At 62.0% G+C, this 56533-nt stretch carries 56 protein-coding genes (2 of these 56 only partly in view); 30 read left to right on the forward strand and 26 right to left on the reverse strand.

Annotation, left to right across the window (positions count from 1 at the left end; all coding sequences use genetic code 11):
• On the forward strand, positions 1-956 hold the 3' portion of the coding sequence (locus AERO9A_RS19375) for a polyprenyl synthetase family protein (RefSeq protein ID WP_159974108.1). The gene continues 13 nt to the left of window position 1, outside the view; 956 of the gene's 969 nt are visible here — the last part of the coding sequence; the start codon falls outside the window, past its left edge; the stop codon is at positions 954-956.
• Between the two features lie 151 nt (positions 957-1107).
• On the opposite strand, the gene AERO9A_RS19380 is transcribed toward AERO9A_RS19375, so the two are convergent.
• Positions 1108-1866 (reverse strand): SDR family oxidoreductase, encoded by a 759-nt coding sequence (locus tag AERO9A_RS19380; protein WP_159973540.1) that lies wholly within the window; start codon positions 1864-1866, stop codon positions 1108-1110.
• 107 nt (positions 1867-1973) lie between these two features.
• Here AERO9A_RS19380 and AERO9A_RS19385 point away from each other — a divergent pair, with 107 nt between their 5' ends.
• The 11 genes from AERO9A_RS19385 (at position 1974) to trmA (ending at position 14388) form a co-directional block, all read left to right on the forward strand.
• Entirely contained in the window at positions 1974-2702 is a 729-nt protein-coding gene (locus AERO9A_RS19385; RefSeq protein ID WP_159973541.1) for a HugZ family protein, read from the forward strand.
• Between the two features lie 71 nt (positions 2703-2773).
• Complete coding sequence (locus tag AERO9A_RS19390; RefSeq protein ID WP_159973542.1) at positions 2774-3223, forward strand: FxsA family protein; 450 nt, start codon at positions 2774-2776, stop codon at positions 3221-3223.
• Positions 3224-3458: 235 nt separating this feature from the next.
• Entirely contained in the window at positions 3459-3752 is a 294-nt protein-coding gene (locus tag AERO9A_RS19395) for a co-chaperone GroES (RefSeq protein WP_021700385.1), read from the forward strand.
• A gap of 47 nt (positions 3753-3799) precedes the next feature.
• On the forward strand, positions 3800-5446 hold the full coding sequence (groL, locus tag AERO9A_RS19400) for a chaperonin GroEL (RefSeq protein WP_159973543.1): 1647 nt from the start codon (positions 3800-3802) through the stop codon (positions 5444-5446).
• 140 nt (positions 5447-5586) lie between these two features.
• Positions 5587-6276 carry a lipopolysaccharide kinase InaA family protein gene (locus AERO9A_RS19405; protein WP_159973544.1) on the forward strand — a complete coding sequence of 230 codons (690 nt, stop codon included), beginning with the start codon at positions 5587-5589 and terminating at the stop codon, positions 6274-6276.
• 793 nt (positions 6277-7069) lie between these two features.
• Complete coding sequence (locus AERO9A_RS19410; protein ID WP_256666009.1) at positions 7070-7801, forward strand: carbonic anhydrase; 732 nt, start codon at positions 7070-7072, stop codon at positions 7799-7801.
• Positions 7802-7887: 86 nt separating this feature from the next.
• Positions 7888-9399: a SulP family inorganic anion transporter gene (locus tag AERO9A_RS19415; RefSeq protein WP_159973545.1), complete on the forward strand. Its 1512-nt coding sequence runs from the start codon at positions 7888-7890 to the stop codon at positions 9397-9399.
• 86 nt (positions 9400-9485) lie between these two features.
• On the forward strand, positions 9486-9689 hold the full coding sequence (locus tag AERO9A_RS19420) for a hypothetical protein (protein WP_159973546.1): 204 nt from the start codon (positions 9486-9488) through the stop codon (positions 9687-9689).
• Between the two features lie 173 nt (positions 9690-9862).
• Positions 9863-11653, forward strand: a complete 1791-nt coding sequence (locus AERO9A_RS19425) for an ABC transporter ATP-binding protein/permease (RefSeq protein WP_159973547.1) — start codon at positions 9863-9865, stop codon at positions 11651-11653.
• Between the two features lie 403 nt (positions 11654-12056).
• The gene (locus AERO9A_RS19430) at positions 12057-12968 is read left to right on the forward strand and encodes a hypothetical protein (protein WP_159973548.1); all 912 of its coding nucleotides are present in this window, start codon (positions 12057-12059) and stop codon (positions 12966-12968) included.
• Positions 12969-13299: 331 nt separating this feature from the next.
• Positions 13300-14388 (forward strand): tRNA (uridine(54)-C5)-methyltransferase TrmA, encoded by a 1089-nt coding sequence (trmA, locus tag AERO9A_RS19435; protein WP_159973549.1) that lies wholly within the window; start codon positions 13300-13302, stop codon positions 14386-14388.
• A 76-nt stretch (positions 14389-14464) separates the two neighbouring features.
• On the opposite strand, the gene AERO9A_RS19440 is transcribed toward trmA, so the two are convergent.
• A complete protein-coding gene (locus AERO9A_RS19440; protein ID WP_159973550.1) occupies positions 14465-14854 on the reverse strand; it encodes a DUF4345 domain-containing protein in 390 nt (129 codons plus the stop codon).
• Between the two features lie 127 nt (positions 14855-14981).
• On the opposite strand from AERO9A_RS19440, the gene AERO9A_RS19445 reads away from it, so the two are divergent.
• A complete protein-coding gene (locus AERO9A_RS19445; protein ID WP_159973551.1) occupies positions 14982-15416 on the forward strand; it encodes a DUF411 domain-containing protein in 435 nt (144 codons plus the stop codon).
• Between the two features lie 27 nt (positions 15417-15443).
• On the opposite strand, the gene AERO9A_RS19450 is transcribed toward AERO9A_RS19445, so the two are convergent.
• From AERO9A_RS19450 to AERO9A_RS19465, 4 genes are all read right to left on the reverse strand, one after another.
• Positions 15444-16772 carry an MFS transporter gene (locus AERO9A_RS19450; RefSeq protein WP_159973552.1) on the reverse strand — a complete coding sequence of 443 codons (1329 nt, stop codon included), beginning with the start codon at positions 16770-16772 and terminating at the stop codon, positions 15444-15446.
• A 551-nt stretch (positions 16773-17323) separates the two neighbouring features.
• Positions 17324-17914, reverse strand: a complete 591-nt coding sequence (locus AERO9A_RS19455) for an HAD family hydrolase (protein ID WP_159973553.1) — start codon at positions 17912-17914, stop codon at positions 17324-17326.
• On the reverse strand, positions 17911-18780 hold the full coding sequence (gene tesB, locus AERO9A_RS19460) for an acyl-CoA thioesterase II (protein ID WP_159973554.1): 870 nt from the start codon (positions 18778-18780) through the stop codon (positions 17911-17913). Before tesB ends, AERO9A_RS19455 begins: the two co-directional genes overlap by 4 nt.
• Before the next feature lie 106 nt (positions 18781-18886).
• Positions 18887-19447: a GNAT family N-acetyltransferase gene (locus AERO9A_RS19465; RefSeq protein WP_159973555.1), complete on the reverse strand. Its 561-nt coding sequence runs from the start codon at positions 19445-19447 to the stop codon at positions 18887-18889.
• A gap of 57 nt (positions 19448-19504) precedes the next feature.
• Between AERO9A_RS19465 and AERO9A_RS19470 the strand changes: the two genes are divergently transcribed.
• The gene (locus AERO9A_RS19470; RefSeq protein ID WP_159973556.1) at positions 19505-20425 is read left to right on the forward strand and encodes a histone deacetylase; all 921 of its coding nucleotides are present in this window, start codon (positions 19505-19507) and stop codon (positions 20423-20425) included.
• Between the two features lie 119 nt (positions 20426-20544).
• Here the strand turns inward: AERO9A_RS19470 and AERO9A_RS19475 are convergent, their stop codons facing one another.
• Positions 20545-21678, reverse strand: coding sequence for an aminotransferase class V-fold PLP-dependent enzyme (locus AERO9A_RS19475; RefSeq protein ID WP_159973557.1), 1134 nt, complete (start codon positions 21676-21678; stop codon positions 20545-20547).
• Positions 21679-21792: 114 nt separating this feature from the next.
• On the opposite strand from AERO9A_RS19475, the gene AERO9A_RS19480 reads away from it, so the two are divergent.
• From AERO9A_RS19480 to AERO9A_RS19490, 3 genes are all read left to right on the forward strand, one after another.
• Complete coding sequence (locus AERO9A_RS19480) at positions 21793-23028, forward strand: TIGR03862 family flavoprotein (RefSeq protein ID WP_159973558.1); 1236 nt, start codon at positions 21793-21795, stop codon at positions 23026-23028.
• A 176-nt stretch (positions 23029-23204) separates the two neighbouring features.
• Positions 23205-24206 (forward strand): response regulator, encoded by a 1002-nt coding sequence (locus AERO9A_RS19485; RefSeq protein WP_159973559.1) that lies wholly within the window; start codon positions 23205-23207, stop codon positions 24204-24206.
• Between the two features lie 7 nt (positions 24207-24213).
• The gene (locus AERO9A_RS19490; protein ID WP_159973560.1) at positions 24214-24645 is read left to right on the forward strand and encodes a PAS domain-containing protein; all 432 of its coding nucleotides are present in this window, start codon (positions 24214-24216) and stop codon (positions 24643-24645) included.
• 25 nt (positions 24646-24670) lie between these two features.
• Here the strand turns inward: AERO9A_RS19490 and AERO9A_RS19495 are convergent, their stop codons facing one another.
• The 15 genes from AERO9A_RS19495 to rutA all read right to left on the reverse strand — a co-directional run bounded on the left by AERO9A_RS19495 (position 24671) and on the right by rutA (position 38925).
• Complete coding sequence (locus AERO9A_RS19495) at positions 24671-26020, reverse strand: DEAD/DEAH box helicase (protein WP_159973561.1); 1350 nt, start codon at positions 26018-26020, stop codon at positions 24671-24673.
• A 635-nt stretch (positions 26021-26655) separates the two neighbouring features.
• Entirely contained in the window at positions 26656-27264 is a 609-nt protein-coding gene (locus tag AERO9A_RS19500) for a PolC-type DNA polymerase III (protein WP_159973562.1), read from the reverse strand.
• A 221-nt stretch (positions 27265-27485) separates the two neighbouring features.
• Positions 27486-28163 carry a cysteine hydrolase family protein gene (locus AERO9A_RS19505; RefSeq protein WP_159973563.1) on the reverse strand — a complete coding sequence of 226 codons (678 nt, stop codon included), beginning with the start codon at positions 28161-28163 and terminating at the stop codon, positions 27486-27488.
• 19 nt (positions 28164-28182) lie between these two features.
• A complete protein-coding gene (locus AERO9A_RS19510) occupies positions 28183-29109 on the reverse strand; it encodes an ABC transporter permease (RefSeq protein ID WP_159973564.1) in 927 nt (308 codons plus the stop codon).
• Positions 29109-30233, reverse strand: coding sequence for an ABC transporter permease (locus tag AERO9A_RS19515; protein WP_159974110.1), 1125 nt, complete (start codon positions 30231-30233; stop codon positions 29109-29111). The genes AERO9A_RS19510 and AERO9A_RS19515 overlap by 1 nt, the downstream gene beginning before the upstream one ends.
• Before the next feature lies 1 nt (position 30234).
• A complete protein-coding gene (locus tag AERO9A_RS19520; protein ID WP_159973565.1) occupies positions 30235-31743 on the reverse strand; it encodes an ABC transporter ATP-binding protein in 1509 nt (502 codons plus the stop codon).
• A gap of 144 nt (positions 31744-31887) precedes the next feature.
• Positions 31888-32976 (reverse strand): BMP family ABC transporter substrate-binding protein, encoded by a 1089-nt coding sequence (locus AERO9A_RS19525; protein ID WP_159973566.1) that lies wholly within the window; start codon positions 32974-32976, stop codon positions 31888-31890.
• A gap of 15 nt (positions 32977-32991) precedes the next feature.
• A complete protein-coding gene (locus tag AERO9A_RS19530) occupies positions 32992-33378 on the reverse strand; it encodes a VOC family protein (RefSeq protein WP_159973567.1) in 387 nt (128 codons plus the stop codon).
• Complete coding sequence (locus AERO9A_RS19535) at positions 33375-34385, reverse strand: isopenicillin N synthase family oxygenase (protein ID WP_159973568.1); 1011 nt, start codon at positions 34383-34385, stop codon at positions 33375-33377. The genes AERO9A_RS19530 and AERO9A_RS19535 overlap by 4 nt, the downstream gene beginning before the upstream one ends.
• Positions 34386-34684: 299 nt before the next feature.
• On the reverse strand, positions 34685-35212 hold the full coding sequence (gene rutF, locus AERO9A_RS19540; protein ID WP_159973569.1) for an NADH-dependent FMN reductase RutF: 528 nt from the start codon (positions 35210-35212) through the stop codon (positions 34685-34687).
• A gap of 37 nt (positions 35213-35249) precedes the next feature.
• Positions 35250-35834: a malonic semialdehyde reductase gene (locus AERO9A_RS19545; RefSeq protein ID WP_159973570.1), complete on the reverse strand. Its 585-nt coding sequence runs from the start codon at positions 35832-35834 to the stop codon at positions 35250-35252.
• Positions 35834-36634: a pyrimidine utilization protein D gene (gene rutD, locus AERO9A_RS19550; protein ID WP_159973571.1), complete on the reverse strand. Its 801-nt coding sequence runs from the start codon at positions 36632-36634 to the stop codon at positions 35834-35836. The genes AERO9A_RS19545 and rutD overlap by 1 nt, the downstream gene beginning before the upstream one ends.
• Positions 36635-36688: 54 nt before the next feature.
• Positions 36689-37072, reverse strand: a complete 384-nt coding sequence (gene rutC / locus AERO9A_RS19555; RefSeq protein WP_159973572.1) for a pyrimidine utilization protein C — start codon at positions 37070-37072, stop codon at positions 36689-36691.
• Positions 37073-37111: 39 nt separating this feature from the next.
• A complete protein-coding gene (rutB, locus tag AERO9A_RS19560; RefSeq protein WP_159973573.1) occupies positions 37112-37837 on the reverse strand; it encodes a pyrimidine utilization protein B in 726 nt (241 codons plus the stop codon).
• Positions 37837-38925, reverse strand: coding sequence for a pyrimidine utilization protein A (gene rutA / locus AERO9A_RS19565; protein ID WP_159973574.1), 1089 nt, complete (start codon positions 38923-38925; stop codon positions 37837-37839). Before rutA ends, rutB begins: the two co-directional genes overlap by 1 nt.
• 286 nt (positions 38926-39211) lie before the next feature.
• On the opposite strand from rutA, the gene rutR reads away from it, so the two are divergent.
• Positions 39212-39916, forward strand: a complete 705-nt coding sequence (gene rutR / locus AERO9A_RS19570; RefSeq protein WP_372239688.1) for an HTH-type transcriptional regulator RutR — start codon at positions 39212-39214, stop codon at positions 39914-39916.
• A 183-nt stretch (positions 39917-40099) separates the two neighbouring features.
• Here rutR and AERO9A_RS19575 read toward each other — a convergent pair whose 3' ends face one another.
• Complete coding sequence (locus AERO9A_RS19575) at positions 40100-40579, reverse strand: NYN domain-containing protein (protein WP_159973576.1); 480 nt, start codon at positions 40577-40579, stop codon at positions 40100-40102.
• Positions 40580-40793: 214 nt separating this feature from the next.
• On the opposite strand from AERO9A_RS19575, the gene AERO9A_RS19580 reads away from it, so the two are divergent.
• The gene (locus tag AERO9A_RS19580) at positions 40794-41447 is read left to right on the forward strand and encodes a YciC family protein (RefSeq protein ID WP_159973577.1); all 654 of its coding nucleotides are present in this window, start codon (positions 40794-40796) and stop codon (positions 41445-41447) included.
• 253 nt (positions 41448-41700) lie between these two features.
• On the opposite strand, the gene AERO9A_RS19585 is transcribed toward AERO9A_RS19580, so the two are convergent.
• Positions 41701-42198 carry a helix-turn-helix domain-containing protein gene (locus AERO9A_RS19585; protein WP_159973578.1) on the reverse strand — a complete coding sequence of 166 codons (498 nt, stop codon included), beginning with the start codon at positions 42196-42198 and terminating at the stop codon, positions 41701-41703.
• A gap of 236 nt (positions 42199-42434) precedes the next feature.
• On the opposite strand from AERO9A_RS19585, the gene AERO9A_RS19590 reads away from it, so the two are divergent.
• Genes AERO9A_RS19590 through AERO9A_RS19600 form a run of 3 tightly spaced genes read left to right on the forward strand, consistent with a single transcriptional unit; the run spans position 42435 to position 44778 of the window.
• Positions 42435-43418, forward strand: a complete 984-nt coding sequence (locus tag AERO9A_RS19590) for an MBL fold metallo-hydrolase (protein WP_159973579.1) — start codon at positions 42435-42437, stop codon at positions 43416-43418.
• A 7-nt stretch (positions 43419-43425) separates the two neighbouring features.
• Positions 43426-44319 (forward strand): alpha/beta hydrolase, encoded by an 894-nt coding sequence (locus AERO9A_RS19595; RefSeq protein WP_159973580.1) that lies wholly within the window; start codon positions 43426-43428, stop codon positions 44317-44319.
• A gap of 48 nt (positions 44320-44367) precedes the next feature.
• On the forward strand, positions 44368-44778 hold the full coding sequence (locus AERO9A_RS19600; RefSeq protein ID WP_159973581.1) for a hypothetical protein: 411 nt from the start codon (positions 44368-44370) through the stop codon (positions 44776-44778).
• Positions 44779-45091: 313 nt separating this feature from the next.
• On the opposite strand, the gene AERO9A_RS19605 is transcribed toward AERO9A_RS19600, so the two are convergent.
• Positions 45092-45982: a hypothetical protein gene (locus AERO9A_RS19605; protein WP_159973582.1), complete on the reverse strand. Its 891-nt coding sequence runs from the start codon at positions 45980-45982 to the stop codon at positions 45092-45094.
• Between the two features lie 560 nt (positions 45983-46542).
• A complete protein-coding gene (locus AERO9A_RS19610; protein ID WP_159973583.1) occupies positions 46543-46830 on the reverse strand; it encodes a hypothetical protein in 288 nt (95 codons plus the stop codon).
• 787 nt (positions 46831-47617) lie between these two features.
• Between AERO9A_RS19610 and AERO9A_RS19615 the strand changes: the two genes are divergently transcribed.
• From AERO9A_RS19615 to AERO9A_RS19650, 8 genes are all read left to right on the forward strand, one after another.
• On the forward strand, positions 47618-49165 hold the full coding sequence (locus AERO9A_RS19615) for an ABC transporter ATP-binding protein (RefSeq protein ID WP_159973584.1): 1548 nt from the start codon (positions 47618-47620) through the stop codon (positions 49163-49165).
• A 10-nt stretch (positions 49166-49175) separates the two neighbouring features.
• A complete protein-coding gene (locus tag AERO9A_RS19620; RefSeq protein ID WP_159973585.1) occupies positions 49176-50273 on the forward strand; it encodes an ABC transporter permease in 1098 nt (365 codons plus the stop codon).
• A gap of 93 nt (positions 50274-50366) precedes the next feature.
• Complete coding sequence (locus AERO9A_RS19625) at positions 50367-51293, forward strand: ABC transporter permease (RefSeq protein ID WP_159973586.1); 927 nt, start codon at positions 50367-50369, stop codon at positions 51291-51293.
• Positions 51294-51437: 144 nt separating this feature from the next.
• Complete coding sequence (locus AERO9A_RS19630) at positions 51438-51887, forward strand: transposase (RefSeq protein ID WP_159973587.1); 450 nt, start codon at positions 51438-51440, stop codon at positions 51885-51887.
• Between the two features lie 215 nt (positions 51888-52102).
• The gene (locus AERO9A_RS19635) at positions 52103-53458 is read left to right on the forward strand and encodes an 8-oxoguanine deaminase (RefSeq protein ID WP_159973588.1); all 1356 of its coding nucleotides are present in this window, start codon (positions 52103-52105) and stop codon (positions 53456-53458) included.
• 310 nt (positions 53459-53768) lie between these two features.
• On the forward strand, positions 53769-54851 hold the full coding sequence (locus AERO9A_RS19640; protein ID WP_159973589.1) for a BMP family ABC transporter substrate-binding protein: 1083 nt from the start codon (positions 53769-53771) through the stop codon (positions 54849-54851).
• Between the two features lie 177 nt (positions 54852-55028).
• The gene (locus AERO9A_RS19645; RefSeq protein ID WP_159973590.1) at positions 55029-55994 is read left to right on the forward strand and encodes a 2-oxoglutarate and iron-dependent oxygenase domain-containing protein; all 966 of its coding nucleotides are present in this window, start codon (positions 55029-55031) and stop codon (positions 55992-55994) included.
• A gap of 175 nt (positions 55995-56169) precedes the next feature.
• Positions 56170-56533, forward strand: partial view of an adenosine deaminase gene (locus AERO9A_RS19650; protein WP_159973591.1) — the beginning only. The gene runs 584 nt beyond the window's last position; only the first 364 of its 948 coding nucleotides appear in the window; the start codon lies at positions 56170-56172; its stop codon lies off the right edge, out of view.

Here is a 56533-nt window from a genome sequence, read left to right on the forward strand (position 1 = left end):
CTTTCTACCGCGTGGTAGCGGACGATTTCACCGCCGTCGATGGCATCATTCGCCAGCAGGTGGTTTCCCGCGTGCCGCTGGTGGAAAAGATCGGCGACTATATCATCTCCGCCGGCGGTAAGCGCCTGCGTCCGCTACTGGTGTTGCTGAGCGGGCGTGCACTGGGTTATCAGGCCGACGACCTGCGCCTGCTGGCCGCCACCATCGAATTCCTGCACACCGCCACCCTCTTGCACGACGACGTAGTCGATATGTCCGACATGCGCCGTGGCCGCAGCACCGCCAATGCGCAATGGGGTAACGCCCCGAGCGTACTGGTGGGTGACTTCCTTTATTCACGCTCGTTCGAAATGATGGTTGAGCTCGGCTCGATGCCGGTCATGCAGATCCTCTCCCGCGCAACCCGCGTGATTGCCGAAGGCGAAGTGTTGCAACTGTCCAAGGTGCGCGACGCCAGCACCACGGAAGAGACCTACATGGAAGTCATTCGCGGCAAAACCGCGATGCTGTTCGAGGCCTCCACCCATGCCGCCGCCGCCCTGGCCGGCGCCAACGAAGCACAACGCGAAGCCTTGCGCACCTTTGGCGACCATCTGGGCATCGCCTTCCAACTGGTCGACGACCTGCTCGACTACAAGGGCGACGCCGCCGAGCTGGGCAAGAATGTCGGTGACGACCTGGCCGAAGGCAAGCCGACTCTACCGCTGATCTACACCATGCGCGAAGGCAGCGAGGAGCAGGCCGCCCTGGTGCGTCGTGCGATTCAGAAAGGTGGCATCGAAGACCTGGAAAGCATCCGCGCCGCCGTGGACGCCGCAGGCGCCTTGGATTACACCGCACAACTCGCCCGCGACTACGCCGAACGCGCTATCGCCTGCCTGAACGTGCTGCCTGCTGGTGAATATCGCGACGCACTGGTCGAGTTGAGCCACTTCGCCGTCGCGCGTACGCACTAATCGAGACAGGTAGCCCGCAGCAATCCGGGGCGGCTTACGGGATATAGCCATTCCCGGATTACATCCGAGCTACGGACTCGCGATACACAGCGCTGGCACAAACAAAAACGCCCCGAACCAGTCGGGGCGTTTTTCATTTCGGCGCTGTGGATTACAGACGCAGGCCGCCGTCCAGCTCCAGGATGCGACCGGTGTAGTAGTCGTTCTCCAGGATATAGGCCACCGAGTGAGCGATCTCGGCCGGTTTTCCCATGCGCTTGAGCGGAATACCGGATGTCATCTTCTCCAACGCTTCCGGTTTCATGCTGCCGGTCATCTCGGTCTCGATAAACCCCGGCGCCACACCCGCAACGCGAATTCCGTAGCGCGCCAGCTCCTTGGCCCAAACCACGGTATCGGCGGCGACGCCAGCCTTGGCTGCCGAATAATTGGCCTGGCCGATATTTCCAGCGCGGGAAATGGAGGAGATATTGACGATCGCGCCTTCGTTCTTCAGCTCGATCATCTTCGCCGCCACCTCACGGGTGCAGAGAAACACGCCGGTCAGGTTGACATCGATCACCGATTGCCACTGCGTCAGACTCATCTTGGTCATCTCGCCATCCTTCACCCGAATGGTCAGACCATCGCGCAGGATACCGGCGTTGTTGACCAGGCCGTTGATGGCGCCGAAGTCCTCGGCCACCTGAGCGACCATGTGCGTGACCTGCTCTTCATTGGCCACGTTGCACAGGTAGGCCCGAGCATCGCCCCCCGCCGCCTTGCAGGCCGCCACGGCCTCGTCAAGTTTTTCCTGGTTCAGATCGACCAGTGCCAGCTTGGCGCCCTTGGCCGCCAGGTATTCGCCCATGGCACGGCCCAGCCCCTGGCAACCGCCGGTGATGATGATGACCTTGTCTTTGAGTTGCATCGTTTACATCCCCTAGAGTGCAGCATCTGTAAGCCCCGCCGGCGCCCCAAACCGCTATGCTAGGGCATCTGTCCGTTTATGACGGATCTTCTGCAGGGAGTCATAAAGTGAGCGTTAAAGCTGGCAAGCATGCACGAGAATTACTACTCAAGGAATACCGAGGCGTGCTCAGCACCCACTCCAAAGCAATGCCGGGCTTCCCGTTCGGATCGATAGTGCCCTACTGCCTGGATACTCAGGGCTACCCACTCATCCTTATCAGTCGCATCGCCCAACACACCCACAACCTCAAGCAGGACACCAAGTGCTCGTTACTGATTGGCGAGCGCGGCGCAGAGGATGTGCAGGCAGCAGGTCGCCTCACTCTGCTCGCCGAAGCACGACAGTTACATGACGAAGAGCAAATCGAAGCGGCCGCACAGCGTTATTACCGCTTTTTCCCCCAGTCGCGCGACTACCATCGGGCGCATGATTTCGATTTCTGGCGCCTGGAGCCGGTACGCTGGCGATTGATCGGCGGTTTTGGCGCCATTCACTGGCTCGATGAGGTCACCCAGGCCAATCCCTTCGCCGCTGACGGCAGCGAGGCCAGCATGGTCGAACACATGAATGCCGATCATGCCAACGCCATCGCCCACTACGTGCAACTGGCCGGGCTGCCCGACCATGAACCTGCCGAGATGGCCGGTGTCGACAGTGAAGGCTTCCACCTGCGCATTGGTCAGGGCCTGCATTGGCTGGCCTTTCCAACAGCCTGCAATAACCCTGGACAGGTGCGTGAAGCCCTGGTGGCGCTGGCCCGCGCCGACAAATGGCCTGAGCCCGGCAAGGCTTAAGCTTGAATTCAGGCCAATACCCCATATTTATTCCCTACTGGAAGCTTGCTTCCGCCTAGGATCCCAAAACCATGCGTGCGTTTCTGTTTCTCTTTTTGCTGTTCCCGATCATCGAACTGGCCGTACTGATCAAGGTCGGCAGCGCCATCGGCGTGCTGCCCACGGTGTTGCTGGTGATCGGTACCGGCATCCTCGGCAGCGTCCTGCTACGCGTAGCCGGGGTCGCCACGGCCTGGCGCGCTCGGGAAAAACTGGCGCGTGGCGAAATGCCCGAGCAAGAGATGCTCGAAGGCCTGCTGATCGCCGTCGGCGGTGGCTTGCTGTTGCTACCTGGCTTTATTAGCGACATCTTCGGCGTGCTCTGCCTGATCCCCTTCACCCGTCGCCTGCTGGTCGGCAAGATCCGCCGTCGTGCCCAGGAGCAAGCACAGCGCCAGCGAGCCTTCTTCGACGACGCCGCTGCGCGCACCGGTAAGACCCATCCCAACGTGCTCGAAGGCGAGTACGAGCGTCGCGACTGATCCCTCTCACGGGCGCTCATTCGCGGCGCCCGCGTTGCAAAAAATTTTCATCCCGCCCCCTTGAAATGCCCTTGCCCGCCCACATGTAGCAGTCACCGCAAGGTGCCCGCCCTCGAAGGCGGTCCAACTTTCGCGGTACGCCCAGCGTGCCGCTCCCGGCCTAGCCGGACTTTACAAACCCGCCGACCCGATAGCGTCGGCAAGTTGGCCATTCAATTGTTAGGAGAGATCGACAATGAAGCTTCGTCCTCTGCATGACCGCGTCGTGATCCGTCGCAGCGAAGAAGAGACCAAAACCGCTGGTGGCATCGTGCTGCCGGGCTCGGCCGCCGAGAAGCCGAACCAGGGTGAAGTCGTTGCCGTCGGTACCGGTAAGGTTCTGGACAACGGCGAAGTCCGTCCGCTGGCCGTCAAGGTCGGTGACAAAGTGGTATTCGGCCCGTACTCCGGCAGCAACACCGTCAAAGTCGACGGCGAAGACCTGCTGGTCATGGGCGAGCACGAAATCCTCGCTGTCATCGAAGCCTGATTCCGACGAATCTCCGTTTAACCTTCAAGAATTGAGGAGCAATCAACATGGCTGCTAAAGAAGTCAAGTTTGGCGATTCCGCCCGCAAGAAAATGCTCGTTGGCGTCAACGTACTGGCCGACGCCGTCAAAGCCACCCTCGGCCCGAAAGGCCGTAACGTGGTTCTGGCCAAATCCTTCGGCGCCCCGACCATCACCAAAGACGGTGTTTCGGTTGCCAAGGAAATCGAACTGAAAGACGCCTTCGAAAACATGGGCGCGCAACTGGTGAAAGACGTTGCCTCCAAGGCTAACGACGCTGCCGGTGACGGCACCACCACCGCTACCGTTCTGGCTCAAGCCATCGTCAACGAAGGCCTGAAGTCCGTCGCTGCCGGCATGAACCCGATGGATCTCAAGCGCGGCATCGACAAGGCCACCACCGCCATCGTTGCCCAACTGAAAGAGCTGGCCAAGCCGTGCACCGACTCCAAGGCTATCGCCCAGGTCGGCACCATCTCCGCCAACTCCGACAACTCCATCGGTGACATCATCGCCGAAGCGATGAACAAGGTCGGCAAAGAAGGCGTCATCACCGTTGAAGAAGGCTCGGGCCTGGAAAACGAACTGTCCGTCGTAGAAGGCATGCAGTTCGACCGTGGCTACCTGTCCCCCTACTTCATCAACAAGCCGGACACCATGGTCGCCGAGCTGGACAGCCCGCTGCTGCTGCTGGTCGACAAGAAGATCAGCAACATCCGCGAACTGCTGCCGGTTCTCGAAGCCGTTGCCAAAGCTGGCCGTCCGCTGCTGATCGTGGCTGAAGACGTCGAAGGCGAAGCCCTGGCTACCCTGGTCGTCAACAACATGCGTGGTATCGTCAAAGTCGCAGCCGTCAAGGCTCCGGGCTTCGGCGACCGCCGCAAGGCCATGCTGCAGGACATCGCCATTCTGACCGGCGGTACCGTCATCTCCGAAGAAGTTGGCCTGTCCCTGGAAGGCGCCACCCTGGAGCACCTGGGTAACGCCAAGCGCGTCGTGCTGAACAAGGACAACACCACCATCATCGATGGCGCTGGTGCCCAGGTCGACATCGAAGCCCGCGTTGCGCAGATCCGCAAGCAGGTCGAAGAAACCTCTTCCGACTACGACAAAGAGAAACTGCAAGAGCGTCTGGCCAAACTGGCTGGCGGTGTTGCCGTGATCAAGGTTGGCGCTGCCACCGAAGTCGAGATGAAAGAGAAGAAAGCTCGCGTTGAAGACGCCCTGCACGCTACCCGCGCAGCCGTCGAAGAAGGCGTGGTGCCTGGCGGTGGCGTAGCCCTGGTGCGCGCTCTGCAGGCCATCGACGGCCTGAAAGGCGACAACGAAGACCAGAACGTCGGTATCGCTCTGCTGCGTCGCGCTGTCGAAGCGCCGCTGCGTCAGATCGTTTCCAACGCCGGCGGCGAGCCGAGCGTAGTGGTCGACAAGGTCAAGCAAGGTTCGGGCAACTTCGGTTTCAACGCTGCTACCGATACCTACGGCGACATGATCGAGATGGGTATTCTCGACCCGGCTAAGGTTACCCGTTCGGCCCTGCAAGCGGCTGCCTCCATCGGCGGCCTGATGATCACCACCGAGGCCATGGTTGCCGACGCGGCTGACGACAAGGCTCCGGCCATGCCTGATATGGGCGGCATGGGCGGTATGGGTGGCATGGGCGGCATGATGTAAGCCGACCGGCTCCCTCGCTATAAAAGAACCCCGCGCTTGTCGCGGGGTTTTTTATAGGTTCTGGAATGAGCTTTGCTTGTATTTTTCGACCGGTTCGCCCCTGCGCACCATGGACGATCAAGCAAAAGAAGAAGAACAACATGCCCATCAGCATTTCACACGACATCCCCGAAGATACCTTCCAAGAGTGGTGGCAACGCCAAGGCGAGTGGGTCGAAGAGCCCAATGTCCGTCGTGGTGGTGAGAGCGGCGTACAACGCCTGCTAGAGCGCGGCAGCGTGCTCTATGCCAAACGCCAGATTGGCCATGTCTACCGCAGCCTGCTGCACCCCTTCGGGCGCCTGACCATACTTCGAGAACGCGCCGCTCTGCTCGCGCTGGACAAACTGGGTGTTCCCGTACCGCGCCTGGTCTATTGCGGTATCGACAATCATCCAGAGCAAGGCTGGCGTGGCGTTCTGGTCACCGAAGCGCTGGAAGGCTTCGAGCATGTCGAGCAATGGTATGCCAAAGGCGGGCGCGAGGCCTGTGGCGAAGCCAAGCATGCCCTGCTGATGCAACAAATCGGTGCAACCCTGGCACGAATGAACCTTGGCCGCTGGCAACATGGCTGCCTCTACGCCAAGCACGTGTTCGTGCGTATGGGCGGCGAGCACCCCCAGGTTGCCCTGCTTGACCTCGAAAAGAGCCGCCAGCGCCTTAGCCGATCGCGCGCTGCACGCCACGATCTGCGGCAGTTGCGTAGGCATAGCCCCTGGAGCGATGAAGACTGGCAACAGCTTCTGATGGGCTACGCTCGGGTCTATCCAGGCGGCTTGAAAGGCCTCTGATACGCCACCTGGCAAACTTGTCATCAGGCGGTAACCTTACGTCGGGAAACTTTTGAGTCGATCAATGATCGACTAGGGTTACCAAAGAGCGTTCGGCAGCGCCATCAAAGGGTTAGCAAAATGAAGCTAGAAATCGCTAGAGGTCTATTTCTCGTTGTTGCCCTTGGCATCACGGCCGCTGCAGCCGCGGCCTGGCAGCAGCCCGGTCCACGCGTACTGGAAGGCCGAGACTGCAGTACAACACCGTGCTCCATCCCTCTCGTACGCAAGCAGGTGCAAACGGATATCCAACCAGATGCCAACCTGCTTCTAGTCATGTTCGGCCTGCAAACGGCCATGAAAGGCGAACAGTAGCGCACCAAGATGGGCTGAGCAGCGCCCGCACAGCCCACCGCAATGCCCCTCCCCGCACAGGTTGCTGTGCTTCTGAACGCTCGTATAAAGGGCGCATCTATAAGAGCTGGCGAGGCAGCCAGCCCAACACTGACAGCGGCCTTGCAAATACAGGCGAGAAACGGTCGAAGTCGTGCTCGACCTCACGAGTTGCACATGAGCATTTTGATGGGGCGCCTAGCTCGGACTCGCGTGAGCCTGTTTTTAAAGCAGTGATGGCAACGCAGATCATTTTTAGAGGGCCCTCCCCCCGAACGACTGCATAGTGGCGTTTTAGAGCGCTCCATTCAGTTTTGGTTAAGTAAGAATCCTTATCGTTGCCCTGTAAGTGACCAACAAGTCACTGGCGTTTGGTCCGCAGTCGAGAACGTCACTCATGAATAGGACAGGAGATTCAACGATGAGCTCAACCGCTTCCCAAACCGGTAGCACCCTGCGCCCCGTACCCAAGGATCAGGCCCAGGCCGCTCTGCACCAACTCGTGCAAGGCTTTCGGCGTTTCCGCCAGGAGGTCTACCCGCAGCAGCAGGCGTTGTTCAAGCGCCTGGCCTCGGCGCAATCGCCCAGCGCCATGTTCATCACCTGCGCCGACTCGCGCATCGTCCCCGAGCTGATCACCCAGAGCGACCCCGGCACCCTGTTCGTCACCCGTAACGTGGGCAATGTGGTGCCGCCCTATGGGCAGATGAACGGCGGCGTTTCCACCGCAATCGAGTACGCGGTACTGGCGCTCGGCGTGCAGCACATTATCGTCTGCGGCCACTCCGACTGCGGCGCGATGAAAGCCGTGCTCAACCCGGCCAGCCTCGACGGCATGCCCACGGTGCGCGCCTGGCTGCGCCATGCCGAAGTGGCGCGCAGCGTCGTGGCGGACAACTGCAGTTGCGGCAGCGCCCATGAAACCCTTGGTGTGCTGACCGAAGAAAACGTGGTCGCCCAGCTCGATCACCTGCGCACCCACCCCTCGGTCGCCGCACGCCTGGCCAGCGGCCAGTTGCACATTCACGGCTGGGTCTACGACATCGACAGCGGTGGTATTCGTGCCTACGACGCCGCGTCGGGCAGCTTCCTGGCGCTCGATGGCGACGAGCAGCCCTGCGCCACCCCGCAACCTCGCTACGCCAGCGCCTGACCCACCCATTTCCCCATGCCTGCGTCGGTGACAGCGCGGGCATGGGCTGTTTTTGCCCGCGAAATGGGCAAGGAGAAGATGACATCATGAATGTATTTCGCACACTGCCACGGGACGCGCTGGCGTCCGTGGTGGTCTTTCTCGTCGCCCTGCCGCTGTGCATGGGCATCGCCATCGCCTCCGGCATGCCACCGGCCAAGGGCCTGATCACCGGCATCATCGGCGGCCTGGTGGTCGGTTTCATTGCAGGCGCACCACTGCAGGTCAGCGGCCCGGCAGCCGGTCTGGCGGTGCTGGTATTCGAGCTGGTTCGCACCCACGGCATGGCTGCGCTCGGCCCGGTGCTGCTGCTGGCCGGTTTGATTCAGCTCGTCGCAGGCAGCCTACGTCTGGGCGGCTGGTTCCGCGTCACGGCGCCGGCGGTGGTTTACGGCATGCTCGCCGGTATCGGTATCCTCATCGTGCTATCGCAAGTGCATGTGATGATCGATGCCGCGCCGCAGGCCTCCGGTCTGGATAACCTGCTGGCCTTCCCCGGTGCGGTGCTCGATGCCTTCAGCCTGTCCGGGGGCAACGCGATGATTGCCGGCGTGGTTGGTCTCGGCACCATCGCCAGCATCTGGTTGTGGGAGCGTTTTCGCCCGGCGCCCTTGCGCTTTCTGCCCGGCGCCCTGGTCGGCGTGACCCTCGCCACACTGATCAGCCTGTGGATGACGCTACCGGTAAAACGTGTGGAACTGCCAGCCAACCTCGGCGATGCCATCGACTGGATCACCCCGCAAGGGCTGGCCAGCCTGGCCGACCCGCAACTGCTTATCGCCGCCCTGGCCCTGGCCTTTATCGCCAGCGCCGAGACGCTGCTGTCCGCCGCGGCCGTCGACCGCATGCACGACGGCGAGCGTGCCCGCTTCAATCGCGAACTGTCGGCTCAGGGCATCGGTAACATACTCTGCGGCGCAGTGGGTGCACTGCCAATGACCGGCGTGATTGTGCGCAGCTCGGCCAATGTGCAGGCCGGCGCACGCAGCCGTACCTCGACCATCCTCCATGGTGCCTGGCTGCTGGCCCTGGTTGCCCTGCTGCCTGGCGTGCTGCAAAGCATCCCGGTGGCCAGCCTCGGCGCGGTACTGGTCTACACCGGCTGCAAGCTGGTCGACCCCAAGGCCATGCGCAACCTCGGCCAGTATGGGCGCGCACCGGTGTTCATCTATATCGCCACGGCGCTGTGCATCGTCTTCACCGACCTGCTGACAGGCGTGCTGGTGGGCTTCGGCCTGACACTGCTGAAACTGGTGTGGAACGCCTCGCGCCTGCGCGTGAAGTTGGTGCCCACCGGCCCCGACAGCGCCGAGCTGCGCATGAGCGGCGCCGCCACCTTCCTGCGCGTGCCGCAACTGGCCAAGCTGCTGGCCAGCGTTGAACCTGGCACCCGCGTGCACCTGAGCCTGGCACGGGTCAGCTACATCGACCACGCCTGCATGGAACTGCTGGAAGACTGGGGGCGCTCGGCCCGCGCCCAGGGCGGCGGGCTGGAGATTGTCGAAGGCGCTGCGCTGAAACGGCGCGTGGAAGGTCGGCAACGAACGGCACTAGCCTGACCGCTGCACATTGCGCATGGTGGCACATACAGATCAGGCGAAATCAGCCACTCTATTGAGTAGCGATCCCTGATCTGGAGCCCACCATGCGCCTCACCCACCTGTTTACTCTCGCCCTGCTACTCAACCTTGGCGCCTGTGGCGCGGGTGAAACCGCCGCCACCGCCAGCCTGCAAGCGCAGCAGGCCCAAAAGGCCCAGCAGCAGATGCAGCAGCTCAAACAGCAAATCGACCAGGCCAACGCGACCAACAATCAGCGCCTGCAAGAGGCGCTGAAGCAGACTCAATAGCAGCGGCTGTTAGCAACCTGAACGGCAGCCGTCCGTAGGCCATAAAGGCCGCAAAGCCTGGAACCAACGAAACAGCGAAAAGTCTGCAACACAGGCGTATAACTCACGCCAGCACTCTAGGTGGCAGACACCCCGGAGTTCCCTCTGTCAAAACATCGCGGAACCCACACTTTATGGATTGGCACCAAGCCCTTAGCGACAGCCTGATCTGGCTGGCCATCGCCTCACTTTGCACACTCATCGGTTTTACCCTCACCGCCTTCGCCCTGGTGCGGTTCACCCGCTGGGGTCGGCAATTCTGGCAAATCGCTGGGCCCTACCTGAGCCCGCGCAACAGTTGGCGCCCGCTGCTGACCTTCACCTTGCTCCTGCTGCTGTCGCTATTTGCGGTACGCATGAACGTGCTGTTTTCCTTCTGGTACAACGGCTTCTACAGCGCCCTGCAGGAGCTGGATCAGCAAGCGTTCTGGTTCATGCTTGGCATCTTCGCCATCCTCGCCAGCATCCACGTGGCGCGGGCGCTGTTCGACTTCTACGTCAACCAGGCGCTGAGCATCCACTGGCGTACCTGGCTCAACCAGCGCCTGACCGATGACTGGCTCAAGGGCGATGCCTACTACCGAGGCCAGTTCCTCGACCAGCCCATCGACAACCCCGATCAGCGTATCGAACTGGACGTCGCCGCCTTCGTCAGTGGCTCGCTCAAGCTCTCGCTCGGCGCCGTCAGCTCGCTGGTTTCGCTGGTAGCCTTCAGCGCCATTCTCTGGGGGCTGTCCGCGCCGCTGACGGTCGCGGGCGTGGAAATCCCACGGGCCATGGTGTTCGCCGTGTACATCTACGTGATCATCGCCACGTTGATCGCCTTCCGCCTCGGCCGCCCGCTGATCCGCCTGAACTTCCTCAACGAACAGCGCTCGGCCAACTTCCGTTACGCCCTGGTGCGCCTGCGTGAATACGCCGAGAACGTCGCCTTCTACCAGGGCCGCGACGTCGAGCGGCGCACATTGCTTGGCCGCTTCAGCGCACTGGTGGAAAACCTCTGGGCGCTGGTCTATCGAAGCCTGAAGTTCGACGGCTTCAACCTCGGCGTCAGCCAGGTAGCCGTGGTCTTCCCCTTCATCCTCCAGGCGCCGCGCTTCTTCAGCGGCGCCATCAAGCTCGGCGACGTGATGCAAACCGCGCAGGCCTTCGGCCAGGTGCAGGACGCCCTGTCGTTCTTCCGCAGCAGCTACGACACCTTCGCCCAATACCGCGCCACCCTCGACCGCCTGAGCGGCCTACTCGACGCCAACCAGCAGGCCCGCGATCTGCCGCACGTCACCACCAGCGCCAAGACTAGCGGCCTGCACGTCGAAAACCTGCACCTGCAACGCCCCGATGGCCAACGGCTGGTCGACGGCCTCAACCTCGACCTGCACGCGGGACAGGCCCTGCTGGTACGCGGCCCCTCCGGCTGCGGCAAGACCACCCTACTGCGCGCCCTCGCCGGCCTCTGGCCCTACGCCGCCGGCCAGGTAGCGCGACCCACCGGGCACCAGGCGCTGTTCCTCGCGCAACGCCCGTACCTGCCGCTGGGCGACCTGCGCAGCGCCCTCGCCTACCCCGCTGAACCAGACGACGACAGCGCACGTATGCAACAGGTGCTGGAGCAAGTGTGCCTACCGCACCTGGCTAATCGCCTGGATGAACCCGGCGACTGGAGCCGCGTATTGTCCCTGGGTGAACAACAACGCCTGGCCTTCGCCCGCCTGCTCTACAACCGCCCGGCGGTGGCCTTCCTCGACGAATCCAGCTCGGCGATGGACGAAGGCTTGGAACAGTCGCTCTACACCCTGCTACGCCGCGAACTGCCCGACACCCTGCTGATCAGCGTCGGCCACCGCCACACCCTAGCCGCCTTCCATAGCCACCAGCTCGACCTGGACGGCAAAGGCGCCTGGCAACTGAGCAGCCGCAACGGCTGATTCAACGCAAAGCGCCATAGCCTTTCGGGCTATGGCGCAGAGCCATCATTTCGCAGTAAGGTCGGTGCATCGCCTTCGCAAGGATGCACCATGGCCAACAAGCCCTCCCCCTCCCGCCAGCACAAACATCTTGCTGTTTTGATCGATGCGGATAGTGCGTTGGTCGTTATTGCTGAAAACTTTATTTAATCCGATAAAACGGTGGACAAGCTTCGCGTTGTCCACCCTACGCATACGCAGACTACTTGCTGTAGCTAGTAATGGCGCGCAACAGTCAGTTCGATTTGCAAGAACTTGGCACTACTGCGCCAAGAGGAAAGTTTTAATAATTCACAACAGCAAGACACTGTCAAAGCAGTGCAACATGTAAAAATCAAAGACCAACCGCAACCAGAGCAAATCAATGGACGCAGAACAATACAAGAACCATATAAATAGCATTCTTGAGAAATTGAAAGTCTCCGAAGCAACACCAATTCAATATGCAGCTCACTACACTGGAGCATTAACACCAAAACTCTTACTGGCCAAGCACGAAGATAACAAGATGCGGCAGTTTGACGGCGACTATATGAACGACCCAGAGGAGGGACGATACCTAGTAGATGTGATGATTGCAGCTGCACAAGCATGTGACCATCAATTCAAGGGGGACTTTGTAGAGCGTCTGACAAAACTTCGTGAGTCAAGATTATTGTATTCAGCCTATCGTAAGGCGACATTTCTGTCCTGTTGGACAATCAAAGAGATCAAAGCAGGATCAGAGGACTCAAGCGATTCACTCAATCACTGGCGTTTTTATGGTCATGATGGCCAAGGTTCATGCCTTATGGTTCCGCTGACCAGCTTAATTAATACATTTCCAAACCAGCTATTTAAAGTAGTTTATGGCACTGAAGCAAGAGGCGGTGGAGCTAACGCTGCTGAACGTCCTATCCAGCAAGTAAAAACAAATCTCACCAGTCGACTGAATGCGCTACGAAGAACTCGCTCCAACGCCATGCAAGACCTTGAGGAAGTAATACAAGCAACACACCCACTACTCTTCCTATTCAAGTCCTCAGAGTACGCAGCAGAAAAGGAGGTAAGATCAATAGTACATAAGGATAGCTACGCCAAGAGTTCGGGAGTCAACTTTGACGAAAGAACACCACAACGAGCATACATAGATGGCGAACAAGGACTTATTTCAAACAACTCCATCTTGTATTTCGGCCCCAAAGCTGACCACAAGTATGCTATCGAGGTTATGGGGCTTGCTGCAAATCTCAACCTTGATATCCGAGTTTTCGTTAGCTCAATGCCATATCGTTGATCATGGCACTTTACTTAGCAAGTAGGGTGGACAACGCGAAGCTTGTCCACCACCTCCTCGTCGCGCTGACCTTTCAGTCCTACACCAATTGCCCCGTTCAGAAGGCCGAACGGAATCGTTGCGTAGGGATGGTCTGAAAAAGACTTCCCGAATCTGTTGAAATACGCTGATCCCGCCAGCCGAGTTTTTCCATGAAGCAGATGACCTTCGCCGACGCCGAGTACGCAGGTAAGCGCAAGCAGACCCGCAACACCAATAATCGACGACCCCGGCACGTCGGCAACGGAGTCGCTACAATGGCGCCCCGTTTTCCAACCCGCATGAGTGACCGATGAGCCGCCCCGCATTCGACCCCGCCACCTACGACGCCCAACTCGCCGAGAAGAAGGCCCGCCTGGTCGAACTGCTGGCGCCCTTCGCCGCGCCAGAGCCCGAGGTGTTCGACTCGCCGCGCGAGCACTACCGCATGCGCGCCGAGTTCCGCCTGTGGCGTGAAGACGGTCAGCGTCACTACGCGATGTTCGCCCCTGGCGACAAACACACGCCCATCCTGCTCGACGACTTCCCCATTGCCAGCCTGCGCATCAACGACCTGATGCCGCGCCTGCGCGCCGCCTGGCAGGCCAGCGAGGCGCTGTCGTTCAAGCTGTTCCAGGTCGAGTTCCTCACCACCCTGGCTGGCGATGCGCTGATCACCCTGGCCTACCATCGCCCGCTGGACGCAGCCTGGCAGGCCGAGGCAGAAAAACTGGCGGCCACGCTTAACGTCAGCCTGGTCGGCCGCTCCCGTGGCCAGCGCCTGGTGATCGGCCGCGACTATGTGGAAGAAGAACTGACCGTGGCCGGGCGCAGCTTCCGCTACCAGCAGCCCGAAGGCGCCTTCACCCAACCCAACGGCAAGGTCTGCGAGAAGATGCTCGGCTGGGCCTATGACGTGCTCGGCCAGCGCAGCGACGACCTGCTGGAGCTATACTGCGGCAACGGCAACTTCACCCTGCCGCTGGCCACCCGCGTTCGTAAGGCGCTGGCCACCGAGATCAGCAAGACCTCGGTAAACGCCGCCCTGGCCAACCTGGCTGACAATGCGGTGGATAACGTCGAACTGGTGCGCCTGTCCGCCGAAGAGCTGACTCAGGCGCTCAACGAGGTGCGCCCTTTCCGCCGCCTGGCAGGCGTCGACCTGAAGAGCTACGACTTCGGCAGCGTCTTCGTCGACCCGCCGCGCGCCGGCATGGATCCAGACACCTGCGAGCTGACCCGGCGCTTCGAACGCATCCTGTACATTTCCTGCAACCCGCAGACCCTGGCCGCCAACATCGCCCAGCTCAATGACACCCACAAGGTGACGCGCTGCGCGCTGTTCGACCAATTCCCCTACACCCACCACATGGAAGCGGGTGTGCTGCTGGAAAGGCGCTAAGCCTGAGTGCAACCGAGCCCCGGCAGTAGGGTGGACAACGCTTGTTTGTCCACCTGCGTGCAGGCCCAGGCGCCAATCAGCGCTCGCGCTGAATCCCCCGCAAGGCCCACCAGGCCACCACCGCCGACACGCCCTCGAATAACAGGGCACCCAGGTTGAAGGTCTGCTGCGCGCCGCCATCGAGGCACAGCCCGGCGATACGCGCCAGGGCCAGCGCGGCGTAGAGCACAACCAGCAGCATCAAGGCCGGGCGCAGCAGATCCAGGCGTGTCAGCGCCATCGTCAGGTAGGCGGCCAGGCCCAGTTGCAGGCCGCCGTAATAGGCACGCACTTCTGTCACTGCGGCATTGCCCATCAGCAACGCACCGCTGAAGCTGGCCATTTCCTCGGGGCGAATGAAATACGCCAGCCCCAAGCCGGTGAGCGCGACGAGCTGGATGATCAGTACGATTCGGGCGAACAACATCGGCAGACTCCTGATCGTTGAAGGCAGCCAGCAGCATAGGCGCCACCCGTCGCGACGCCTAGTCGCAATGGCTTGGGTGGTCGGCAATGGCGGGCTATTCTTGGCCCTCACCTTCAGGAGCCTCCTCATGCGCCGTACGCTTCTTGCCTTATGCCTGTTCACCGGTCTGGCTCAGGCCGCCGAGCCATTGACCATCGACGTACACCGTGACGCCAACTGCGGCTGCTGCACCGCCTGGATCGAGCACCTACAAGCCAATGGTTTCGTGGTCAACGACCATGTGGAAAACGACATGAGCGCGGTCAAGCAGCGCCTCGGCGTGCCGCCGCGTCTCGCCTCGTGTCACACCGGCGTGATCGACGGCAAGTTCGTCGAAGGCCATGTACCTGCCGCCGATATCCTCAAGCTGCGCCAACGCCCGGATCTGCTCGGCGCCGCCGTGCCCGGCATGCCCATGGGCTCGCCCGGCATGGAATACGGCGACCGCGTAGACGCCTATCAGGTCATCGGCCTTGATAGCGAGCGCCAGGACGTCGTGCTCAGCGACTATCCGGCCAACTGAGCACGCGCCTGAGCCTGCGCGGCAGGCTCAGGCCTGTGCAGGCGTCAGGTTGGTGATCCGACGCACCGGCAACAGCACCAGCAAGAGCAACGCCGCCGCGACGAACACTAGGGCGAACCAGCCGTACAGTTCCAACGGCTGCCAGCCACCGTCGAGCATCAGCCCAGCCACGGTCGGCGACAGAATCGCCCCGCCACGGCCGATACCGATGGCCCAACCCACGCCAGTGGCCCGAATCGACGCGCCATAAAGCAGCGGCGACAACGCATACAGCCCGGCCACGCAGCCGTTGGAAAACAGCCCGATCAGCAGCCCCATGCCCAGCGCCGCCAGGTAGGACGAGCCGATAGTGGTGAACACCAGCAGCATCACCGCCGTGATCAGCATGAAAGCGGCCAGCACCCGTGGCAGGGCGAAACGTGCCGAGAGCAGCCCCAGCAGCGTGGCGCCGAAGATGCCGCCGACACTCAGCAGCACCCCGCCGGTAACGCCCTGCTGCACCGAAAGCCCGGACGAGGTCAGCAACTTGGGCGTCCAGCTCATGATGAAGTAGAAGCCGAACATCACCAGGAAGAACAGCAGCCAGATCAGCAGCGTGCTGCGCAGCAAAGTCGGCTCGAACAGCCGCAGTACGGGATTGCTGCTACCCGCAACCTGCACGGGACGCACAGGCAAGGCGCTCAGCCTCGGCTGCTGCAGGCGCACCGCCAGATCATTGACCCGCTGCAAGGCATTGCGCGGCTGCTTGCTGAGCAGAAAATCCAGCGATTCCGGCAGCCACAGCAGCACCAGGCCGATGGCGGCGAAGGTGATCAGCCCACCGGTGAGGAACACCGAGCGCCAGCCCCAGTGCGATAGCAGCCAGACCGCCAGCAGCCCCCCCAGCGTCGCCCCCAGCGCATAGCCGGTGGACTGCAGGCTGACGGCCAGGCCGCGCCAGCGCGCGTTGGCATATTCACTGGCAATCACGTTGCTGCTGGCGAGGATGCCACCGATGCCCAGGCCGGTCAGGCCGCGCAGCAGCGCCAATTGCATAGGCGACTGACTCAGCGACGACAACACCATCCCCGTACCGGACAGCACCAGGCACAACAGGATCAGCGGGCGGCGGCCAATGCGGTCGGCCCAGGGCGCCAGCAGCAGAGAACCCAGCGCCATGCCGAGCAAGCCAGCGCTGAGCAACATGCCCAGTTCGGCACCGCTCAGCGACCATTCAGACGTCACGGACGACGCGGTAAAGGCCATCACCAGCACATCGAAGCCATCAATCATGTTGAGCACCACGCACACGGCGATGGCCACCCACTGGAAGCCGCGCATCGGTTCCTGATCGACTATCTGGCGCAGATCGCTCATTGCCCACCCTCCTTGCCGACAACCGGCTGCGACAACCTCTGAACGAAGATGGAAGAAGAGCGACGACAGACGGCCGCCAACCGGTAGCAAAGATGATTCATCGCAGCAAACCCTTAATTGTTATTGTCGGGGGACAACCAAGGGGCACGCTCGCAGAGCGGAGTGCAAAGCACAATTCGTCGCTACGCCAGCGGCGCTATGTCGACTCACCTGTGCATCCACGAAAGGTGCGGAGAATCTGGCCTCCAGCGCTTTTTCAGGGCATCAAGATTGTGTGCGCTGATCGAACGCCGCCAGCGCTGGCAGGGCACGAGCTAAACCCGCTCGCCCCTGTTGGCGGGTGCACCCGCCCTACGCTTGAAAAGGCGCTACCGATTCGAAGCGATCAGCAGCGCTGGCGGCGTACCGTTGGCCTGATGCTCAAGGCGCCGACCGCTATGTTCTGCCGTGCTGAACAGGCTAACCCCGTAGGGCGGGTGCAACCCGCCAGCCCCTGTTGGCGGGTTACACCCGCCCTACGCCAGGCAAAGCCTCGTAGCCCGAAGATCGCGTCAGCCCAGACGCTTCAACAACTGCGCGCAATCCACGGCATGCAGGTCGGTCAGCTCCGACCAGGGGTTGTCCGGCAGATTGACCAGTACGCTGCGCGCCCCGGCAGCCTGGGCGCACTCCAGATCGAAGCGGTAGTCACCGACCATCAGCAACTCGCTCGGCGCCACCTGCCAGCGCTCGGCCAGGTGCAGCAAACCACCCGGATGGGGTTTGGGCGGGGCCTCGTCGCGGCCAAGAATGTCGTCCACGACAAAGCAGTCATCCAGGCCGATGGCCTGCAGGGTCAGCAGCGCCAGCTCATGAGCGTTGCGAGTCAGGATGCCGAGGCGGCAGCCGCGCTCACGCAGGCTGCGCACCAGCTCGATGGCGCCCGGCGCCGGCTGCGAGGCCACGGCCAGCTCACGTTCGTGCTCCAGCAGCCAGGCGTGTTTGGCGGCTGCCACCTCGGCCGGCAGCGCGGCGAGGTGGTGGAGGATGTCATCTTCCTGCGGGATGCCCAGCTCCCGCTTGATCGCCGGAAAATCATGCACGGCCAGGGTCAGGGTGCCGTCCATGTCGAACACCCAGTGGCGAACATCGCCGAGGCTCATTTCCAGTCCTCACGCACGCGGGTCAGCCCTTCCTGCGCCACCGAGGCCACCAGTTCGCCCTGGCGGTTGAAGATACTGGCGCGCGAGAAGCCACGGGCATTGCCGGCCCAGGGGCTGTCCATGGCGTACAGCAGCCAGTCATCCATACGCAGGTTGCGATGCACCCACAGCGAGTGGTCGAGGCTGGCCACCTGCATGAACTTCTGAAACACCGACACGCCATGCGGCAGCATCGAGGTGGTGAGCAGGTTGAAGTCACTGGCGTAGGCCAGCAGGTACTTGTGTAGTTGCGGATCGTCAGGCAGCTCGCCCGCGGCGCGGAACCACACATACTTCACCGGCTCGGCCGGCTTGGGGTCGAACGGATTGACCGAAGTGACCGGGCGAATCTCGATGGGCTTGTCGCTGATCGCTCGATCACGCAAGCGCTCCGGGATCATCGGCGCCACCAGGTGCGCCAGTTCGGTTTCCGACTTGAGGTTCTCAGGGCCGATCACCTCGGGCATGGCGCACTGGTGATGGAAGCCCTCTTCGTCGTACTGGAACGATGCGCTGCAGAAGAAAATCGGATGGCCCTTCTGCACCGCCGTGACACGGCGCGTACTGAAGCTGCCACCGTCACGGGTGCGGTCGACCTGATAGACCACCGGCAGGCTGGCATCACCGGGGCGCAGAAAATAGCCGTGCATGGAATGCACATGGCGCGCTTCCTCGACCGTCTGACTCGCAGCAGAAATGCATTGGCCCAGCACCTGGCCGCCGAACAGTTGGCGAAAGCCCAATTCCTGGCTGCGACCACGGAACAGATTTTCCTCGATCTGCTCCAGGCTAAGCAGCGCGACCAGATCGTCGAGTACCTGGGTCATGGCGTCTCTCCTCGTACGGGATGTGGTGTTGGCAAAGGGGCAAATGGTAAAGAATTTGCGGTCGTCTGTCGGCAGGCGCAGGTAATAAGCGGCCGACATGCGGCGATCATCGTCGCGCCCGCCATTGCTCACGAGCAATGCGATAGAGCAGGTGCGGTTGCAGCGGATGGCCGCTCGGCAGTTTCGGATGCAGGAAATCGCCCCCCTCATCACGCCGCATGCCGATGCGGCGCATCACCGCCTGCGACGGCAAATTGGCCGCGACGGTAAAACTCACCACCTCATCCAGCCCGAGAAGCTCGAAGGCCACGGCCAGTGCCGCGCGTGCTGCTTCGCTGGCAAAGCCCTGACGCCAATGCCCGCGAGCCAGGCGCCAGCCGATTTCCACGGCGGGCACGAAGGGCGCCTCGAAGCCGACCTGCGCCAACCCGGCAACACCGATCAGCTCACCCGTGTCGCGCCGCTCCAGTGCCCAGAAGCCAAAGCCGTGCTCGGTAAAATGCTCACGCAGACGCACCAGCATCTGCGCACTCTGCTCGTCGTCCAGCGGTGCCGGAAAATGGCGCATCACCTCAGCATCGGCATTAAGCGCGCTCAGCGCGGGCAGGTCGCTGTCACGCCAGGCGCGTAACAACAGGCGCTCACTGCAGGTTTCGATCAAAGGCATGGCGATTGACTCATCAGATTGCGACCATAGGCCGCCGCTTCAACAGAGTTAAAGTGTATGCGCTTACCGCTGGTCTACCACGAGGATTACAGCCCGCCCTTCCCGGCTGGGCATCGCTTCCCCATGGAGAAGTTCCGTCTGCTGCGCGATCACCTGATCGATAGCGGCCTGACCACGGATGCCGAGCTGCAACGCCCAGAGCTATGCCCGGCGCAGGTGCTGGCTCTGGTGCATTGCCCGGACTACATCGCCCGCTACATGGCGGGCGAACTGTCCCATGAAGATCAACGCCGCCTCGGCCTGCCCTGGAGCGAAGCCCTGGCCCGGCGTACCGTACGTGCCGTGGGCGGTTCGCTGCTGACCGCCGAACTGGCGCTGCGTCATGGCCTGGCCTGCCACCTGGCCGGTGGCACCCACCACGCGCACTACGACTTTCCCTCCGGCTTCTGCATCTTCAACGACCTGGCGGTGATCGCCCGTTACCTGCTCGAAGCAGGCCGCGTGCATCGCGTGCTGATCTTCGACTGCGACGTACACCAGGGCGACGGCACTGCGCGGCTACTGGAAGACGAACCGGACGCCATCACCGTATCGCTGCACTGCGAACAGAACTTCCCCGCACGCAAGGCGCAAAGCGACTGGGACATTCCCCTGCCACGCGGCATGGGCGACGCCGATTATCTGAAGGTGGTGGACGACACGCTGAACTACCTGCTGCCGATCTACCAGCCGGATCTGGTGCTCTACGACGCCGGCGTCGACGTGCACCAGGACGACGCCCTGGGTTACCTGCAACTCACCGACACCGGCCTGGCTGCCCGCGACGAAGCCGTCTTGCAGCACTGCCTGGGCCGCGACATTCCGGTGCTGGGCGTGATTGGCGGCGGCTACGCCAAAGACCACACCGCCCTCGCCCGCCGCCACGGCATCCTGCATCACAGCGCGGCGAAGGTGTGGGCGGCGCGGGGCTTGGGCTAAGCGCGCTGCCGATGGCGGGTTACTTACACCCGCCCTACGGGCTTGCTCAAGACGTAGGGCGGGTGCAACCCGCCAATTCACCGGAGGCGGGTTGCACCCGCCCTACGACAGAGCGTTGATCAGCCTGCTTGCACCTTGTCCAACGCCTGCTCCAGGGTGGCCACGGTGCGTTCGATATTCCCCAGCTTGTCCAACCCGAACAGGCCTAAGCGGAAGGTCTGGAAGTCCGCTGGCTCGTCACATTGCAGCGGCACGCCGGCGGCGATCTGCAGGCCGATGGCGGCGAACTTGGCGCCGGTCTTGATCTGCGCGTCGTCGGTGTAGCAAACCACCACCCCCGGTGCCTCGAAGCCCTTGGCCGCCACACTCTTGAAGCCGCGCGCGGCCAGCAGGGCACGCACCCGGTCACCCAGTTCCTGCTGTTGCTCACGCACTTTGGCAAAACCGAGGGCCTTGGCCTCCAGCATGGCGTCGCGGAAACGCGCCAGGGCATCGCTGGGCATGGTGGCGTGATAGGCGTGGCCGCCCTGCTCGTAGGCCTGCATGATCTGCAGCCACTTCTTCAGGTCGCAGGCGAAGCTGGTGCTCTGAGTGGTCTCGACGCGCGCCTGGGCCGCCGCGCTCAGCATCACCAGCGCGCAGCAGGGCGAAGCGCTCCAGCCCTTCTGTGGGGCGCTGATCAGCACATCGATGCCACAGGCCTGCATGTCCACCCAGAGGGTGCCGGAGGCGATGCAATCGAGCACGAACAGGCCGCCGACGGCGTGCACCGCGTCGCTCACCGCGCGCAGGTAGTCGTCCGGCAGGATCATGCCCGACGAAGTTTCCACATGCGGGGCGAACACCACCTGCGGTTTCTCGGCGGCAATGGTCGCTAGCACCTCGTCCAGCGGCGCCGGGGCGAAGGCCGCTTGCGGGCCTTCGGCGATCGGGTGCGCCTTGAGCACCCGCGCTTCGGCTGGAATGCGCCCCATGTCGAAGATCTGCGTCCAGCGGTAGCTGAACCAGCCGTTGCGGATCACCAGGCACTTCTGCTCGGTCGCCAACTGCCGTGCCACCGCTTCCATGCCATAGGTGCCGCTACCCGGCACCACCGCCACGGCATGGGCGTTGTAGACCTGTTTCAGGGTGGCGGAGATATCGCGCATCACACCTTGGAAGGACTGCGACATATGGTTCAGCGAGCGGTCGGTGTAGACCACCGAATATTCGATCAGGCCATCGGGATCGATGTCGGGGCAGATCTGGGACATGGCAGGCTCCAGCCGAAAAAGGTTCGCACAGAACCTGCCCCAACCCTCGGCAAATAACAAGGCCGCGAGGCACTCGGGTAGAATGCGCAGCCGTTCCTCTACCGTCCTGCCGCCATGACCACACGCACGTCACCCAACGCTCATCACGTCGCCATCATCGGCGGCGGCCCTGCCGGGCTGATGGCCGCCGAAGTGCTGGCGCAAGACGGCGTGCGCGTGGAGTTGTTCGACGCTATGCCCTCGGTGGGGCGCAAGTTCCTGCTGGCCGGTGTCGGCGGTATGAACATCACCCATTCAGAACCCAAGGACGCATTCATAAGCCGCTACGGTGAACGCCAGGCCGAGGTCGCGGCGCTGCTGCGCGAGTTCGACGCCGACGCCCTGCGCGCCTGGATTCACGGCCTGGGCATCGACACCTTCGTCGGCACCTCTGGCCGCGTATTCCCCACCGACATGAAGGCCGCGCCATTGCTGCGCGCCTGGCTGCGGCGCCTGCGCGAGCTGGGGGTGACGATCCATACCCGTAGCCGCTGGCTGGGCTGGAATGTCGATGGCAGCCTGCGTATCGCCAGCGCGGACGGCGAGCGTGCCGTAGCCGCCGATGCCTGCCTGCTAGCGCTAGGCGGCGGCAGTTGGGCGCGGCTGGGCTCCGACGGCGCCTGGGTGCCGCTGTTGCAGGCACGCGGCATCGAAGTGGAGGCATTAAAGCCGAGCAACTGCGGTTTCGAGGTGGCTGGCTGGAGCGAGTACCTGCGCGAAAAATTCGCTGGGGCGCCGCTGAAGAACGTCGCCCTCAGCCTGCCCGGCCAGGCCGCGCGCGTCGGTGAGTTCGTGCTGACTGCAAGCGGTATCGAAGGCAGCCTGGTGTACGCCTTTTCCGCCGATATCCGCCGCGCCATCGAGATCGACGGCCACGCCGTGATTCATCTGGATCTGCTACCACAGATGCCGCTGGCCAAACTGCAGCAAGCGCTGAATAAGCCGCGCGGCAAGCACTCGATGGCCAAGCACCTGCATCGCCAGGCCGGTCTAGACGGGGTGAAGGCCGCCCTGCTGCGCGAACTGGCGCCCGCCGACGCCTTCACTGAGCCGGCGGCGCTGGCACTCTGGATCAAGGCGCTGCCGATTACCCTGCTGCGTACCCGACCACTGGACGAAGCCATCAGCAGCGCTGGGGGCGTACCCTTCACTGCGCTGGATGCCGACCTGATGCTCAAGGCTCTGCCCGGCGTGTTCTGCGCAGGTGAAATGCTCGACTGGGAAGCACCGACCGGCGGCTACCTGCTCACCGCCTGCTTCGCCAGCGGGCGGGTAGCGGCGCAAGGCGTGCTGCACTGGCTAAAGCCGTAGGGTGAGTCGGGCGGCGCTCCGCTTCAGCCCACCAGGGCTGACCGCTGTTGGTGGGCTGAAGCCCACCCTACGGACTGGCCGGGCTACGCTTGAAAAAGCACTGAAAGCGCTGTGATGCCTTACAGCATGCAGCTATGCTCAATTTTAGTGTTTTTCCACACAGGTGATAGCACGCCGTGATCCCTCTGCTGGTCTGCGACGACTCCAACATGGCGCGCAAGCAACTGATTCGCGCGCTGCCTGCCGAATGGCCGGTGACCCTTAGCCAGGCGAGCAATGGCGAAGAAGCCTTGGCGCTGATTCGCCAGGGCCAAGGCCAGGTTATGCTGCTCGACCTGACCATGCCGGTGCTCGATGGCTACCAGACCCTGGCTGCACTCAAGGCCGAAGGGCTCAGCACGCAGGTCATCGTGGTTTCCGGTGACGTGCAGGACGAAGCCGTGCGCCGCGTGCGCGAGCTGGGCGCCCTGGCCTTCATCAAGAAACCGGCCGACCCCGAGATCCTGCGCCAGGCCCTGATCGAGCTGGGGCTGTTCAACCCGCAGGGCAGCCCGGTAGCGCAAGCTCAGGCGGCGGCGCTGTCGGAGCTGAAAGTGAGCTTCCGCGACGCCCTGCGCGAGGTCACCAACGTCGCCATGGGCCGCGCCGCCGCGCTGCTGGCCAAGGTGCTCGGCGTATTCGTACAGCTCCCCGTACCGCAGGTGAACATCTTCGAGGTCAGCGAACTGCACATGACCCTGGTAGATGCTCAGCGCGGCGAGCGCTTCAGTGCGATTTGCCAGGGCTTTATCGGCGAGGCCATCGCCGGTGAGGCATTGCTGCTGTTCCATGATTCGGAGGTCTCGGACATGGCCCGGCTGCTCGGCTGGCAGCCGAAGAACGAGGCCGAAACCTCGGAAATGCTGCTGGATCTGGCCAGCATCCTGACCGGCGCCTGCCTGGCCGGTATCGCCGAACAGCTCGATCTGCGCTTCTCTCAGGGCCATCCGCAACTGCTCGGCCAGCATGCCAGCCTCGACCAGCTTATCCAGATCAACGCCCAGCGCTGGCGCAAGACCCTGGCCGTGGAAATCAGCTACAGCCTGGAGGGCCACGCCATCCATTTCGACCTGCTGCTGTTGTTCACCGAAGACTCGATCAAACGCCTGACCGGCAAGATCGGCTACCTGATGGAGTAATAAGGCGATGCCCGCGCAGATCGATATTAAGGAAGTTCACTGGCTACTCGACATCGTGCAATGCATCGACGTCGGCGTGGTGGTGCTCGACCGCCAGTACCACGTCGAAGTGTGGAACGCCTTCATGGAAAACCACTCGGGCCTGGGCCCGGATCAGGTACAGGGGCGTTCGCTGTTCGAGCTGTTCCCCGAATTGGATCGCCCTTGGCTGGAGCGCAAGGTGGAAAGCGTGGTGCAACTGGGCACCCGCGCCTTCAGCCTGTGGCAGCAGCGCCCGTATCTGATGCGTTTCAAGAGTTACCAGCCAATCACCGGCCAGGCCGATTTCATGTACCAGAACGTCACCCTGCTGCCGCTGGCCGGCCAGCCGGTGGAACACGTGTGCCTGGTGATTTACGACATGACCGACGCTGCCGTGGCAGCGCAGGCGCACGGCTGATCGCTGGCGGGGTTCCCCCGCCCTGCTACTTCTTGCCGCCCTTGGGCTTGCTGCCAAAGCTCGGCACCTTGCGCACCGCCTTGGCCTTGGGCTTGCTGTCGTCTTCCTCGAACCAGCGCCCCAGGTGGATATTGCCCTTGCCGCCGCTCTTCGCAGCGCCCGCACCGGGGATCAGCTTCTGCTTGGGCTTTTTCGGTTTCTTCAGCACCTGGCCACCGACTGCCGTTAGCGGCACACGGTGGTCTGGAATGAAGTCTGGTTCATCGACGCGCTTGATCAGTTGCTGGGTCAGATTCTCGATCGCTGCCAGTTGATCCACCTCGTCGGCGCAGACCAGGGAGATCGCCTCGCCCGTGCTGCCGGCGCGGCCGGTGCGGCCAATGCGGTGCACGTAGTCTTCGGCGTTGATCGGCAGGTCGAGGTTGACCACCAGCGGCAGATCGTCGATGTCCAAGCCGCGCGCGGCCACGTCGGTGGCCACCAGAACCTGCACCTCACCGGCCTTGAAGCGCTCCAGCGCGCGCAGGCGGCTGGGCTGCGGCTTGTCGCCGTGGATCGAGTCGGCAGCCACGCCCATGGCCAGCAGTTCCTGTTCGAGCTGATCGACGCCCTTGCGCGTCTTGGCGAACACCAGCACCTGGCCCCAGCGCTTGACCTGCAACAGGTGCAGGAACAGCTCGGATTTGCGCTTCTTATCCACCGGGATCAGCCACTGCTTGACGGTCTTGGCCGCTGCGTTGCGCGGGCTGACTTCCACCGACAGCGGGTCGCGCAGCAGCTCGCCCGCCATCTGCCGGATGGCATCGGAGAAGGTGGCGGAGAACAGCAGGGTCTGGCGCTTTTTCGGCAGCGCGCTGAACAGCTCGTCCAGCTCGCGGGCGAAGCCCAGATCGAGCATGCGGTCGGCCTCATCGAGGATCAGCGTCTGCAACTGGGAAAACTTCACCGCGTTCTGCCGGTACAGGTCGAGCAGCCGACCCGGTGTGGCCACCAGCACATCGACGCCCTTGCGCAGCCTCATCATCTGCGGGTTGATGCTAACCCCGCCGTACACCGCGTAGCTACTCAGCGGCAGGTGCTGACCGTAACTGAGGAAGCTCTGCAACACCTGCTCGGCCAGTTCACGGGTCGGCGTCAGCACCAGCGCACGCACGCTGTTGCTGGCGACCTGGGGGCCTTCCAGGGTCAGACGCTGCAGCAGCGGCAGGGCAAAACCGGCGGTCTTACCAGTGCCGGTCTGCGCCGCGGCCATCAGGTCGCGGCCCTTGAGCACGGCGGGGATGGCCTGGCTCTGCACCGGGGTCGGGGTTTGGTAGTCGAGATCGGCGAGGGTGCGCAGCAGCGGCTCGATCAAACCGAGGGAGGCGAAGGTCATGGGGCAACCAGAGAGGCAATGGAAACAGTCGCGCAGTTTACCCGTTCTCACCATTCGTAGGAGCGGCCGGGCGGCATTGCGTTTCAGCCGCGCAATTGCCGCACCCGGCAACAAACGCCCCGCACAACACGAAACCGTGGGAGGGGTTTTAGCCGCGACAGAAGCTCGCCGCTAAAGCGCCTCCCACAAGGGTTAGCGCCTGCGTCGCTGGGCGGCATTGCGTTTCAGCCGCGCAATTGCCGCGCCCGGCAACAAACGCCCCGCACAACACGAATCCGTGGGAGGGGCTTTAGCCGCGACAGAAGCTCGCCGCTAAAGCGCCTCCCACAAGGGCTAGCGCTTGCGTCGCTGGGCGGCATTGCGTTTCAGCCGCGCAATTGCCGCGCCCGGCAACAAACGCCCCGCACAACACGAAACCGTGGGAGGGGCTTTAGCCGCGACAGAAGCTCGCCGCTAAAGCGCCTCCCACAAGGGTTAGCGCCTGCGTCGCTGGGCGGCATTGCGTTTCAGCCGCGCAATTGCCGCGCCCGGCAACAAACGCCCCGCACTACACGAAACCGTGGGAGGGGCTTTAGCCGAGAAGCTCGTCGCTAAAGAGCCTCCCACAAGGGTTAGCGCCTGCGTCGCTGGGCGGGCTACGCGGGTTGTGTTGCGGCCAATAGCGCCCGCACCTTGGCTGCCGACAGGTTCTGCAACTGACAGAGAAAGGCGTGATCAGCCAGGGCGCAGCCATGGCGGTCGCGCAGCAGGTCGAACAGGTGCAACGTCAGGTTGGCCGCCATTTCGGCATCGGCCAGGGCGCGGTGGGCACGGCCCGTGTCCGGCAAACCGGCCCAGGCATTGAGGTTGCCCAGCTTGTGGCTCGGCGCCTCCGGCAACAGGCGCCGTGACAACAGCAACGAGCAGGCGAACGGCTGCGAGCGGCTACGTTGCACGCGGGCCAGTTCGGCATCCCAGAACTTCTGGTCGAAGGCGGCGTTATGCGCCAGCAAGGGGCGCTCACCGATAAAGTCGGCCACCTCGTTCATCACCTGTTCCGATGGCGGCGCCTTGCGCAGCATGGCGTTGCTGATGCCGGTCAGGTCTTCGATGAACGGCGGCACCCAGGCACCGCTGTACATCAGGCTCTGGTAGCGGTCGACGATGCGCCCGCCTTCGATGATCGCCACGCCGATTTCGGTGGCGCGCGCCTGGGTCGGCGATACACCGGTGGTTTCGAAGTCGATGACGGCAATGGATTCCACGGGCACCTCAGTGATTGCACAACGGCGGCTCGCCCTTGCGGGCAGTACAGGCTGATGGCGCGACCATCACCTACGCAGGGCCCTGGCCAGCCGAAAAGCAGAGCTTCGACTGCAGGGCACCACGGCGGTTCAGGCTGCGCGGGCGTCACTGTACCGTTTTCAGCATAGCTCGGCGTGCTCTGACGGGGATTTGTCTGAGCAATCCTGCCGCAAACCGCTGGTCAATGCCCTTGCCAGACCGCCAGCAGATCGGCCGATTGCATAACCAGCCCCAGGTGCAACGAGACCATGCTGAAGGCCGCAGACTCCAGGTGCTCGTCGGTGCCGCGCACCAGATCACGCAGGACGATGACGCGGTAGTTGAGGTTGGCCGCCTCGAAAGCGCTGTTGAGCACGCAGCAGTCGGCGAAGCCGCCATTGAACACCAGGGTGTCGATGCGTTGGTTGCGCAGCAGAAAGTCCAGGTCGGTGGGGTAGAAGGCCGACAACCGACGCTTGTTGGAAACCGTCAGATCACCCGGCTCGATCTGCGTCAGCCACTCGGTCCAGCGTGAGCCCTCCAGGGCATGCTCGGCATGGTTGGGGATCGCGCCGACATGCAGGGGGAAGGTGCGCCGCCAGGCCGAGGGAATGCCGCCGAGGTCGTCCGAGCCATCGGCGCGCAACACCGAGCGCACATGCACGATACGCACGCCGAGAGCCCGCGCCTGCGCATGGAAGGCATCGACCAGCGCCACCAGCTCGCGCGCCCGTGGCGCTGGGCAGGGGCAGTCCGGGGAGTCGTCGAGGTGGCCGCGATGCAGGTCGATGGAGATGACCGCCGTGCGGCTGGGGTCGAGGTAGTCGGCAAATTCGGCGGCCTCGATCTCACGGGGGCGCTCATACACGAACGTACGCATTACGCTCTCCTGAGTCAGTTCAACGGCGCTCTTCACGCACATAGGGTTCACCGAGCGCGCCGGGCTGGTCGCCCTGGCCTCGGCCAGACAGGGCCACCCAAATCATCACGCCGAGAGTCACCGCGTAGGGCGTCATCAGCACGAAATACTGCGGCAGGCGCACGCCGGTGGCCGCCAACTGCGGAATCAGGGCCTCGATGCAACCGAACAGCACCGCCCCCGCCAGCGCCTTCCACGGCGACCAGCGGGCGAAGATCACCAACGCCACGGCGATCCAGCCACGCCCGCCGCTCATGTCGGCAATCCACATCTTGGTGCTCAGCACGGCGATATAGCCCCCGGCCAGGCCAACCAGCGCCGCACCGGCCATGATCGCCAGAAAGCGATAGGTCATCACCGAGATGCCCGCGGCATCGGCGGCCTGCGGGTTCTCGCCCACGGCGCGCAGGCGCAGGCCACTGGTGCTGCGGTTGAGATACCAGACCACAGCGCCGAACAGCGGCACGGTCAGGTACACCATCAGGTTCTGCTGGAACAGCTTGCCCACCAGCGGCAGCTCCGACAGCGGCCACAGCGCCAGCGGCGGCAAGCCCTGCACCGGGCGGTTGGTCCATTCCAGCAAGGTGCCGAGCAGGCTGGTCAGGCCCAGGCAGAAAAACACCAGTGTCAGCCCGGCAATCACCTGATTGATACGCAGCACAATCACCATCAGCGCGAACAACACCGAGACCAGCGCGGCAGCGGCCATCGCAGCCAGCAAGGATAATCCCGGCAGGCCAAAATGCAGTTGCGCGCCGATAGCCGCCAACGCGCCCGTCAGCATCAGCCCCTCGGCGCCAAGCGCCAGCACCCCGGCGCGTTCGGTGATGATCAGCCCCAGCGCGGCCAGGGCGTATGGCACGGCGAAATCCGGCATGTTGCCAAGCCAGTTGAGGATCAGGTCCATCAGCTTTCCCTCCCCTGCGTGCGGCGCAGGCGATGACGGATGAAGAAGTCCGAGCCGGCCACGCATATAACGATCAGCGCCTGGATCAACTGCACCATGGAGAACGGGATCTGGTAGAACACCTGCAAGTTGCGCCCGGCAACGAACAAGGTGGCCACCAGCAGCGCCACCACCACCGCCGCCAGCGGGTTGTTGCGCGCCAGAAAGGCGATGAGGATGCCGGAGAAGCCATAGCCCTGGTAGAACGCCTGGGTCAGCCGCCCTTCCTGCCCGGCGGCAACCACGAAGCCCGCCAGCCCGGCCATCGCCCCGGAAAACAGCACGGTGCCGACGATCACCTTGGCCACCGGCACGCCGTTGGCCTCGGCCACTTTCGGCGAGGCATCGACAAAGCGCAGGTACAGCCCCACCCGGCACACACCGACAAACCACCAGGCCAGCAGCGCCACGCCGATGGCCATGGGGATGGCAAAGCTGTAGCCATCGAAGAAATCCGGCAAGCGCTCGAAGGGGCGGTACTGCGGCGAATAGGGAAAGGCGTCGCGCGGGTCCTTCCAACTGCCGTAGACCAGATGCAGGAGGAAGTTGGCGGCGATGTAATTGAGCATCAGCGTCGAGATGATCTCGTTGACCTTGAGCTTGAGTTTCAGCAGCACCGGCGCCAGCGCCCAGGCCAGACCACCGAGCGCAGCGGCCAGCATCATCAACGGCAGGCGGGTCGCTGGCGGGCCGATCTCGAACAGCGAAATCGCCGTGGCGGCGATGCCGCCCCAAATCATCTGACCCTCCAGCCCGAGGTTCCAGAACCGCGCGCGAAAGGCCAGGCAGCCGGCCAGGGCGACCATGACAATCGGCGCCGCCTGAAACAGCACGGCCTTGAGGCTGGCGACATCGAACAGGGTTTGCATGACCAGTTCGTTGAACAGCTCGCCCCCCGGCACGCCGACGGCAATCAGGATCGCCGCCGACAGGCCAAGGCCGATCAACAGGGCGAGCGCCAGGATCAGCGCCTGCCAGGGCCAGGCCATCTGCTGGCGCACCTCCACGGTATAGCGCCGACTGACCAGCGGTTCGCGCAAGCGCTGGGCCGGTGTTGCAGTCACCTCGGCGTTGACGCCGGACATCTCAGGCATGGTTCACCATCGCTTTGCCTATGGCCTGGCGGTCTGCCGGGCATTGAAATTCCGCCACGATGCGCCCGCCGCTCATCACCCCGATGCGGTCGGCCAGGCTCATCACTTCATCCAGGTCTTCGCTGATCAGCAGCACCGCCGCCCCGGCATCGCGCGCGGCCAACAGGCGCTGATGCACGGCGGCGCCAGCACGCACGTCCAGGCCGCGATTGGGGCTGTGCGCCAGCACCACCTGGGGATTGCGAGAAAACTCGCGGGCGATCACCAGCTTCTGCGCGTTGCCACCGGAGAGCAGCGCCGCCTTCTGCTTGGCGTTGCGCACGCCCTGCACATCGAACTGCGCCACCGCCTCGGCCAGGTCGTCACGCGCCTGGCGCTCGCGCACCCGCCAGAACGAGCCGTAGCGCCCGGCCTGAATCTGGCCGATGGCGAAGTTGTCGGTGATCGACAAGTCCGCCGCCAGCGCCAGGCCGTAGCGATCCGCCGGGATGACGGCGATGCGCAGCGCGCGGCGCTGGCTGCCGCTGGCGTGGCGCAAATCGCCGAAACCCTGCAGATGAATCTCGCCCTCGTAAGCCTCGGGCATGCCCATGAGGATGCTGGCCAGCTCGCCCTGGCCGTTGCCGCCGACGCCGGCAATGGCGTAGATCTCGCCATCGCGCAGGCTCAGTTCGACGCCATCGAGCACACGCCGACCGCCGCGCTCGGGCGAGCGCAGGCCGCGAATGGCAATGCGTTCGGCGCCGACAGACTGCGCGCGCTGGGCGTCGAGCTGCGGCAGCGACTCGCCCACCGTCAGGCGAATCAACTCCTGCACCGCCACCTCGGAAGGCAGCAGCGTTTGCAGGGTACGCCCGCCGCGCATCACCGTAACGCGGTCGGCGAAGCGTTTGACGTCGGCCATGCGGTGGGTGACCAGCACCACCGCCGCGCCCTGCCGGGCCAGGGCCTGCACCGTGCTCAGCAGGCGCTCACCCTCCTGGTCGGTGAGCACGGCGGTAGGTTCATCGAGGATGAGGATGTTGGCACCGGCGAGCAGCACCTTGAGGATTTCCACGCGCTGCTGCTCGGCAATCGACAGCGTTTCGACCTTGCGCTGCGGATCGATGAGGAAACCGATCTCGGCAGCCTTGGCGACAATCCGTGCACTGACCTCGGCCAGGCGCTGGCGATGGCTGCCTGGGCCGGGCGGCAGCCCGAGCAGAATGTTCTCGGCCACGCTGAACGGACGCACCAGCTTGAAGTGCTGGTGCACCATGCCGATACGATGACGCGCGGCATCGGCCGGGCCCTTGAGCCGCACCGGGTTATCGTCGATCAACAGCTCGCCGAACTCCGGCGCATAAAGCCCGGCGGCGACGTTCATCAGGGTCGATTTACCCGCGCCGTTTTCACCGAGCAAGGCATGCACCTCACCCCATTTGAGGGTGAAGTCGGCCTCGCTCAGTGCCTTGAAACCATCGAACGTCTTGCTGACGCCGATGAGCTGGAGTGCATTCACAGCGTGCTCCCACAGAACAACGGTTGGCAAAGTCGGCACCACGCCTGAAGCGTTCAGTCGGCGCGGGAGGCGCTTTAGCCGGCGATTGTCGCGGCTAAAGCCCCTCCTACAGGCGATCACAACGGCGGGGTGTGCCGACGTGAATCACTTCTGCGTGATGACGCCATCGACGTACCAATCCATCTGCCACAGGGCCGGGTCGGACAGCACCTCACCGGCGGGCACGCGCTCCTTGCCGTCACGATCGTTCAGCGGCCCGGCGTAGATCTGCTTGCCTGCGAGAATCGCCTTGCGCTCGGCCTCGATCTTGGCCTTGGCTGCGGCGGGCAGCTCGACCTGGCCGAAATCGATGTCGCCGCCGCCTTCGGCCATGCTCATGAAGGCGCCGTAGGGGCTGGGCTTCCAGCCACCGGCGATGATCTTCTTCACCTCCGGCACGAGGAAGCGATCCCAGGTCCACACCGCCGAGCAGATGGTCGCCTTGGGCGCGAACTGCGACAGATCGCGGTGGTGGCCGGTGGCATAGACGCCGCGTTCCTGGGCGACGATCTGCGGCGTCGGGGTATCAACATGCTGGCCGATCACGTCGGCGCCCTGGTCGATCAGCGCCATGGCGGCGGCGCGCTCCTTGACCGGATCATTCCAGGCGCCGGTGTAAATCACCGTGGTGGTGGCCTTGGGGTTCATCTGCTTGGCGCCCATCTCGTAGGCGTTGACCGTCCAGTTCACCACGCCGAACGGGTTGGCCGCGACGAAGCCCAGCTTGCCGCTCTTGGACATGGCCCCAGCGGCCATGCCGCACAAATAGTGCGTCTCGTAGCTGCGCCCGTAGAAGGACTCCAGGTTATGCCCGTTGGTGGTGCCCGAGCCGTTGAGGAAGGCCACATCCGGGTACTTCTCGGCCAGTTCCTTGAAGGTGTCGGAATAGCCGAAGGCGGTGCCGATGACGATATTCGCGCCACGGGCGATGAAGCGCTCGACCGCCGGTTTGATCGCCGAGGCGCTCTCCGGCACCTGCTCGACGAACTGGATCTTCTGCCCCAGCTCGCTCTCCATCTGCGTTCTGGCCGTCTCGAAGGCTTGCGTCCAGCCACCATCGTTGCGCGGGCCGAAGAGGATCATGGCGATCTTCGGATCGGTTTTCAGGGTGAAGCCATCATCAGCCAGGGCAGCGCCCGCACAACTGAACATCAGCGCCGCGCAGGCCGTCTTGCGAAACCATCCTTTAAGCATGGTGAATCTCTCCGTTCAGAGCATGTAGTTGATGCGAAACACGTTGCCCTCGGGGTCGAGGAGTACCGCCTGGAACCAGTTGTAATAGGTCAGATAAGGCGCCTTGATCAGCGTCGCCCCGGCCTCGACCGCGTGCGGCACCAGGCGCTCGACATCGGCCTGGCTGTCGACGTCGATGTTGAGCAAGAACTTCACCCCACGGGTGTCGGCGTAGTCGCTCAGGTGCAGTAGTTCGTAGGCATCCAGGGCGTTGAAGCCCAGGCTTGACTTGCCGGTGTCCAGGCCACGGAAGATCGGCGAGCGGATCGCCTCGATCTCGGCGAAACCGAACACCTGTTGGTAGAAACCCGAAAGCGCGACCACATCGCGGGCGAACACGTTGACGTAGGAGAGCGTGCTCACGCGGCATCCTCCGCCACACCCTTGCCGAAGGTGGTCTGCTTGACGAACTTCGAGCGCAGGTGGTCGCCAGAACTGATCGCCGCGTGCCTGGCCGTCTCGCCCGCGCCCAGGCAACTGGGCAGGCACTCGACCATGGCGTCGTAGTTGGGCTGGTGGAAGAACACCAGCGATTGGCGGCGCGCGTTGCTCGGTGCCTCCAGCTCGGGGACGATCACCCGGTGCACGGTGGAGATCCAGCGGTCGTTGGTCCACTGCATCATCAGATCGCCAATGTTCACCGCGAAACCGTCTTCGATGAAGGGCACGTCGATCCACTCACCGGCCTGGTTGCGAGCCTGCAAACCTGGCGAATCGGGCTTCACGATGGTCATGCTGCCGTAGTCGCTGTGCGGGCTGGCGCGGTACTGGCCGTCTTCGGCCGGCTGGGTCAGCGGCGGGTAGCTGAGCACGCGGAACATGCTGATATGGCGGTCGACCTTGTCGTCGAAGTAGTGCTCCGGCAGCTCCAGGGCGAGGGCGAAAATCCGCATCATGTGCAGAGTCAGCTCGCTCATGGCGGCGAAATACTGCTCGTAGGCCTGGCGGAAATCGTCCATGCCCTCGGGCCATACGTTGGGGGCGAAATGCGGGCCGGCCTCAATGCCGGTGAAGTACGGCGTATCCGGCACCTGGCACGGGCCAACCGAGAACGACTCCTTGAGATCACCTGGCGCCGCCTCGCCCGTGCTGTAGGCCAGGCTCTCCTCGGCCACGGCGGAGAAGCCGCGCACCTGATCCGGGCGTGGCCGGTCGACCTTGCGCTTGGCCTCCAGCGGCAGCGCGAAGAAGGCTTCGGAGAGGCGCGTTACACGCTCGATCAGCTCGCTGGGGATACGGTGATTCTTGATGATCAGAAAACCGATATCACGACAGGCTTGATCCACTGCCTTGGCGACTGCCTGCTTCCCATCCTGGGTACCTTGGAAATACGGTTCAAGATCGATAACGGGCACATAAGACAGCGTCATGTCCTTCTCCATCGCTTGAGTGGAAAACGTCGATTGGCAGCCGTTTATTTATGTGGGGCTCATGGCAAGCCCCAAGCGAGGTCGTGCGGGTGTTTTCTAATAATTGGCTGGCAGTTGAGGAGCAACCGGCGTGCCAGTTTTTGACCATTTGGACAAATGTTAAAACCCTATATTTTTCAATGACATGCGATGTATGCGGGGAGATTCGCCGAGCGCCTTCGCGCACCGTCCTGGCGCTCGCCCGCACCAAAGCAAAACCGCGCCAGTTATGACTGATGAGTCAGGCGCGGGCCCTTTCATCAACCCAAGCGGTGATAGGCACGGCGGAAGTACACCAGGCCGCTTTCAGCCGCGCCGTTGCGAATGGCGATCACCTCGCAATAGAGCACGTCGTGGGTGCCCACCAGGCTGGCATCACGCACCCGGCAATCGAACGACACCAGCGCCTCATCGAGCATCGGCGAGCCGCTCAGGCCAACGCTCCAGGCCGCTGCGGCAAAGCGCTCGGCCATCGGCGTCTTGCCACCGAACAAGTTGGACAGGCCGTCCTGCCCGGCGGCCAGCACGTTCACGCACAGCACCCGGTTACGCTCGAAAGCCTGATACACCGAGGCGCCACGGTTGAGGCAAACCAGCAGTGTCGGCGGCTCATCGGTGACGCTGCACACCGCCGAGGCGGTGAAGCCCGCGCGCCCGGCAGGGCCGTCGGTGGTAATCACGTTGACCGCCGCACCCAGGCGCGACATGGCCTCGCGATAGTCCTGCTTGAGTACGGTCTGGCAGGCCAGCACATCAGGGCTGAACGAAGAAGATGAAGTCAGCATCATGGTGGATACCCTCTGCCTCCTGACGAGGCGTGACGGTTCAAAGCAATTGGCAGGCGTCGTCGAAGCTCAGGCGCGGCAGACGCTCGTAGAGTTTTTCCGGGTTGCCGTGACCGAGATTGATCAGCAGATTGCTGGCCCAGGTGCTGCCGCTGAAGAAGACTTCATCGAGCAGCGCAGCGTTGAAGCCGGACATCGGCCCGCAGTCGAGGCCCAGCGCCCGCGCCGCCATGATCAGGTAAGCCGCCTGCATGGAACTGTTGCGCAGCGCGGTCTGCTCGGCGAACGCCGGGCTGGAGGTGAACCAACTGCGCGCATCGGCATGCGGGAACAACTCCGGCAGTTTTTCGTAGAAGGCCTTGTCGTAGGCGACGATCACCGTCACCGGCGCGCTCATGGTTTTCTCCAGGTTGCCGGACGACAGGCACGGCTTGAGCTTCGCCTTCGCCTCGGGCGTGCGCAGAAAAACCAAGCGTGCAGGCGAGCAGTTGGCCGAGGTTGGCCCCATCCGCACCAGGTCGTAGAGCTGGCGCAGCGCGTCATCGCTGACCGGCTGATCGAGCCAGGCGTTGTGGGTGCGCGCATCGATGAACAATTGATCGAAGGCAGAAGGGTCGAGCGTCATCATCTATCTCCAGAAATCTCAGGGGCCGGGGCCAGCAGGAAGGCCAGTAGCTCGGCGTCGAATTGGGCGTGCTCGGTGATGTTGCAGGCGTGCCCGCCAAAATCGCGCAGACTCAGCCGCGCATTGGGCAGGCCTGCTGCCAACTGGCGCGATTGCGTCCAGGGCACCAGCACGTCATCACGGCTGGCCATGACCAGAGTTGCGCAGCCGATACGCGGCAACTGCGCGAGGATGTCGAAGGCACGCAGCGCCGCGATACGCCGCAGCGTGTTGGCCTCACCGGGAAAATGCGCCAGCGCATGCTCAAGCTCGCGCTGCACGCGCGCCTCGTTCTCCAGCAGCCACACCGGCGGGTAGAGAAAGATCGGCTGCGCCGCGACATAGGCTGCCGCGCCGCTGCACTTGAGCAGCTCGATACGCGCCTCGAAGCAGCGCGCGCTGTGCGAGTTGGGCGTCGCCCAGGCATTGATCGGCACCAGGCGGCGAATCAGCTCGGGGCGTTGCAACGCCACTTGCAGGCCGACCAGGCCGCCAAGGGCATGCCCGACGAAGTCGCAATGCTCGATGCCCAGCTCATCGACCAGCGCCAGCACATCCTCGGCCATATCGGCGATGCTGTAGCCGTCGGGCAGCTCGGCGGGGCTACGCCCGGTGCCGCGCTGGTCATAGCTGATGACGCGAAAATGCTCGCTCAGCGCAGGCAGGTTAGGCGCCCAGTAAGCGCCCGAACCGCCAAGCCCGGACGACAGCAACAGCGTGGGCGCGCCCGCATCCTGGCGCCCATGAATCTCGTAATGCATACGAACCTCCGAGGCGCGCCCTCGCCTGGCGGGCGAAGGCTGCGCCTGCGCGCGTCAGCCAACGTGAGCGATGCTGGCGATCTCGACCAGCGCATCGGGCTTCACCAGGCCGCACTGGATGCAGTAGCGCGCGGGCTTCTCGCCGGGGAAATACTCGGCGTAGACGGCATTGATGGCCGCGTAGTTGGCCCAGTCGGTAATCATGATCATGTTGAAGGTCACGTCATCCATAGTGCCGCCCGCCTCCTCGACGACACCCTTGATGGTTTCCAGCACATGGCGCGCCTGCGCGGCGGCATCGCCGACATGCACCACGTTGTTGTCCTTGTCGAACGGCAGGGTGCCGGAGACATAGAGCACGCCATCGGCCAGCGAGCCGGGGACGAACGGTGCGATGGGTTTAGCGGTTCCAGCGGGGATTACGGATTGTTTGGGCATGGCAAGGCATCCTAGTTTTCTAATTGGGGTCAAGCGAGTTCAAGCGCTGTGCAGCGCGCTACAAAAGGCATCCACCGAGGACACCCAGCCGAAGAAGGTTTCGATGTTGAACAGCGCAGCCTCGTGCGCCGCACGCGGCCCGGCCTGATGGCAGGCGTCTTCGAGCACCACGCCGAAGTATTCGAGGAAGAAGCCATCACGCAGCGTGGACTCCACGCAGACATTGGTGGCGATGCCGGTGAACACCAGATTGCGAATGCCACGGGCGCGCAAGGTGCTGTCCAGCGGCGTGTTGAAGAAGCCGCTGTAGCGCGACTTGGGCATGACGATATCGCCAGGCTCGGGCTTGAGCTGATCGACCAGGTCATAGTCCCAGGTGCCCTTGGCCAGCAGCGTGCCCTGCAACTGCGGATTGCGACGCATGGTCTTGAGCGCGTTGGATTTGTACCAGTTGGGCGAGCCCGGCCCACCGGCCTCAACGTAGTCCTTGTCCCAGCCATTCTGGAAGAAAATCACCTGAATACCGGCGGCACGCGCCGCCGCAATAGCCACCTGGATGCGCTCGATCACCGGCCCGGTGGCGCTGACGTCGAAGCCCGCCTTGTCCAGATAACCGCCGAGGGTGGAATAGGCGTTTTGCATATCCACCACGATCAGCGCCGTCTCACTCGGGCGCAACTGCAATGCCTCGGGGCGCGCCGACAGAATCACCGCCGCCCCATCAGTGCTGGCCGCGGCATAACCGGCCACAGTCATCTCGCTCATCAGGCGCTCTCCTTCACCGCATCGATATGGCGGCGGCTTTTCATCAGCGGCTGGATACGCTTGCCGAACTGCTCGACGCCTTCGATAAAGTCGTCGAAGGTCAGCATCGCGCCTTCGGTGCCCGGCACCTCGGCCACTTCGTCGAGCATCCGCGCCACCTGCTCATAGGAGCCAACCAGGGTGCCCATGTTGATATTCACCGCCGAGGTCGGGTCGGACATCTGCCGCACATTGGTGTCGCTGCCGGAACGGGTGTCGACAGCCGCCTGCTCACCCAGCCACTTGAGCGCCTCGGTATCGGCACCGGCCTTGTAGTGCTCCCACTTGGCCCGCGCGGCCTCTTCGGTTTCATCGGCAATCACCATGAACAGCACGCAGGAGGTGACGTGGCGCCCGGTCTTCTCGGTGGCGGCCAGCAAGCGCTCGGTCGCCGGGGCGAAGGCCTTGGGCGTGTTCACGCCTTTGCCGAAGCAGAAGTTGTAGTCGGCGTACTGCGCCGAGAAGGCCATACCGGCATCGGAAGAACCGGCGCAGATGATCTTCATATCGGCCTGCGGAATCGGGCTGACGCGGCAGTCTTCCATCTGGAAATACTCGCCCTTCAGATCGCTATGGCCGGTGGCCCACAAATCGCGCAGCACCTGAGCGTACTCGCCGAGGTACTCGTAGCGGGTGGAGAAAAACTCATCGCCCGGCCACATGCCCATCTGCGAATACTCCGGGCGCTGCCAGCCGGTAACCAGGTTGACGCCAAAGCGACCACCGGAAATGGAATCGATGGTCGAGGCCATGCGCGCAACAATGGCTGGCGGCAGAGTCAGGGTCGCCGCCGTGGCAAAAAGCTGAATGCGACTGGTGACAGCGGCCAGACCTGCCATCAAGGTGAAAGACTCCAGGTTGTGCTCCCAGAACTCGGTCTTCCCGCCAAAGCCACGCAGCTTGATCATCGACAGCGCGAAGTCGAAACCGTAGTGCTCGGCGCGCTGCACGATGCGCTTGTTGAGCTCGAAGGTCGGCATGTACTGCGGGGCATTTTCCGAAATCAGCCAGCCGTTGTTGCCAATGGGAATAAAGATTCCAATATTCATGATGACTCCAATTTCTACGCATTTCGCAAAAAATGCCGACACATTGCCGACACGTTTATTCAAACCTCACTGAAATACGCTGAGCATGGAGCGTGCCAAGAATGCAAAGTGCTTAGGAATCAGGCGCTTGCAGAAAAACTCAGAATTAGAGCAGACCATTTGGTCTAACCTAGAGCACCTAGTTTGTGCACCGTGCACGACAACGAGGCAGCCATGCCCCACGCGGCCAATACACTGGCAGCCGGGGCTGGCTCCAGCTAAGGTGGCGCCCTGCGTCAGCCGAGGAATGCTCATGAGCCCATCCGCGCCACCTGCCAACAAGGCCCGCCCAGCGGTCAAGCCGAAGACGCCGCGCGCCCCCAGCGCAGCCACCCTGGCGCGCCGTGAACGACAGATGGAAAGCAAGCGCGCAGCGATCAGTGAGGCAGCCATCGCGCTGTTCTCGCAGTTCGGCCTGCATGGCGTGAGCATCGACCAGATCGCCGCACGCGCCGACGTCTCCAAGACCAACCTGCTGTACTACTTCCCCAGCAAGGAAGAGTTGTACCTGCATGTACTCAAGCAGCTCCTGGGCGTCTGGCTGGCGCCGCTGCGAGCCCTGAGCGTGGAGATGGAGCCGCTGGCGGCCATCCGCGAGTACATCCGCCTGAAGCTGGAACTGTCGCGTGACCATCCCGCCGCCTCGCGCCTGTTCTGCCTGGAAATCATCCAGGGCGCGCCTTTGCTGCGCGGCGAGCTGGAACACGAACTGCGCGATCTGGTACAGGAAAAACACGCGATGATCGCGCGCTGGGTCGCGCAAGGTAGCCTGGCAGCCATCGACCCGTACCACCTGATCTTTACCCTATGGGCGACCACACAGCACTACGCCGACTTCCGCGTGCAGATCGAGTCGATCACCGGCCGCACGCTGGAAGACCCCGCGTTCTTTCAGCAAGTGCTAGAGAGCCTGCAGACCATGCTGCTCGACGGCATTCGCCCGCGACACTGAACCACCCCACTCAACCGGGTGGATGACGCTTTTTCATCAACCACAACACAAACGCCATGGCCCGTATACCAGCGCCACCAGCTCGCTATCGCGCCTCTCAACCGTAGGGTGGATGACGCTTTTTTCATCCACCACAGAGCAAACGCCACAGCTCTTATGCAAGCGCCACCAGCCTGATAGCGTTCAGTGATTTCTCAGCAGCAACTCACCCTCGATGGGCACGTACAGGCTGGCGGCGCGAATCAGCGACTGCGCGGTAAGCCCCGGCACACCAAAAGCGATGGCACTGGCACCACGACTGCGCACCCGTTCGAGCAACAGATCGAAGTCACCATCGCCCGAAGCCAACACGATTTCGTCGACCCGCTCGGCAGCATCGAGCACATCGATAGTGATGCCCACGTCCCAATCGCCCTTGGCCGAACCATCGCTGCGCTGGATATAAGGCTTGAGCTTCACGGTAAAACCGAGCTTGCGCAGAATCTGCTGGAACTGCTGCTGCTTGGCATCACCACGGTCGATAGCGTATGCGTAAGCCTCGACAATCACCCCACGGCGGCTGACCTCGGCCCACAGCACGCTGTAATCGAAGTGACAGCCATAGACCTGGCGCACCGTGTAATAGAGGTTCTGCACATCGGCGAATACGGCGATCTTCTTCACCGGGAGTCCTCATGGGCAACGAAGGCGCCAGTATGCCAGAGCCGCGCGCAGGATGCGGCCAAGGCTGGCCGCCCCGCGTGCCAGCCCCTATCCTAGACAGCATGACGCCACGTTCAGGCCTGCTGTTTTAGCGTCGCTCAGCAGCCTCCTTACGCCCTCGACTGCCCTGGCGAACGGCCACAGAGCCCGCGCCACAACTTTTGGTGACCTGCCGATGACTCCGCTGTCCGTCCTACGCGACGCCTGGTATTTCTCCCGCAACAACCTGCTGGCCATCGCCAGCTTGACCCTGCCTTTGCTGGTGCTCGAAGCCACCGCCCAGGTGCTGCTGGCCGCCCAGCTCGGCGCGGGCGCCAACCCGGCCTACGGCATTTTGCTCGGCATCCTGTTCTACCCACTGTATGCCGGGCCGCTGATTCTCTTTCTGCACGCACGCAGCAACGGGCAAGCGCCCGGCAACGCCCAGTTGCTCGCTGCCGGTTTGCAACTGTGGCCGCGCTTCGCCCTGCTGGCCGGCATCAGCACCCTGGCGATCATGCTCGGCCTGTCACTGATGATCGTACCGGGCATCTGGGTAATGGTGCGCCTGGCCTTCGCCGAGCTGGTTCTGGTGCTGCATCAGGAAACGCCGCTACGCGCTCTGCAGGCCAGCGTGACAATGACCGCAGGGCGCTTCTGGCCGGTGCTGACCTGCCTGCTCAGCGTACTGGCGCCGCTGTGGTTACTGGACGCCTTGACGACGCCCCCACCGAGCCAAACCCTGCTCTGGGTGATACAACAAAGCGTCAGCGGTTTCCTCCAGCTATTCGCCCTAATCGTGCTGTTTCGCCTGTTTATGCTGTTTGAGACGCAGCAGAACCGGGCTTAGGTGTAATGCTGTTTGCTTAGACGGGGCAGCATTGCGAAGCACAGGGCAAAGAGGAGCAGGTTTATTAACCCGCATCACAGGCATGCAAAAAATAAATCTGTCATTTCATGCCACCTCTTCACCGTCACCTTTCACCCCTACATCGACTTACGAGAGCATTCCATTCACACCATGCGGATAAGCAACCTTTGCGTTGATGGGTTTGCCCAAGACGTTCAGGTAGTGCGTGGAGGCAGCGTCGAGCCCTAGAGCGTTACGTACGGCCATCCACAGTGGATGACGCCCCATCTTTGGCCCGCAGGTTGCTAAATGCAGAGTGGGCCGGACGTGGCGCACCTAAATGTAAGTGCCGTAACTCATCCATTAAGGCACTCCAAAGCCAAGGGCCACCCTTTTCCAGCACCTCCGCACGCAGAGACGCCTCCTTACTCGGATGCGTGTGCCTGACGCCCCAAGCAGCCATATGCGCTACTAAAGGTACAAGCTGTATTGCTGCTTCCGTGAGGCTGTAGATTCCCTTCTGCTGATGGTTCGGATCCGGTGACTTCGTCAATAGGCCACACGCGGTCAGATTCTTAAGTCGGCTTGCGAGGATGTTCGTGGCAATACCTTCTGGGTTTTGCTCCAGCAGTGCGCCGTAACTGCGTCTGTTCTCGAACATGACATCGCGGATAACAATCAGGCTCCATCGATCGCCAATCTGTTCAAGCGTCAGGTTGATCGGGCAGCCCGACCGTCTTGTTTGCTGCACAGCAAATCTCCTTCAGATTTATACTTGCATTATGCAAGCGGTAGGATTACGATTTCAACCGCTTGCACTATGCAAGCGTAAATTACGCTTCGGAGCATCACTTATAGATTGATGCCCCTGGCTGGTGATCGCGATCACTCTGAACGCTTGCTAGGGCGACATTGGCGACTCTCAAGACGAGTTGGCCTGTTGAAAACACTTACCCCTGTAATCACAAGAACTGCTTGGAAAACACTATGAACCTGTCCACGATCTCTTCGCGCACATTGCTTGCTCTATCATTAGCATTAGCAGGCACCTTCGCTGCAACAGCACCAGCTCAAGCGGCGGCACCGCTGCAGCACCAGCAGGTTCCAGGCTTCTATCGCACCATGCTCGGTGATTACGAGGTTACTGCCCTCTATGATGGCGGCGGTACCATCGACTCAAACCTCCTGAAAGGTGACCCTGCACTCATCCAGTCCCTTTTGGCTCGCTCCTTTCAAAACGATCCCAAGCACGTTTCGGCTACCGTCCAAGGTTTTCTCGTCAATACTGGATCTAAACTCGTCCTCATCGATACCGGCACGGGTGGCCACTGGGGGCCTTCTACTTTGGGCAAGTTAGTTAAAAATTTGAAAGCTTCTGGCTACAAGCCGGAGCAGGTTGATTTGGTACTGCTGACTCATCTTCACGGCGACCATGCTGGCGGTATTTACAAAGACGACACTCGCGTTTTTCCAAACGCGACCGTGATGATGAAGAAGGCGGACGCTGACTTCTGGCTGTCAAAGGAAATCATGGCCAAAGCCCCTGAAGAGGCAAAAATCTTCTTCCAAATCGCACAGGCTGGTTCCGCGCCTTATATCGCTGCAGGTAAATGGAAGCCATACGAAGGAATGGATGAGATCGTCCCAGGTATCGCACCGTATGCCATTCCCGGCCACACGCCTGGTCACACTGGCTACATGATTTCCTCAAAGGGCCAGTCGCTGCTCGTCTGGGGCGACGTTGCTCATGTTGGCGCCGTCCAGATGCCACATCCGGAAGTAGGTATTGCGTTCGATTCTGACAGCGCAACGGCTATCAAAACTCGCGAAGCCCTTCTGGTGAAACTCGCTGCGGACAAAACGATGATTGCCGCAGCCCACATGCCGTTCCCTGGCCTGGGCCGTCTTCGCAAGGCTGACAACAGCGCGGGCTACGAATGGGTACCGACGACTTTCCTCGACTTGGAGTGAACTAATCATGACCTACGATTCATCTTCAATCCGTAAGCTCCGTGATGCGATGTTCGCCTTCGATTTTGCGCACCCCGTGCAAACCATCGAGACGCTCCGCGTTGGCATGGAGGCAATTTCACAAGCAAACCCTCCGGCGGCTGACTTAATAGTTGAGACGGCCGACCTCGGTGGCGTCGCTGCGGTAGCGATCACGGCTCCCGGCGCATCCAAAGATCGAGTCATCTACCATTTCCATGGTGGTGGCTGGGTGGCCGGCTCTCCTGCGTCGCATTTGGGCATGCTCGGAGAGCTGTCTCGAGCGGCGAAATCCCAAGTCATCGTTCTAGACCACTCCAAGGCACCCGAGCACCCATTTCCGGCGTCCTACGACGAATCCATCCGTGGCTACGAAGCACTGCGTTTACTTGGCAAGCCGTTCGCTGTGACAGGTGACTCCAGTGGTGGTGGTATGGCTCTCAATGTCCTGGCCTATGCAGCCTCGAGAGGCCATAAGGACGCTCGAGCAGCGCTCCTCATTAGCCCGTGGGCAGACTTAACGTTGACACTGCCCTCGTTGACTCAGTTGGCCCACCGCGACCCAATGGTCAACGTGAACGGGATGCGGGACATGGTAGCGGCTTACGCTAGGAATCACGATTTGAAGGATCCGCTCATCTCACCTTTGTTCGCCGACATGCGTGGTTTTCCTCCCCTGCTTATACATGTCGGGAGCGACGAGGTGCTTCTAGACGACGCGCTTGAAATCGACCGAAAAGTGCGCGCAGCCGGCGGCGAGTCGCACCTTGAGGTCTGGCCGGAGATGCTGCACGTTTGGCACATTCAAACGGCTTCTTTGCCTCAAGCCCATGACGCACTCCAAAGAGCCGGCGAGTTTCTCATCGGGCACTTCGATAAATAGCACGGGCACGGCCCCTGCAAAACCGCAGACATCAGACAGGAGATGGTAATGAGCACTGATACCAACCCACCGGGAACAGCATGGATGCAAATCGTCAAGAAGAAAGGAACGAGCGACTTCGCAAAGTCATTCACTGCTGACGCCAGCCTTCAGACTACAGCCCTAAGCAAGACCGTGATCGGCCCGACATCCATCGGGGCATTTTTTTCCGCGACGAGCACGATGTACGAAGACTTCGTGTTCACTGCCGAGACGGTTGACGGCGGCAAGACTTACCTTGAGTGGGACGCCGTCCACGGTGGTAAGCCGATCGCAGGCACCACCATCATCACTCGGAATGAGTCTGGCCTCGTCCACAATATCAAGCTCTTTCAAAGCCCGTTCCCAGTCGTTCGTGAGTTCTCGGCGGGCCTGAAAGAGCGACTTGAAGAAACACTCGGTCAAGACTTCTTTAACTAAAGGCCAATTCGTCGCCGCGTATTAGCTGAACAACACGACTGAGGAAACACTCATGCCTATTTTTCACGCCCACATTCCAGCTCAAAAATTCTCTAGGGATGGTCTGAAATAGCCCGACATTTCCGGCCGACTTCGACCTCTGCCGATTTTGAACGCACCGACCAGTCAAAACCGGTCAGGTTGTCCGCTCAGCGCTTCGTTTTTGGCCGTCACGAGCACCTCTTTGCGGGTCTGCTTGCGCTTACCTGCGTACTCGGCGTCGGCGAAGGTCATCTGCTTCATGGAAAAACTCGGCTGGCGGGATCAGCGTATTTCAACAGATTCGGGAAGTCTTTTTCAGACCATCCCTAAAGAAATCGTCGCTTGTATCTTGCTTTCCAACAAATGCAATGGCCGCTTTTTTGTCTGTGCCTCGAACAAGCTCTATGACCTTTCTGTATTCGTTCAGAAATTTTGTTCTGCTTTGTGCAGGCCAAGCCGAAAAGTCAATCTCCAGATAGTAAGGTCTCTCGTTAACTCGTTTTCCATCGTGCTCAACCCACCGACCAGGAGACAACTCAATTTTTAGTATGTCGCCATCCTCTTGGCAGAGTTTCCAAGGCAACGCGGAGTAGTAAACCTTTTGAGTGTCGCCCTGGATTAAAAACTTCTGGCGACCGCGAGTACTTATTATTTCCCTGAAAATTTCGCCATAACTGCCCCCAACGACATCTTCGAAAACCAAAGCTCGGTCTCTATCATGGGGGAAATCAAAATACTGATTGACTATTGATTTGAAAGAAGTTGTCTCATAGTTGGGCTTTCTACTGTTTGAGCCTCCTTGCCTCCTGTTTGTTTTGTTGGTTCGCCGCGTGCTCGTGCCCGAAGGTTCAATAACGCCTTCTGGCTCAACAAGGTCGTCTTTCCTTAATTTAAAACGGTTTGGATATGCTAAAGGAAAACCCTCGGAAGAGGTTAACCGTTTGATGGCGCCTCTTAAACGAATTTTTGACTCACCTTCAGCGTCACATCCTTGCTTGTGATTAACAGCTTTCCTAGCTTTAAAATAAGGCTTGCGGAGATTTACATCTTTGAGAAACGAGCAAGGTAGCAGCTCTATGGCGCATTCATCACATGAAAAGCTAAGTGATCTAACATTGTCGATAATGTAGAGTTCTTCGCTAGTGACTACCCGTCCTAATTCTTCGCACCTAGCTTCGTCCATTGATACTCCTAGAAACATAACGCCTGGCTATGGCGACGTAGTGTAGTTGGCCTTTATTTGTGTTAACCAACACAAATAAAGGCCAACGGAACGAAGTTCGCACATGAGCCATTTGTTATGAGTTTTTTCGATATTCATTTGTACCATACCACTCGTGCTTACATTTTAAGCAACGCTCGGACTTAGGAGATACAGCCAGCGACTTGCAACTAGGGCAATAGTTGAAATAGACATCCTTTTCGATTTCAGAGTAAACACGACTTATATATTTGTTTTTATTGTGCTCAATCTCCTGAAAAGTCTTAATCAAATACTCTCTTGAATATTGTGACTTTAAGCTTTCAACTTCTCCTGCATCTGGCCATTCTGGATTAACTGGAAAAAGAGCTGCGCGAAGGTGCCTAGAATAGCCTGTACTTGGCTCCAATAAGTACCTAAAATTCTCCCAAATGTAATCGAAATGCTCTTGATCCATTACTTACTCATAACGATTAAGCTAAGGGGCTGGCTTTAGCCAGTCCCAGTGAGCGGAGCGAACGATTTGAGCGCATTGTTAGCTGCTAACCAATGCCGCTTTCTATTTTTTCAATTTCTACTTTGCTTAGAGGACGCCAATCGAGCTCCCGAATTCCATAGTCTCTAAAAGCATATTCGTATGCTTCTTCAAGTGACCACATTAGATGGTCGCCTTCTATAATGTTTCTTTCAAAGTCTATATACCTTATTTCAAGGTAGAAGATTTGCCCTTCTGTGCTTGCAAGGCCAAATAGGACGATCGACGTAACTTCCGGCCTGAAATCATCCGGATGCCTTACGTGAGCGAATAGATACTTGGGCAATTCAATCATGGCAGCTAACGTAGGAAGCTAAGCGGCGCTCGCTCGCTTTTGGCGAGCGTCCGCTTCAGCGACTGGTTATCCATCAATTCACTCCGCTCTGCGCAGCAGAGCTGTAAATGCAATGAAAACTCGGGCGGGATAAAAATGAAAAAATCACGTTGTAACGCAGTATAGACACTCGGCGTGCGCCTTAACTTCGTTAAGCTCCGCCGAGTGTCTATACTGCGTAATAGCTGCTTTTTCGATTTTTCGCCAGCCTGATTCCTTGGCATTTACGGTTCCTTAAACTCGGTCTGTCTATTGCATGGATAACAGTGATTAGATGGAAGGCGGTACTAATCCGATAGTAGAGCCTTCCATCTAACTCCGCACTACTCCGTTTCGCCTGCTGCTAAAAATCTTTCCTGATCATAGACTTACCGTTATGCCCCGGCAGACCAGCGTATTCGCTTGACCTCCTCTTTTTGCTCCAGCATTACGGCCCGAAGAACCCTATGCGCCGCCACCGGCATTCGGCTGCGGTTCGCTGCGGCCAGTACGCAGGCAACCCCGGATTGCATCCGGGCTACGGGTCGCGGCTAAAGCCCCTCCTACAAAGCAGCGCCCGCCTGTAGGAGGGGCTTTAGCCGCGAGCGCGCGAATACGGTGCATCCGCCACTGCACATGCCGAGGCGCGCACCAATGGCGGGCACTAATACACTCGTGGCCGTGGGCGAGCCTCGTGGCAGTGCATTTTCTGACTCTATGGCCAGGTTTTTGCTTTAGCCCCGCTCAGTTCTTTTGATGAGCGTTTTCCATGCCTGCCTCACCCGATTCCCCACGCTTGCAGTTAACGGCCATCAGCAAGCAGTACCCCGGCTGTTTGGCCAATGACCGTATCGATCTGGCCATCGCCCCCGGCGAGATTCGCGCTCTGTTGGGCGAGAATGGCGCGGGCAAGAGCACGCTGATGAAGATTATCTACGGCGTCACGCAGCCCAGCAGCGGCGAAATCTGCTGGGAGGGCGAGCGGTTGGCCATGCGCGACCCGGCCATGGCGCGCGGCCTGGGCATCGGCATGGTGTTCCAGCATTTCTCGCTGTTCGAGACGCTGACCGTGGCCGAGAACATCGCCCTGGCCATGGGCGCAGACGCCGGAACGCCGAAGCAGTTGGAGCCGAGGATTCGTGAGGTGTCGCAGCGCTACGGCATGGCGCTGGAGCCGACGCGGCTAGTGCACAGCCTGTCCATCGGCGAACGCCAGCGGGTGGAGATCGTCCGTTGTCTGATGCAGGACATCAAACTCTTGATCCTCGATGAGCCCACTTCGGTGCTCACCCCGCAGGAGGCCGACGAGCTGTTCGTCACCCTGCGCCGCCTGGCTGCCGAGGGCTGCAGCATTCTGTTTATCAGCCACAAGCTGGGCGAGGTGCGCGCGCTGTGCCAGAGCGCTACGGTGCTGCGCGGCGGGCGGGTGTCTGGCCATTGTGTGCCAGCCGAATGTTCGGACTTGGAGCTGGCGCGGTTGATGGTCGGCGATGCCGAGGGCCTGGAAAGCACGTATCCGAAAGTCAGCGGCGGCCTAGCGCGCCTGCGTGTGGATGATCTGAGTTGGCACAACCCCGACCCATTCGGCTGCTCGCTGGAGCGCATTCGCCTGGAGGTGCGCAGTGGCGAGATCGTCGGCATCGCGGGCGTGGCCGGTAATGGTCAGGACGAACTGCTCGCCCTGCTCAGCGGCGAAACCCGCCTGCCGCGAGGCGAACGCGAGCGCATCAGCCTGGATGCCGCGCCCGTGGCCAATCTGCACCCGGATGCACGCCGTGGGCTGGGCCTGGCCTTCGTGCCCGCCGAACGCCTTGGCCATGGCGCAGTGCCGGAGATGAGCCTGGTGGACAACGCTCTGCTCACGGCCTTCGGCCAGGGTCTGGTCAAGGGCGGGCTGGTGCAGCGCAGCAAGGTGCGGGCGCTGGCGGAGGAGATCATTCGCCGCTTCGCGGTAAAGACGCCGGATGCCGACACCGCCGCGCGCAGCCTATCCGGCGGCAATCTGCAGAAATTCATCCTGGGCCGCGAGATTCTGCAAAACCCGAAGCTGTTGGTGGCCGCGCACCCGACCTGGGGCGTGGATGTCGGCGCCGCTGCCGCCATCCACCGTGCGCTGATCGCCCTGCGCGATGCCGGGGCGGCGATTCTGGTGATTTCCGAAGACCTCGATGAGTTGCTGCAGATCAGCGATCGCATCGGTGCACTGTGCAGCGGCAAGCTGTCGCCGCTGGCTGCGACCGCGCAGGTCAATACCGTGGAAGTCGGCCGCTGGATGGCCGGTGAATTTGATCAACCCGCCGCTGCTGCGGCCTGCTGACGGAGCCGTCATGCTGTTATCCCTGGAACCGCGCGGCCAGGAGTCGCGCCCCATGCTCTGGCTGTCGCCGCTGCTCGCCGCCGTGCTGACGCTGGTGAGCGGCATGCTGCTGTTCACCCTGCTCGGCCATGACCCGCTGGAAACCCTGCACACCCTGCTGATCGCCCCGGTCAGCGACTGGTACGGTGTGTCCGAACTGCTAGTCAAGGCGCTGCCGATTCTGCTCTGCGCCCTGGGCCTGGCGGTGGCTTATCAGGCGCGTATCTGGAACATTGGCGCTGAAGGCCAGTTGCTGATCGGCGCGCTGGCAGGCAGCGCCATGGCCCTGCAACTGATCGACTGGGAAAGCCGTTGGGCGTTGGCCTGGGTCGTGCTGGCTGGCACCGCTGCCGGTGCCGCCTGGGCCGGGCTCACCGCCTGGCTGCGCACGCAGTTCAACGCCAACGAAATTCTCACCAGCATCATGCTCAACTACATCGCGCTGAACCTGCTGCTGTTCTTCGTGCATGGCCCACTGAAGGATCCAGCCGGATTCAACTTCCCCGAGTCGGCGATGTTCGGCGATGCCAGCCGCCTGCCACTGGTCAGCGAGGACGGGCGCCTGCACGGCGGTCTGTACCTGGCGCTGCTGGCCCTGGTGGCGGTGTGGGTGCTGCTGCACAAGAGCTTTCTCGGCTTCCAGATCAAGGTGTTGGGCCTGGACAGCCGCGCCGCTGGTTTCGTTGGTTTTCGCGAGAAGCGCCTGGTGTGGTTCGCCCTGCTGGTCAGCGGCGCGCTGGCCGGGCTGGCGGGTGTGGGCGAAGTGGCCGGGCCGATTGGTCAACTGGTGCCGCAGGTGTCGCCCGGCTACGGCTATGCGGCGATCACCGTGGCCTTTCTTGGCCGCCTCAATCCGCTCGGCATTGTCGCCGCCAGCCTGCTGATGGCGCTGCTCTACCTGGGCGGCGAGAACGCGCAGATGACGCTCAATCTGCCGCAGGCGATCACCCAACTGTTCCAGGGGATGATGCTGTTCTACCTGCTGGCCTGCGACGTGCTGATCCTCTATCGGCCACGGCTGAAGTGGAAATGGGCGAAGCGCGAGCGCCTCGCTGGAGCGACCACCTGACTGTGGGAGTGACTGGGCGGCATTCCGCTGTAGCCGCGACAAAAGCTCGCCTGAAGCGCCTCCCACAAAGCGCATGAATGCAAAGGAATCCCCATGGATCTCGACCTGTTAAGCAATATCCTCTACGCCATGGCCCGCACCGGCACCCCGCTGTTGCTGGTGGCCCTGGGCGAGCTGGTGTGCGAGAAGAGCGGCGTACTCAACCTCGGCCAGGAAGGCATGATGCTGTTCGGCGCGGTGATCGGTTTTATCGTCGCCTTCAGCACCGGCAGCCTGTGGCTGGGCGTGCTGCTGGCGATTGCCGCCGGCATGCTGCTGTCGCTGTTGTTCGCCGCCGTGGCGCTGGGCTTCAATGCCAATCAGGTGGCCACCGGCCTGGCGCTGACCATCTTCGGCGTGGGTTTGTCCACCTTCGTCGGCGCCGCCTGGGTCGGCAAGCCGCTGACCGGCTTCGAGCCCATCGTCATCCCGCTGCTGTCCGATATCCCGCTGATCGGGCGCATGCTGTTCGCCCAGGACGTGCTGATCTACCTGTCTTTCGCCCTGTTCGCCCTGGTGGCCTGGGTGCTGCTGAAAAGCCGCATCGGCCTGATCATCCAGGCCGTTGGCGAAAACCCGGACGCCGCCAGCGCCATGGGCCTGCCGGTGCTGCGCGTGCGTACCCTGGCGGTGCTGTTCGGCGGCGCCATGGCCGGTTTGGCGGGCGGATACCTGTCGCTGGCCTATACGCCGATGTGGGCGGAAAACATGACCGCCGGCCGCGGCTGGATCGCCCTGGCGCTGGTGGTGTTCGCCAGTTGGCGCGTATTCCGTGTGCTGCTCGGTGCCTACCTGTTCGGCCTGGCCAGCATCCTCCACCTGGTGGCGCAGGGCATCGGCCTGTCGATCCCCTCCAACCTGCTGGCCATGCTGCCGTATGTAGCCACCATCGTGGTGCTGGTGCTGCTCTCGCGTGATGCGATCAAGACCCGGCTGTATGCGCCGGTGTCGCTGGGCCAGCCGTGGCAGCCGGGGCATTGAGGCTTAGCAGTTAATTAGTCGCGGCTGAAGCCCCTCCCACAGTGCCACACGCCCCCCGTGGGCGGGCTTCTGTGGGAGGGGCTTCAGCCGCGACAAGCTTTTTTCGGCTATACCTTTGTCACACCCTGATCGGTAGGCAAAGGAATGCCCCACTCATCCAGCTTGCGTGTCGGCCGTTTCTCGGAGCCGCAGCGTATCTACCTACTCACCGCAACGACAGAAGGCCGTAAAACACTGTTCACGGACTTCGCGCTTGCCCGCCTGGTCGTTGCCGAACTCAAAGCCACCCAGCAAGACGGCCTTGCTGATTCACTAGCCTGGGTGCTCATGCCGGATCACCTGCACTGGCTGGTCGCCTTGCAACAAGGCTCGATCAGCAACCTGATGCGGCGCATCAAGGGGCGCAGCGCCAAGCGAATCAACGCGTTGGTCGGCCATCAGGGAAAGCTCTGGCAGGATGGTTTTCATGACCGTGCGCTGCGCCACGAAGAAGATGTTCTACCTGCCGCGCGTTACATCGTCGCTAATCCCTTGAGGGCAGGTCTGGTCTGCCGGGTTGGCGATTATCCATTGTGGGATTCGGTGTGGCTCTGAGGTTGGGAGGGTCGCGGCTGAAGCCCCTCCCACAAAAGCCGATGCCACGGCGTCACATAACACCGTGGGAGGGGCTTTAGCCGCGACAGTTTTATTGCTCCTGATTTCAGAGTCAGCTACCTTCCCCAACACGTCGGACTCCGACGCTCCTGGATCAGCAGACAGGGTCAACACTGAGCTGGCTTACCTGACATCAACCTCAGAGGAGCCTGCTCATGGCAGCTACCCGCATCTGGATCAAGAATCCCCTCGCCATCTTCACCGCCAACGACCTGGACGCTTGCGGCGGCCTGGTGATCGAGGATGGCCGCATCACCGAAGTGCTCGGTGCCGGCCAGCAACCTGCCGCGCCCTGCCAGCAAGTGTTCGATGCCCGCGAGCACGTGGTGATGCCGGGCCTGATCAACACCCATCATCACTTCTACCAGACCCTCACCCGCGCCTGGGCGCCGGTGGTCAACCAGCCGCTGTTCCCCTGGCTGAAAACGCTTTACCCGGTCTGGGCACGCCTCACCCCCGAAAAACTGGCGCTGGCCAGCAAGGTGGCGCTGGCCGAGCTGCTGCTGTCCGGCTGCAGCACCGCCGCCGATCACCATTACCTGTTCCCCGGCGGCCTGGAGCATGCCATCGACGTGCAGGTCGAGGCGGTACGCGAGCTGGGCATGCGCGCCATGCTCACTCGCGGTTCGATGAGCCTGGGCGAAGCCGACGGCGGCCTGCCGCCGCAGCAAACGGTGCAGCAGGGCGAGGTGATTCTGGCAGACAGCCAGCGCCTGATCGAGCAGTACCACCAACGCGGCGAAGGCGCGCAGATCCAGATTGCCCTGGCGCCCTGCTCGCCCTTCTCGGTGACGCAGGAAATCATGCGCGCCAGCGCCGAACTGGCCGAAGCGCTGGACGTGCGCCTGCACACTCACCTGGCCGAAACCCTCGATGAAGAGGACTTCTGCCTGCAGCGCTTTGGCCTACGCACCGTGGATTATCTGGACAACGTTGGCTGGCTCGGCCCGCGCACCTGGCTGGCCCATGGCATTCATTTCAACCCCGATGAAATCACCCGCCTGGGCGCTGCCGGCACCGGCATCTGCCATTGCCCCAGCTCGAACATGCGTCTGGCGTCGGGCATCTGCCCCAGTGTCGAGCTGGAAGCCGCTGGCGCGCCGCTGGGCCTGGGCGTCGACGGCTCGGCCTCCAACGATGCCTCGAACATGATCCTCGAAGCGCGCCAGGCGCTGTATATCCAGCGCCTGCGCTACGGCGCCGAGGCGATCACCCCGCAACGCGTGCTCGGCTGGGCCACGCGGGGTTCGGCGAAGCTGCTGGGGCGCCGCGATATCGGCGAGCTGGCGGTGGGCAAGCAGGCCGACCTGGCGCTGTTCAAGCTCGATGAGCTGCGTTTCTCCGGCAGCCACGATCCCATCGCCGCGCTGCTGCTGTGCGCTGCCGATCGTGCCGACCGGATGATGATTGGCGGCACCTGGCGCGTTATCGACGGGCAGATCGAGGGGCTGGATGTGGCAAAGCTGATCGCCGATCACCGTCAGGCGGCGCGTGAGCTGATCGCGGGCTGACAGCGGTTGAGTGCCCAGGCCACCGCCTGAGTCACAGCTATCGCGGCTAAAGCCCCTCCCACAAAAGCCCATCAACCCGTTGGTGCTGTTCTTGTAGGAGGGGTTTTAGCCGCGACCGTCATCCGCGAGCACCTACGCACCACAACATGGCACGCCACAACACCACGCACCAATCCAGCTCCAGCATCGAGCAAGGCCACTGGGCAGAACGGCAGCAGCACGCCTATCTGTCCTGTTGGTCAGCTTTTTGCAGTCATGGGATCAGCCAACCAACAACTACCCCAAACACAAGACTGGAGTTCCACCGACCATGTTCGAGAAGAGCAAGAAACCGCTGCTGCGCACCCTTGTCGCCGCCCTGGGCTTCGGCGCCATGCTCAGCGCCTCCGCCGCTGATCCGCTGAAAGTCGGCTTCGTCTACATCGGCCCCATCGGCGATCACGGCTGGACTTATCAGCACGAACAGGGCCGCCAAATGCTGATGAAGGAAATGGGCGACAAAGTCTCCACCAGCTACGTGGAAAACGTACCCGAAGGCGCCGACGCCGAGCGCGTAATTCGCAACATGGCCAAGGGCGGCTATGACCTGATCTTCACTACCTCCTTCGGTTACATGAACCCGACGATCAAGGTGGCCAAGCAGTTCCCCAAGGTGACCTTCGAGCACGCCACCGGCTACAAGCAGGACAAGAACGTCGGCACCTACCTGTCGCGTTCCTATGAAGGCCGCTACGTCGGCGGCTTCCTCGCGGCGAAGATGACCAAGACCAAGAAGGTCGGTTACATCGCCTCCTTTCCGATCCCCGAGGTGATCCGCGACATCAACGCCATCCAACTGGCGCTGGACAAGTACAACCCCGGCACCGAGATCAAGGTGGTGTGGGTCAACACCTGGTTCGATCCGGGCAAGGAATCCGACGCCGCCAACGCGCTGATCGATCAGGGCGTGGACGTAATGTTCCAGCACACCGACAGCCCGGCGCCGATCCAGACCGCCGAGCGCCGCGGTATCTACGCCGTAGGCTACGCCTCGGACATGGCCCACTTCGGGCCGAAGGCCGTGCTCACCTCCATCGTCAACGACTGGGGCCCGCACTACATCAAGTCCACCCAGGCGGTGCTCGACGGCACCTGGAAGCCGCAGGATTTCTGGGGCGGCCTGGCCGAAGACACCATCGAACTGCCGATCAGCGATCTGGTACCGGCTGACGTGAAGAGTGAAGCCGAGCAGCTCATCGCCGACATTCGCAGCGGCAAGCTCCACCCCTTCACCGGCCCGATCAAGGATCAGAGCGGCGCGGTGCGTATCGCCGACGGCGTGAGCGCAACCAACGCCGAGCTGGCTGCGATGAACTACTACGTGGAAAACGTGAAGGCCGAAATGCCGAAGTAAATGGTTGGCGGGTTGCACCCGCCCTACAGCCCGTAGGGCGGGTGCAACCCGCCACCGAGCCAATACCGATGCCGTCCCTGCCATTGGCAGAACCGCATCAAGGGGACGTTTCAGCAGAAACGTCCTTTTTCGCTGCCCAGGGTACGAGAAGACTCGCAGCAACACCCCGGAGCTTTTATGAACAGCCTACCCATCATCGATATCGCCCCGCTCTACAGTAACGACGCTTCGGCCTGGCCCGCCGTAGCCGAGCAGATCGACAACGCCTGCCGCACCTGGGGCTTTTTCTATATCGTCGGCCACCCCATCAGTGATGAGCGCATCGATGCCCTGCTCAGCGCCGCGAAAACCTTCTTCGCCCTGCCCACCGAGGAAAAGCTCAAAATCGATATCACCCAGACCGCTCACCATCGCGGTTACGGGGCGATTGCCACCGAGCAGCTCGACCCGAGCAAGCCGAGCGACCTGAAGGAAACCTTCGACATGGGTTTCCACATGCCCGCCGAGCACCCCGAAGTGCTGACCGGCAAACCGTTGCGCGGGCCCAATCGCCACCCGGACATGCTCGGCTGGGCCGCGCTGATGGAGCAGCATTACACCGACATGCAGGAGCTGGCCAAAACCCTGCTGCGCGCCATGGCCATGGCGCTGGACATCGAGCACGACTTCTTCGACGCACGCTTTCATGAGCCGATCAGCGTGCTGCGCATGATCCACTATCCGCCGCGCGACACCGCCAGCAGCGCCGAGCAGCAAGGCGCTGGCGCGCACACCGACTACGGCTGCGTCACCCTGCTCTATCAGGATCAAGCTGGCGGCCTGCAGGTGCGCGCGCGCAGTGGCGAGTGGATCGACGCGCCACCGATTGCCGGCAGCTTCGTGGTCAACATCGGCGACATGATGGCGCGCTGGAGCAATGACCGTTACACCTCAACGCCGCACCGCGTGATCAGCCCGCTGGGGGTGGATCGCTACTCCATGCCGTTCTTCGCCGAGCCGCACCCGGACACGCTAATCGACTGCCTGCCGAACTGCTCCAGCGCGGATAACCCGGCCAAGTACACACCGGTAACCAGCGCCGAGTACCTGCTGTCGCGCTTCGCCGACACCTATGCCTATCGGCGTGAAGAGGCACAGGGTTGATTGCCGCGTAGGGTGGATGACGCTCTTTTCATCCACCGTTTCAGCATCGGAGCCTGCACATCGGTGGACATGAAAAGCGCTGTCCACCCTACACGGCGGCCACGCTGGCGCAGCACGATCCTGTCCGAGCGGTTAGACTTTGCCGATCTCCAAGCCTGATAACGAGAACCGAACCATGTCCGAATGGCTCAACGCCTTGCCCAAGGCCGAACTGCACCTGCACCTGGAGGGCTCGCTGGAGCCCGAACTGCTGTTCGCCCTGGCCGAACGCAACCAGATCGCCCTGCCCTGGAACGACGTCGAAGCGCTGCGCAACGCCTATGCCTTCAACAATCTGCAGGAATTCCTCGACCTTTATTACCAAGGTGCGGATGTGCTGCGCACCGAGCAGGATTTCTACGACCTGACCTGGGCCTACCTGCAACGCTGCAAGGCGCAGAACGTCATCCATGTCGAGCCCTTCTTCGACCCACAGACCCACACCGACCGTGGCATTGCCTTCGAAGTGGTGCTGCGCGGCATCCAGCAGGCGCTGCGTG

This window comes from Pseudomonas sp. 8Z, assembly GCF_902506535.1.
Lineage (GTDB): Bacteria > Pseudomonadota > Gammaproteobacteria > Pseudomonadales > Pseudomonadaceae > Aquipseudomonas.

Coding starts and splice junctions, on each gene's coding strand:
- AERO9A_RS19380 (WP_159973540.1), bottom strand. CDS start 1,866: ATGCAACTCAAAGACAAGGTCATCATCATCACCGGCGGTTGCCAGGGG.
- AERO9A_RS19390 (WP_159973542.1), top strand. CDS start 2,774: ATGCGTGCGTTTCTGTTTCTCTTTTTGCTGTTCCCGATCATCGAACTG.
- AERO9A_RS19395 (WP_021700385.1), top strand. CDS start 3,459: ATGAAGCTTCGTCCTCTGCATGACCGCGTCGTGATCCGTCGCAGCGAA.
- groL (WP_159973543.1), top strand. CDS start 3,800: ATGGCTGCTAAAGAAGTCAAGTTTGGCGATTCCGCCCGCAAGAAAATG.
- AERO9A_RS19405 (WP_159973544.1), top strand. CDS start 5,587: ATGCCCATCAGCATTTCACACGACATCCCCGAAGATACCTTCCAAGAG.
- AERO9A_RS19410 (WP_256666009.1), top strand. CDS start 7,070: ATGAGCTCAACCGCTTCCCAAACCGGTAGCACCCTGCGCCCCGTACCC.
- AERO9A_RS19415 (WP_159973545.1), top strand. CDS start 7,888: ATGAATGTATTTCGCACACTGCCACGGGACGCGCTGGCGTCCGTGGTG.
- AERO9A_RS19420 (WP_159973546.1), top strand. CDS start 9,486: ATGCGCCTCACCCACCTGTTTACTCTCGCCCTGCTACTCAACCTTGGC.
- AERO9A_RS19425 (WP_159973547.1), top strand. CDS start 9,863: ATGGATTGGCACCAAGCCCTTAGCGACAGCCTGATCTGGCTGGCCATC.
- AERO9A_RS19430 (WP_159973548.1), top strand. CDS start 12,057: ATGGACGCAGAACAATACAAGAACCATATAAATAGCATTCTTGAGAAA.
- trmA (WP_159973549.1), top strand. CDS start 13,300: ATGAGCCGCCCCGCATTCGACCCCGCCACCTACGACGCCCAACTCGCC.
- AERO9A_RS19440 (WP_159973550.1), bottom strand. CDS start 14,854: ATGTTGTTCGCCCGAATCGTACTGATCATCCAGCTCGTCGCGCTCACC.
- AERO9A_RS19445 (WP_159973551.1), top strand. CDS start 14,982: ATGCGCCGTACGCTTCTTGCCTTATGCCTGTTCACCGGTCTGGCTCAG.
- AERO9A_RS19450 (WP_159973552.1), bottom strand. CDS start 16,772: ATGAGCGATCTGCGCCAGATAGTCGATCAGGAACCGATGCGCGGCTTC.
- AERO9A_RS19455 (WP_159973553.1), bottom strand. CDS start 17,914: ATGAGCCTCGGCGATGTTCGCCACTGGGTGTTCGACATGGACGGCACC.
- tesB (WP_159973554.1), bottom strand. CDS start 18,780: ATGACCCAGGTACTCGACGATCTGGTCGCGCTGCTTAGCCTGGAGCAG.
- AERO9A_RS19465 (WP_159973555.1), bottom strand. CDS start 19,447: ATGCCTTTGATCGAAACCTGCAGTGAGCGCCTGTTGTTACGCGCCTGG.
- AERO9A_RS19470 (WP_159973556.1), top strand. CDS start 19,505: ATGCGCTTACCGCTGGTCTACCACGAGGATTACAGCCCGCCCTTCCCG.
- AERO9A_RS19475 (WP_159973557.1), bottom strand. CDS start 21,678: ATGTCCCAGATCTGCCCCGACATCGATCCCGATGGCCTGATCGAATAT.
- AERO9A_RS19480 (WP_159973558.1), top strand. CDS start 21,793: ATGACCACACGCACGTCACCCAACGCTCATCACGTCGCCATCATCGGC.
- AERO9A_RS19490 (WP_159973560.1), top strand. CDS start 24,214: ATGCCCGCGCAGATCGATATTAAGGAAGTTCACTGGCTACTCGACATC.
- AERO9A_RS19495 (WP_159973561.1), bottom strand. CDS start 26,020: ATGACCTTCGCCTCCCTCGGTTTGATCGAGCCGCTGCTGCGCACCCTC.
- AERO9A_RS19505 (WP_159973563.1), bottom strand. CDS start 28,163: ATGCGTACGTTCGTGTATGAGCGCCCCCGTGAGATCGAGGCCGCCGAA.
- AERO9A_RS19510 (WP_159973564.1), bottom strand. CDS start 29,109: ATGGACCTGATCCTCAACTGGCTTGGCAACATGCCGGATTTCGCCGTG.
- AERO9A_RS19515 (WP_159974110.1), bottom strand. CDS start 30,233: ATGTCCGGCGTCAACGCCGAGGTGACTGCAACACCGGCCCAGCGCTTG.
- AERO9A_RS19525 (WP_159973566.1), bottom strand. CDS start 32,976: ATGCTTAAAGGATGGTTTCGCAAGACGGCCTGCGCGGCGCTGATGTTC.
- AERO9A_RS19535 (WP_159973568.1), bottom strand. CDS start 34,385: ATGACGCTGTCTTATGTGCCCGTTATCGATCTTGAACCGTATTTCCAA.
- rutF (WP_159973569.1), bottom strand. CDS start 35,212: ATGATGCTGACTTCATCTTCTTCGTTCAGCCCTGATGTGCTGGCCTGC.
- AERO9A_RS19545 (WP_159973570.1), bottom strand. CDS start 35,834: ATGACGCTCGACCCTTCTGCCTTCGATCAATTGTTCATCGATGCGCGC.
- rutD (WP_159973571.1), bottom strand. CDS start 36,634: ATGCATTACGAGATTCATGGGCGCCAGGATGCGGGCGCGCCCACGCTG.
- rutC (WP_159973572.1), bottom strand. CDS start 37,072: ATGCCCAAACAATCCGTAATCCCCGCTGGAACCGCTAAACCCATCGCA.
- rutB (WP_159973573.1), bottom strand. CDS start 37,837: ATGAGCGAGATGACTGTGGCCGGTTATGCCGCGGCCAGCACTGATGGG.
- rutA (WP_159973574.1), bottom strand. CDS start 38,925: ATGAATATTGGAATCTTTATTCCCATTGGCAACAACGGCTGGCTGATT.
- rutR (WP_372239688.1), top strand. CDS start 39,212: ATGCTCATGAGCCCATCCGCGCCACCTGCCAACAAGGCCCGCCCAGCG.
- AERO9A_RS19580 (WP_159973577.1), top strand. CDS start 40,794: ATGACTCCGCTGTCCGTCCTACGCGACGCCTGGTATTTCTCCCGCAAC.
- AERO9A_RS19590 (WP_159973579.1), top strand. CDS start 42,435: ATGAACCTGTCCACGATCTCTTCGCGCACATTGCTTGCTCTATCATTA.
- AERO9A_RS19595 (WP_159973580.1), top strand. CDS start 43,426: ATGACCTACGATTCATCTTCAATCCGTAAGCTCCGTGATGCGATGTTC.
- AERO9A_RS19600 (WP_159973581.1), top strand. CDS start 44,368: ATGAGCACTGATACCAACCCACCGGGAACAGCATGGATGCAAATCGTC.
- AERO9A_RS19605 (WP_159973582.1), bottom strand. CDS start 45,982: ATGGACGAAGCTAGGTGCGAAGAATTAGGACGGGTAGTCACTAGCGAA.
- AERO9A_RS19610 (WP_159973583.1), bottom strand. CDS start 46,830: ATGATTGAATTGCCCAAGTATCTATTCGCTCACGTAAGGCATCCGGAT.
- AERO9A_RS19615 (WP_159973584.1), top strand. CDS start 47,618: ATGCCTGCCTCACCCGATTCCCCACGCTTGCAGTTAACGGCCATCAGC.
- AERO9A_RS19620 (WP_159973585.1), top strand. CDS start 49,176: ATGCTGTTATCCCTGGAACCGCGCGGCCAGGAGTCGCGCCCCATGCTC.
- AERO9A_RS19625 (WP_159973586.1), top strand. CDS start 50,367: ATGGATCTCGACCTGTTAAGCAATATCCTCTACGCCATGGCCCGCACC.
- AERO9A_RS19630 (WP_159973587.1), top strand. CDS start 51,438: ATGCCCCACTCATCCAGCTTGCGTGTCGGCCGTTTCTCGGAGCCGCAG.
- AERO9A_RS19635 (WP_159973588.1), top strand. CDS start 52,103: ATGGCAGCTACCCGCATCTGGATCAAGAATCCCCTCGCCATCTTCACC.
- AERO9A_RS19640 (WP_159973589.1), top strand. CDS start 53,769: ATGTTCGAGAAGAGCAAGAAACCGCTGCTGCGCACCCTTGTCGCCGCC.
- AERO9A_RS19645 (WP_159973590.1), top strand. CDS start 55,029: ATGAACAGCCTACCCATCATCGATATCGCCCCGCTCTACAGTAACGAC.